Here is a 57,671-nt window from a genome sequence, read left to right as displayed (position 1 = left end):
ACAGGGACTGGTGAAACGTTAAAAGAGAAATTACCAAACTTATATATTGCAGTAGTGGAACCGAAAGGATCTCCCGTTTTATCAGGTGGTGTACCAGGTCCTCATAAACTAGTAGGAACAAGCCCAGGGTTTATCCCGAAAAACTTAAATACAGAAGTGTATAACGAAATTATTCAAATTGCAGACGAAGAGGCTTTAACGACAATGAGAAACTTAGCTAGACAAGAGGGATTATTAGTTGGGCCGTCTTCCGGAGCATCTGTTTACGCTGCAATCATGATAGCGAAACGTCTAGGCGCTGGTAAAAAAGTTTTATGTATTGCGCCTGATACAGGTGAACGTTATTTGAGCATGGGGTTATTTGAATAAAAAGGATAGAAACACCTTAATAGTGAATAGCTACTATTAAGGTGTTTGTTTTATGGAATGAAGAGGGGAGAAGAACAATGAAACTATTAAAACCAACCCATGAATATAGTGAGCATATTACAGCGTATAGACACGCGTTTTTAAACTCAGGGGAACAACCACATGGAAGTAGTTCTTTACAAAACTTTGATTCTCTTGATGAATGGTTTGAAAAAGTGAGTAAACAAGAACTAGGAGAAAATTTACTAGCTAATCGAGTGCCATCTAGTCAGTTTTTAAGTTTTGAAAAAGGGGAACTTATAGGTTTGTGAATATTAGACATAGATTAAATCCAGAATTATTACGGGAAAGCGGTCATATTGGATATAGTGTCCATCCAAATAAACGTCGCCACGGTTACGCTACGAAACAACTACAACTTGCATTAGCTGAAGCGCAAAAATTAGGATTGCAGAAAGTATTAATAACTTGTGATGAATCCAATATCGGTTCTGCTAAAACGATTCAAAAGGTTGGCGGTGTGTTAGAAAATGAAGTAGTTTCTTCTCGTACTGGTGAAGTTATTCAGCGCTTTTGGATAGAAATATGATGTAGTAGGAATTTGAAAAGGTAATGCAAGCTATAATATCGAAATAGATAAATGCAGTATAGGGGATTACTGCAATTTTAGGGGGAAATGAAATGGGATTAAAAGAGAAAGCAATAGAGATGTCAGAGATCTATAGGCAAAATCCGAAAGTAGAAGCCATTATTTTAGCGGGTTCAGTAGCTAGAAAGCTTGAAGATGAACATTCAGATATAGAATTACATATTTTATGGTCAACACCGCCAGAAGATGAGGATCGTAGGGCCCCTATTCATCATATTGATGGGACAATATTATCGTATCATCCGTATGAGGAAGAAGAATGGTCGGAAACGTATTTAACGAAAGAGGGAATTAAATTAGAGATTAGTAACTTTTTAACAGAGACGGTAGAGAAAGTGATTTCGGATGTGGTGGATCAATATGATATAAGTTATGAAAAACAATGTATTGTATCATCCGTTCATGATGGTGTTAGTTTGTATGGAGAAGGGAAAGTGAATGAATTAAAAGATAGAGTAGTGGTATATCCAGATGAACTAGTAAAACGAATGATTTCAGAAAATCTATGGTTAAGTAATCGTTGGCACAATCGAAAGGCGCTTTTAAAACGGAAAGATTGGCTTATGCTTTATGATGTTATTTGCGAAGTACAAAGGAACGTATTCGGTGTTTTATTTGGTTTGAATAAAATGTATGTACATCATCCAGCGTTTAAATGGATGCCTAATAATGTGGAACGAATGACTATTAAACCTGAAAATTTATATGAACGTATGGCAGACACATTAATAGGGAGTCCAGAAAATAGTGTGCCGGAGTTAGAGTTGCTAATAGAAGAAGTGTTGCAACAAGTTCATACATACGCGCCAGGAGTAAATGTGGATGAGCAAGAAAAATCTATTTTTTATTTTGTGAAATAGAAAATAGATTTTTATCGATTGTTCCTAAAAGAAAACTCACATTTTGAATTTTGAAATAGATTGTAATACATAAAAATTCGAAATATAAGTTGACACTATTTTTAATGTGTGATAAAAATGATAGTAATCAATTCGGAAAATAATATTTGGGCAATGAAAGGGTATAGTAGTGAATATCTCCCTATTTCAGAGAGCTGATGGTTGGTGTGAATCAGTATATAGATTATTCATGAAGTTCGTCCTGGAGCATCTTTCATAAATCTCACATTATGAGGAAATGAAAGACGGTAGTTTATACCGTTATCAAATAAAGTGGTGAAGATTTTTTCACAACTAGGGTGGTACCGCGATATTTATCGTCCCTACGTATTTACGTAGGGACGTTTTTTATTTAGGTCCTAACTTTGGTGTGTCTTCATAACTAGGGTGGTACCGCGATATTTTATCGTCCCTACGTTTTTGCGTAGGGGCGTTTTTATTTAGGTGGTTTCTTAGTGTTCTTCACAACTAGGGTGGTACCGCGATATTTTTGTCGTCCCTACGTATTTACGTAGGGACGTTTTTTTATTAGGGAGGAAGTGAACGTATTAGAAAAGAGTATTGATAGAACAATATAAATACCGAATTGTAACAAAGAAAAAGAGATAGAGAGGAGATTAACAAATGAATTCACAGCAATGGACATCGAAATTAGGTTTCGTATTAGCTGCAGCAGGTTCGGCAATTGGTCTTGGGGCGATTTGGAAATTCCCATATATGGCCGGCATTGGAGGAGGCGGAGCATTCTTCCTAATTTTCATCGGTTTCACATTATTAATTGGTTTACCGCTATTATTAGCTGAATTTGTTATTGGAAGAAGTACACAAAAAGAGGCTGTCGATGCATATAGAGAGATTGCTCCTAAAACGTTATGGCCTTGGTTAGGTAAATTAGGAATTGTAACATGTTTCATATTACTTTCTTTCTACAGTGTTGTAGGAGGCTGGATTTTATTATATTTATGGAATGCAATTACAGGTAGACTATGGGAAGGAAATGGAGCATACGAAGCTACGTTTGGTGAAATCATTTCCAATCCATATTTAGCAGTTGGATCACAGCTATTATTCATCCTTATTACTATTTTCATCGTAAGTAAAGGTGTACAAAATGGTGTTGAAAAAGTAAATAAATATTTCATGCCAGCATTATTCGTTTTATTCTTTGTATTAATCGTTCGTGCACTTACATTAGATGGTGCTGGAGAAGGCGTTCGTTTCTTCTTACAACCTGATTTCTCACATGTAACATCAGAAGTTATATTATACGCAATGGGGCAATCGTTCTTCTCATTATCTGTCGGGGTAGCCGTTATGGTAACGTATAGCTCGTACTTACCGAAAGAAGAAAGCTTACCACGTTCAGCATTTTCTATCGTAGCCTTAACTCTTGTTATTACATTACTTGCAGGACTTGCAATTTTCCCAGTTGTGTTCGCATTTGGAATGGAACCATCTCAAGGGCCGGGACTATTATTTATCGTGTTGCCAGCTATTTTCAGTAAAATGGCGTTCGGAAAATTATTCTTCATTGTTTTCTTATTACTATTCTTCTTCGCTACGATTACATCAGCAATTTCGATGTTAGAAATTAGTGTTGCATCGTTAACATCAAAAGGTAAAGGGAAACGTGAAAAAATGGCCTTAATCGTAGGGTTATTAATCTTCGTTGTTGGGGTACCATCAGCATTATCATTCGGTATATTAAGTGATCTGAAGATTTTCGGGAAGACAGTCTTTGATTTAGCGGACTATGCAGTAAGTAACGTATTAATGCCACTTGGTGTATTATTAGTTTCTATCTTTGTTCCTTTAAAAATGAAGAAAGATGTATTAATGAAAGAGCTAGGTGTAAGTAAAAATAAAGGTTATAAACTATTCGTATTATGGTTATTCTTACTTCGTTATATCGCACCAATTGCGATTATTATCGTATTCTTAAATGTACTTGGCATTATATAAAAAGAAAGGTAGCGTATCATACAAAGATACGCTACCTTTTTATTTTGCTCTTTTTTGCAATTCATTTACTGTTACGAACTGATAGCCCTTCTTAGATAAAGAATCTAAAATACCTTCAATCGTTTGTAAATTTTCATTAGACTCATCATACATAGAGTGCAGTAAAATGATAGAACCTGGTTTTACATTTTTATTAACGTATTTAATTTTATCAGCCGCAGATTTATAAAAAGTATCGGGCTCAAGATCCCATATAATCGTTTCGATATTATTTTTATTTAAATAATAGGGTAATCCAATTAATTTTTTTCCGTTAGGGGGCCTAAAATCAATTTCGTCTGTAAATCCTGTTTGGCGGATTAATGAATTCGTTTTTTCTATTTCATCTTTAATAAAAGAAGGTGTTTTGAAAACCATTCTATTATGAGAATATGTATGGTTTCCAAGTTGGTGCCCAGATTGCGCGATAGCTTCTCCTAACGATAAATTTTGCTCTAATTCATTTCCAATTAAAAAGAAAGTAGCTTTAGCGTTGTATTTATCTAGTAGCGGTAATATTTGTTTTACATTGTTAGTAGGGCCATCATCAAAAGTTAAAGCAATCACTTTTTCATTTGTTTCTACGCGTTGTGTTAAATCTCCAAATAATTGAAAGCTTCTTGCGTTCATCAATTTGTATGTTCCGAATAATGCCGTGATAATAAAGAATAGTGTAACGATTGTAATGATAATTTTTTTCTTCATAATGTAACCTCACAATGATTTTTAATTCAGTTAAAAAGTATTATATCAAACTAAGTAATTTCGTGCTTTAAGAAGGGTGTGGATGCAAGGAGAAGGAATTTATCATATAATAAAATGCAAAAGGTATATTAGGAGGTGTTTATATGGCGATTATAATTCAATTGCCAGACACTGCAACGTCTCATGCAAAGCCAAGTATGGAAATGGCGATACTTTGCGTGAGGTAGACAAGTAATATACAATCGCCTATATGAGCTCGTATCATTTTTTATATTTGGCTTTGCACCTTATTGAAATGAACCATAAAAAATAAGGGGCGAGCAGAAATGAAATACGTAAAAGCTAATGCTGTTTTACCAGAGAATTTAATTACTGAAATTCAAAAGTATATACAAGGTGAAACAATTTATATTCCGAAACAAGAAACGAAACATTATAAATGGGGTACACGATCTGGCGGAAGAAAACAACTAGATGAAAGAAATAAAGCAATTAAAGAAGCGTTTAAAAGTGGGATTGCTATTCATCAACTTGCAGAAGAATATTTTCTTTCTGGGGAAACGATTAAAAAGATTGTGTATTCTAAATAAGAGGAAAAGAGTCTGATTCATATATTACTTTGAATCAGACTCTTTTTGTTTTATGTGTATTGGATATATGAGGTGTGAACGGGCATGATAATAGAAAAAATGTGCCGTTTTTTTTATTAAATGGTATACAGAGCACTTGAAAAGTAGAAAGGTGAACATATATGAATCATATTGGACAAATAACGATAGAGCTTTTAGTTGGTTTTTTTGTTCTATTAATTGCTACAAAAATATTAGGGAAAACACAAATATCTCAGCTAACGCCATTTGATTTTATTTCTGCAATCGTCCTAGGTGAGCTCGTTGGAAATTCAATATATGATCCTAAAATTAAAGTATGGTCTATTTTATATTCAGTATTTGTTTGGGTAATTTTAATTTATACTATAGAAGTGATAACACAAAAAGTAAGAGGAACAAGAAGGTTTTTTGAAGGGTATCCTTCAATTATTATTCGTAACGGAAAGATTGATCGTGAACAATTAAGCGTAAATCATTTGGATATAAACCAATTACAACAAATGCTTAGGCAACAAAAAGATATATTTTCAATCAGAGAAGTTGAATATATGATATTGGAACCGAACGGAAACATAAGCGTTCTGAAAAAAAGTAAATACGAATCTCCTACTATAAATGATTTAAGTTTAAAACATAAGCCTGTATACTTACCAATTTCATTAATTAGTGATGGAAAAGTAGTTAAGGATAATTTGAGGGAAGCGGGATTTGATGAAGGATGGCTTTATAAACAAATAAAGCAAAAAGGAATTACTAAATTTGAAGACGTATTATATGCGGAATGGAAAACAGATGATGGCTTCTTTTGTCAGGAAATGCAGCGGTAGAGAATAAGTGATATATGTAATGTTTGTTTCTAAGTTATCTTTTACATATCAAAAAACGTAATCATTGTATACAATAAAACTAGATCAACAATTTGTATGGAGTGATAAAGATGGAAGCGTTTATTAGAAGTGATCAATATAATTTTATAAAATCACAAGCTTATATTTTAGCAAACGGGCATGCAACGGCAAATGATAGAGGTGTAATTCAAGCGTTAAAATCGCTTGCGATTGAAAAGATAATACATGTATTTGAGAATTTAACGGATGAACAGAAAGAGTTAATTGATACGGTATTAACAGTTCAAAATAGAGAAGATGCAGAATCATTTTTAATGAAAATAAATCCGTATGTAATTCCGTTTCAAGAAGTTACAGCACAAACATTAAAAAAATTATTTCCTAAAGCGAAAAAGTTAAAACTTCCTGATATGGAAGAAATGGATATGAAAGAAATATCTTATTTAAGCTGGATTGATAAGGGGTCAAGCAGGAAATTTATTATAGCGAAAAATGATAAAAATAAATTTGTTGGTCTGCAAGGAACGTTCCAAAGTTTAAATAAAAAAAGCATTTGTTCGTTATGTCATGGACATGAAGAAGTAGGAATGTTTTTAGTTGAAATTAAAGGCGATGTACCAGGAACTTTCGTTAAAAAGGGAAACTACATTTGCAAAGATGGTGTAGCTTGCAATCAGAATATGAAATCGCTAGATAAATTGAACGATTTTATTGAACGCTTGAAGAAATAACGAGAAAACCTCTAGTATTTAAACTGGAGGTTTTTATTTTTTGAAGAAGTAAAATAAGCTTTCTTTGTAAATGTAGATTTATAATGAAATTTGATAAAAATATCTATTATGATACAGTTGCTTATATGCAAGGAGGTAAAACATGGATTACCTTTTATCGAAAGAAAAAGTGAAGCGATGGCCCAAAGATATGATAGCGGCGGGGCGTTGTCATACAGTTGGCCTGAAATCGGATGGCACGGTAGTAGCGGTGGGCCGGAATAAAGAAGGGGAATGTAATGTAAGTGGCTGGCGAGATATTGAAGCAGTCGCAGTGGGCAATGTTCATATGGCAACGAACACGGGTAATGCTCATACAATCGGTCTTACATGTGATAGTACTGCGGTAGCAGTGGGTTGGAATAAGCATGAACAATGTGATGTAAACGATTGGCATAATATTGTAGCGGTTGCGGCAGGGTGGCGTCGTACTATTGGCCTGAAATCGGATGGCACGGTAGTAGCGGTGGGCCGAAATAAAGAAGGAGAATGCAATGTAAGCAGTTGGCAAGGTATTGTGGCAGTCACAGCGGGTGACTGGCATACAGTCGGTCTTAAATTGGACGGCACATTGACGACTGTGGGGAATAATCGATATGGTCAATGCAATGTAAGTAGCTGGCGAGGTATTGTAGCGGTCAAGGCTGGGTATCTTCATACTGTTGGTCTTAAACGAGACGGTACGGTGACAGCAGTGGGGAATGATAAACATAACCAGTGTGATGTAAGTGGCTGGCGAGATATTGTAGCAATAGCGGCTGGTACGAATCATACAATCGGACTTAAATCAAACGGTACCGTGGTGGCAGTGGGTTGGAATGAGTATGGTCAATGTAACGTAAGTGATTGGAGAGATATTGTAGCGATAGCGGCTGGTTGTGCACATACAGTCGGACTAAAATCAGACAGCACGGTGATCGCGGTAGGTAATAATGAATTTGGCCAATGCGATGTAGGTAGCTGGCGCGACATTCGGTTGCCTGGCAAATAGTCAATTTACAATAAATCATTAGTAATATTATTCTATTTTAGGAGTCATTATGGAATAGGATATGTAGAAAATAATTAAACTTAAATCTGCTGAATAAGAATCTCTTTTGAAAAGGGATTCTTATTATTTTTCATAAAATGAGGGTATAAATGGGATTTTTGAACAAATTTTATTTCAAAATTACAGTAGAAGATATAAATAAAGTATAGAGGAGATAAAGGAATGCTTAAAAGGTTTTTACTTTCTTTACCGGATGTTTTACTTATATGTATCGTTCTCTACATAATGTACACAAATTCTTTTAGTTTTGGACAGATGCTAGTAATTTCCATTGCAATCGGAATTATTGGTGGTCTTGCTATTAGAATTTGTAAGGATGTATTCACGTATATAAGATGGACAATTAAACAAAGAAAAAATTGAATATGTTTAATAGTTATTAGGAGGGAATGAAATGACTAAGAAAAAGAATAGAGTGAAAAACGAGATAGTACTTTGGTCACTAACAGCAATTGTTCTATTAATTGTATGGTACTTTTATCAAAAATAAAAACGCATCGTACTCAAAAAGCACGATGCGTTTTTATTATTTTTTTTGCCAATTTTCTTTTATAAAGTCTTCACGACCAGATTCCTTTTGCTCAGTAGCATATTTCTCTGGATTCTTTTTATAGAAATGTTGGTGGTATTCCTCTGCTTCGTAAAAAGGTGCAGCAGGACGAATTTCAGTCACGATTGGATCTTTAAACATACCGCTTTCTGCAAGAGCTTGTTTTGATTTTTCAGCAAGCCTTTTTTGTGTTTCGTTATGATAAAAAATAGCGGTACGATAAGATGGACCACGGTCAAAAAATTGTCCGCCATCATCAGTTGGATCGATTTGTGGCCAATATAAGTCTAGTAATTTCTGATAAGGAAAAATAGAAGGATCAAATGTAATTTGAACAACTTCTAAATGTCCAGATGTTCCAGCTTTTACTTGTTCATATGTTGGGTTTTCTACATGACCTCCTGCATAGCCAGAAAGTACTTTATGAATACCAGGAAGTTCATCAAATGGTTTTACCATGCACCAAAAGCAACCACCTGCGAAGGTTGCGAGTTCGTATGTTTTTTCGGACATTGCTGTAATCCTCCTAAATGTATATGTTTTATATAGTATTATATAAATTGTTTTATTGCGCAATAAAAAAGATTTGAAAATATATGTTTTTTACAAACAAGATCCTCCGCTCACATCAATTAATTGTCCAGTAACCCAGCGGCTGTCTGGAGAAGCAAGGAATGCAGCAGTATCGGCAATGTCTTCTACTTCACCTAAGCGATTGAAAGCGGAAATAGTAGTAGCGTACTGCTTCATCATCGGGTCGCTCAAGAGTTCTGCATTCATATCTGTTTTAATAAATCCTGGAAGTATTGCATTCACCGTTATTCCTCGTGCTCCAAGCTGTTTTGCTAGCGTAAAAGTCATTGTATTAATAGCGCCTTTCGTCATACTATATGCAACAAAATCAGGTAAAGAAATGCGGGTCGCAGCGGATGAAATATTAATAATTCGGCTATTGTCACGTAAACGTGGCAGTGCTTGTTGAATGATAAAGAATGGTGCTTTTGCATTTACTGAAAACATTCTATCAAAAAATTGTTCAGTCGTTTCTTCAATAAAAGCACCAGGACCAATGCCAGCATTGTTTATTAAAATATCAAATTGTGTTTCACCAGTGCGCTTTTGTAATTCAGTATCTAAAGCTTTATAAAGGTTTTCTACACCGTGTAAGGATTCTAAATTTGCGCCGATAGAAAAAGCTTGGCCACCATTTGATCGAATTTCATGAACAGTTTCTTCAGCGTCATCTTTTCGATTACCGTAATGAACAGCAACCAATGCACCGTCATTTGCTAAACGTTTAGCGATTGCTCGTCCAATTCCTCGGCTTGCTCCTGTAACTAACGCTACTTTCCCTTTTAACATAGTTTCCTCATCTCCTCATAAACTTTATAAGTTTTTCTTTATGTAGTAATGCAAACATACTTAAGTAATATATGAGTGTATGTAAGTAATGCATTCCAATTTTGATTTGAGAAAAAATAAATAGAATGAATTTTGATTTTTTTGAAAAAACATGTTGACAAGGAAAAGAACAACGTCCTATAATACGTGTAACAAATAAAAGTTAATTAAGAATTTTCTAACTTTATATGTTGTATATGCAAAGAAGAGGAAAGTAGATGATTATGATCGTTTCAGAGAGCTACTCCAAGGCTGTGAGGGTAGTAACAATCGAATCATTGAAGATCACCTCGGAGCATCGCTTGCGAAAGGGAAACTGAGTAGAGGGCGGCGGCATCGTCTCCGGTAAAAGGACGGAGGTCTGATTGGACCTACAAAGCTTATATTTCGTGAGAAGTATAAGGAAGCTGAGTGGTAACGCGAAACTCTCGCCTCAGCAATCAAAGCTACTAAATTGTAGTAGTTGATTGCTGAGGCGAGAGTTTTTATTTTTAAAAATAGAAGAAGAGAATGCGTAGAAGAGGAGAGTAAATGATAAAGATTGTTTCAGAGAGCTGCCCCGAGGCTGTGAGGGTGGTAACAATTCACTCATTGAAAATCACCTTGGAGCACTACTTTTGAAAACTAGTAAAAAGTAGCGGGGTTGTTCCCGATAGAAAAACAAAAGTCTAATTGGACTTGCAGAGCTTATATTTCGTGAGAAGTATAAGGAAGCTGAGTGGTAACACGATTCCCTCGTCTCAGCAATGGATTGCTACAAGTATGTAAGTAATCGATTGTTGAGACGAGTATATTTTTAAGGTTTATATACTGAATATTCTGTTAAAAATACTCATCTCAGCAATCGATGTAGAAATAGATTGCAAAAAATAGAGAAAAAAAGAGGAGCGATGTGAGATGGGAAACCAGTACATTTACATGAATGGGGAATTTGTAGAAAAAGAAAAGGCAGTTGTTTCAGTATATGATCACGGTTTTTTATACGGAGACGGTGTATTTGAAGGGATTCGTAGTTACGGAGGAAATGTATTTTGTTTAAAAGAACATGTGAAACGATTGTATGAATCAGCGAAATCTATTTTACTAACAATTCCAATGACGGTAGAAGAAATGGAAGAAGCAGTTTTACATACACTCCAAAAAAACGAATATACTGATGCTTACATTCGCTTAATTGTCTCAAGAGGAAAAGGTGACTTAGGGCTCGATCCGAGAAGTTGTGTGAAGCCGAGCGTAATTATCATTGCAGAACAATTAAAGTTATTCCCACAAGAATTTTATGATAATGGGCTAAGCGTTGTATCGGTTGCATCAAGACGTAATACGCCAGATGCGTTAGATCCACGTATTAAGTCAATGAATTATTTAAATAACGTACTTGTAAAAATTGAAGCAGCACAAGCAGGAGTGTTAGAGGCTCTTATGTTAAATCAACAAGGATATGTTTGTGAAGGTTCTGGTGATAATGTTTTCGTTGTGAAAGATGGAAAAGTATTAACCCCGCCATCCTATTTAGGAGCATTAGAAGGTATTACGAGAAATAGTGTTATCGAGCTATGTGAGCGACTGAGTATTCCGTGTGAGGAAAGACCGTTCACTCGCCATGATGTATATGTAGCGGATGAAGTATTTTTAACAGGAACAGCAGCGGAGTTAATTCCAGTTGTAAAAGTTGATTCCAGAGAAATTGGAGATGGGAAACCAGGAAGTGTAACGAAACAATTGACCGAAGAATTTAAAAAATTAACGAGAGAAAGAGGAGTACGTGTTCCCGGGCTGACGGAAAGCTTAGCGTAAATAAGGAGAGGAGTTAATGGAAATGAAGCAGCAGTATACAGCGTATGAGAAATTACAGTATGAAGAAATGACAGGCGCTGGGCACGTGATTCAATGTTTGAAGAAATTGGGTGTAACGACCGTTTTCGGCTATCCAGGCGGAGCGATTTTACCAGTATACGATGCGTTATACGAAAGTGGTTTGAAACATGTTTTAACTCGTCATGAACAAGCTGCCATTCATGCGGCTGAAGGATATGCGAGAGCTTCTGGAAAGGTTGGGGTAGTCTTTGCTACCTCTGGCCCAGGGGCGACAAATTTAGTTACGGGTTTAGCAGACGCTTATATGGATTCGATTCCTTTAGTTGTCATTACCGGGCAAGTTGCAACGCCTTTAATTGGTAAAGATGGATTTCAAGAAGCGGATGTTGTCGGAATTACAGTACCTGTTACGAAGCATAATTACCAGGTTCGTGATGTGAATCATGTATCACGAATTGTGCAAGAAGCTTTTTATATCGCCAAAAGCGGGCGCCCGGGACCAGTATTAATTGATATTCCAAAAGATGTTCAAAATGCAAAAGTCACCAGTTTCTTTAATGAAGAAGTTGATATTCCGGGGTACAAACCAGAACTTGTACCAGACAACATGAAACTTAGAGAGGTGGCTAAAGCAATTTCAAAATCTAAGCGTCCACTTCTTTATATTGGAGGAGGTGTCATTCATTCAGGTGGATCCGATGAACTCTTCGAATTCGCAAGGGAGAACCGTATTCCAGTCGTTTCAACTTTAATGGGACTTGGTGCATATCCACCGGATGATCCATTGTTTCTAGGGATGCTTGGTATGCATGGGACATACGCTGCTAATATGGCGGTAACAGATTGTGATTTACTACTTGCATTAGGTGTTCGCTTCGATGATCGTGTAACAGGAAAATTAGAACTTTTTTCTCCGCACTCGAAAAAAGTACATATTGATATTGATTCTTCTGAGTTTCATAAAAATGTAACTGTAGAACATCCGATTGTTGGTGATGTAAAAAAAGCGTTATACATGCTGTTACATATGTCTATTTATACACAAACAGACGAATGGCTTCAGAAAGTAAAGACATGGAAAGAAGAATATCCACTTTCTTATAAGCAAAAAGAATCTGAGTTAAAACCACAGCATGTAATCAACTTAGTAAGTGAATTAACGAATGGTGAAGCGATTGTCACAACAGAAGTAGGTCAGCATCAAATGTGGGCTGCTCACTTCTATAAAGCAAGAAAACCTCGGACGTTCCTTACTTCTGGAGGATTAGGAACGATGGGGTTTGGTTTTCCAGCAGCAATTGGTGCTCAGCTAGCTAAAAAAGAAGAACTTGTCATTTGTATTGCAGGTGACGCTTCTTTTCAAATGAACATTCAAGAACTACAAACAATTGCTGAAAATAACATCCCTGTAAAAGTATTTATCATAAATAACAAATTTTTAGGGATGGTAAGGCAATGGCAAGAAATGTTTTATGAAAATCGTTTATCAGAATCAAAAATTGGATCACCAGATTTTGTGAAAGTAGCAGAAGCTTATGGAGTAAAGGGATTAAGAGCAACAAATTCAACCGAGGCAAAACAAGTGATGTTAGAAGCATTTGCTCACGAAGGTCCTGTCGTAGTTGATTTTTGTGTAGAAGAAGGTGAAAACGTATTTCCGATGGTTCCGCCAAACAAAGGGAATAACGAAATGATTATGAAGAGGTGGGAAGAATGAGTCATACTTTTTCACTCGTTATTCATAACGAGCCAAGCGTCTTATTACGTATAAGTGGGATTTTTGCTCGGCGTGGTTATTATATTTCTTCTTTACATTTAAAAGAAAGAGATACTAGTGGTGTTTCTGAAATGAAACTCACAGCAGTTTGTACTGAAAATGAAGCGACATTACTTGTTAGTCAGTTGAAAAAATTAATTGATGTTCTGCAAGTAAATAAATTATAAGGAGTGTATGGAATATGAAAACATATTATGAAAAAGATGCAAATGTAGAGTTATTACAAGGAAAAACTGTTGCAGTAGTTGGTTATGGATCACAAGGTCATGCGCAAGCACAAAATTTACGTGATTCTGGTGTAGAGGTTGTAGTTGGTGTTCGTCCTGGTAAGTCGTATGAAGTAGCGAAAGCGGATGGATTTGAAGTAATGTCTGTTTCAGAAGCGGTTCGAACCGCACAAGTTGTACAAATGTTATTGCCAGATGAACAGCAAGCTCATGTGTATAAAGCAGAGGTAGAAGAGAATCTTCGTGAAGGACAAATGTTACTTTTCTCACATGGATTTAACATTCACTTCGGACAAATTAATCCGCCAAGTTACGTAGATGTAGCGATGGTCGCGCCAAAAAGTCCAGGTCATCTCGTTCGCCGTGTATTTCAAGAGGGAAATGGTGTTCCAGCATTAGTCGCAGTGCATCAAGATGCGACGGGAACAGCGCTACATGTAGCACTGGCCTATGCAAAAGGTGTAGGGTGTACACGTGCGGGGGTAATTGAAACGACATTCCAAGAAGAAACCGAAACGGATTTATTCGGTGAGCAAGCTGTACTTTGCGGCGGGGTAACTGCACTTGTGAAGGCCGGGTTCGAAACGTTAACGGAAGGTGGATATCGTCCTGAAATTGCATACTTTGAATGTTTGCATGAATTAAAGCTAATTGTTGACTTAATGTACGAAGGTGGATTAACGACTATGCGCCATTCTATTTCAGATACGGCAGAGTTTGGAGATTATGTAACAGGATCGAGAATTGTTACAGATGAAACGAAGAAGGAAATGAAGCGTGTTCTGACAGAAATTCAGCAAGGTGAATTTGCGAAGAAATGGATTTTAGAAAATCAAGCAGGGCGTCCGACGTATAACGCAATGAAAAAAGCAGAACAAAATCATCAATTAGAAAAAGTGGGAGCAGAGCTTCGTGAAATGATGAGCTGGATTCATGCACCGAAAGAATTAGTAAAGAAATAGAGTAAGAGAGTATAAATGAAAAATATGTAAGAGGGGATTTGACAAGATGAGAAGTGACATGATTAAAAAAGGTTTTGATAAAGCACCGCACCGTAGTTTATTAAAAGCAACTGGTTTGAAAGATGAAGATTTTGATAAACCTTTCATAGCGATTTGTAATTCTTTTATTGAAATTATTCCAGGGCATAAACACTTGAACGAGTTTGGGAAACTTGTAAAAGAGGCAGTTCGCGCGGCAGGTATGGTACCATTCGAATTCAATACAATTGGAGTTGACGATGGTATTGCGATGGGACATATCGGTATGCGTTATTCTCTTCCGAGTCGTGAAATTATTGCAGATTCAGTAGAAACGGTTGTAAATGCACACTGGTTTGACGGCATGATTTGTATCCCAAACTGTGACAAAATTACACCAGGTATGATGATGGCTGCACTACGTATTAATATTCCGACTGTGTTTGTTTCAGGCGGCCCGATGGCAGCAGGAAAAACATCTAAAGGAGAAGTTGTTGATCTGAGTTCCGTTTTTGAAGGAGTAGGAGCTTATCAATCTGGGAAAATTTCAGAAGAAGAATTAAAAGATATTGAAGATCATGGCTGTCCATCTTGTGGCTCTTGTTCGGGTATGTTTACCGCGAACTCTATGAATTGTTTATGTGAAGTGTTAGGTTTAGCTCTTCCTGGTAACGGGAGTATTTTAGCAATTGATCCAAGACGCGAAGAGTTAATTAAACAAGCAGCAGAGAAATTGAAAATTTTAATTGAAAGAGATATTAAGCCACGTGATATTGTAACAGAAGAAGCAATTGACGATGCTTTTGCACTTGATATGGCGATGGGCGGATCAACGAATACAGTATTACATACGCTAGCACTCGCACAAGAGGCAGGACTAGATTATGATATGAACCGTATTGATGCAGTTTCAAGACGTGTACCTCATTTATGTAAAGTAAGTCCAGCCTCAAATTGGCATATGGAAGATATTGATCGTGCGGGCGGGATTAGTGCAATTTTGAAAGAGATGAGCCGGAAAGAAGGAGTACTTCATCTTGATCGAATAACTGCTACTGGGCAAACATTAAGAGAAAATATTGCTGAGGCAGAGATTAAAGATAAGGAAGTTATTCACTCTCTCGAAAACCCTCATAGTGAGGAAGGAGGATTGCGTATATTAAAAGGCAACCTTGCGAAAGATGGAGCAGTTATTAAAAGCGGTGCAACAGAAGTAAAGCGTTTTGAAGGACCTTGCGTTATTTTTAATTCACAAGATGAGGCACTTGCTGGCATTATGCTTGGGAAAGTGAAAAAAGGAGATGTAGTTGTCATTCGTTATGAAGGACCAAGAGGTGGCCCTGGTATGCCAGAAATGTTAGCCCCAACATCAGCAATTGCTGGAATGGGATTAGGTGCTGAGGTTGCATTATTAACGGATGGACGTTTCTCTGGAGCTTCACGTGGAATTTCAGTAGGACATATTTCACCAGAAGCAGCAGCTGGCGGGATGATTGCACTTCTTGAACAAGGGGATATTGTATGTATTGATGTTGAAGAACGCTTGCTAGAAGTAAGAGTGAGTGATGAAGAATTAGATAAGCGTAAAAAAGAATGGCAACGACCAGAACCGAAAGTAAAAACTGGCTGGCTTGGACGTTACGCACAAATGGTAACATCGGCGAATACAGGGGCTGTTCTGAAAATCCCACATTTTGATTGAGCCAATTTAAAAGAGATAAGGATGATATATAATGGTGCAAAAGGTAAAGGAGAGAGTGAAAATTGAAGATATCTTAATGGCGCATAATTGCATGAAAGATATCGTTATTAAAACACCGTTACAACGTGATACAGTTTTATCTGAGAAATATGATTGTGACGTTTATGTAAAACGAGAAGACTTACAATTAATTCGCTCTTTCAAAATTCGTGGTGCGTACAATTTAATTCAAAGCTTACCGAAAGAAAAATTACAAAACGGTGTTGTTTGCGCAAGTGCTGGTAATCATGCGCAAGGAGTTGCTTATACGTGTAATTTATTGAAGATTACGTCAAAAATATTTATGCCCACAACAACACCGAAACAAAAAGTATCACAAGTACAATTTTTCGGTGGTGATTTCGCAGAGATTGTATTAGTTGGTGATACATTCGATAGCTCTTTCCAAGAAGCACAGCGCTATTGTGAAGAAAATAAGATGACATTTGTTCATCCGTTTGATGATCCGTATGTCGTTGCAGGTCAAGGGACAGTGGCAGTTGAAATTATGCATGATATGGAGAAATCAGTTGATTATATCTTTACAGCAATTGGCGGTGGTGGATTAGCATCAGGAGTTGGTACATATGTAAAAGGTGTTAGTCCTACTACAAAGGTTATTGGTGTAGAGCCAATGGGAGCTGCATCTATGAAAGAGGCTTTTCTTCAAAATGATAATGTCGCATTAGAGAAAATAGATAGTTTTGTTGATGGGGCAGCGGTTAAAAAGGTAGGAAAGTTAACTTTTGAAACTTGTAGAGATGTAATTGATGACATTGTTTTAGTACCAGAGGGGAAAGTTTGTACGACGATTTTAGAACTGTATAAGAAAAATGCGATTGTAGCTGAACCGGCTGGTGCACTCTCTATTGCAGCGCTTGATTTATATAGAGATGAAATAAAAGGTAAAACAGTTGTATGTACGCTAAGTGGTGGAAATAATGATATTGATAGAATGCAAGAAATGAAAGAGCGTTCGCTCATGTATGAAGGACTGAAACATTACTTTATCATTGAATTTCCGCAGCGTTCAGGTGCGCTAAGAGAATTTCTTGATAAAGGATTAGGACCAGAAGATGACATTACGCGCTTTGAGTATATTAAGAAACATAATAAAGAAAATGGTCCAGCATTAGTCGGCGTAGAATTAAAACATAAAGAAGATTATGAGCAATTAATTACTCGCTTTAAAGAAAATAATATTCAATTTATGGAACTTAATAAAAACCCTGTTTTGTTTGATTTGCTTATTTAATAGAAGGAAAGAGTTAGAATATAAATAAAAAAGATAGATACAAGCGAGGGAATATAGTGCTTGTTCTATCTTTTTTATAGTTAAACTAGGTACTCATTAAATTCAAGAAGAATAAAGCTAGCTAACCAAAAGAGTATCGCAATACGAATGATTACATGCATTGTAAATTCAAAAGGAGTAAGATTTCTCTCTCGCTTTATTTTTTAAATAGTCTCACAGAATAAAAGGAACATAAAAGTAGGATTGCTATAGACATTTTATAAACGTTCTCTAACAAACTTACATTTTCTAATAAGTCTTTCAGCATGTTTATCACCTATTCTGTAAAGTATATTACAGAGAAATAGATCTTGAGCTGTCTAGTTTCGTTTGGTTTTTATTTTCCCTGTATCATCAATTTCTACATCAGTTGAAATTGTTTGTAAATATTGAAGAGCTTTTTTCTTTTCTCCCTCATTTACAGGGGAAACTTGGTTGTTGCGAATGATATAAGGATTGAATGACATTTGGACATCCTTTCCTTTAAAAGTTAAAGTTAATACGCCAGTTTCAGCGCTTTTCCCATTCACATAACTCGGGAATAAAAAGTTACCTAATGAGTAAGCGATAGGAACTTTATTATAATACTCAAACCCTTGTAACCAATGTGGATGGCTTCCGACAATTGCGTTAGCTCCTGCTTCAACCATTTTAGGTACATATTGCTTTTGGTATTCTACCGGACGATTTGATTTTTCAACGCCCCAATGCATATAGACGATTAAATAGTCTGCATCTTGTTTTTGTTCTTTAATTGTTTTTGTTACAAGATTTAAATCATAGCCATTCGCAACGCCAGGTTTATTCTCACCAGCTACCCAATTAGAATCAGGCATAAATCGAACGAAGGAAAGAAATTTAAACTTTTTCCCTTTTACGGTCATTTCTCGTGCTGTATATGCATCTTTCGCATTTTTTCCGGCTCCAATGTAAGGGAACTTTAATTTTTCTACGTGAGAAATCGTATCTAATAATCCATCTTGCCCATAATCAAGTGTGTGGTTATTCCCAATATTTACGATGTCATATCCAGTGTTTTTAATAGCTTGTAGTGTAGATGGATCACTTTTAATCCAAAACAGTTGCCCAGGTGCTTTCTTTTCTTTCGTTGTAAATGCCGACTCTAAATTCACAAAAGAAATATCAGCTTTTTTTATTTCTTCTTTTACATGTTGAAATGGGTAATCAGCCCCATTCTTTTCGATTATAGGACGTAATTGCCAATCAAACATTGTATCACCAGAGAAGGTGAGTGTGATTTCTTGGTCTTCTATTTTCTTTTCGCTTTTTGAAGCGGTTTTACTAGATTTGTTTTGCAAATCGGGTTTGTCTTTTGCTTTTGAAATAAAAGAGTAATTGATTAATAAAACAATCGGTGTAATGAAAAAGGCTATTAACAAAAATCGTTTTAGTAAAGTTTTCATATATACCTTCCCTTTTAATATTATCCCGCAATTAAATTAACACTGAATCTATTAAAGGTAATTAAAGTTACAAAAAATAGCGGGTTATGTAGTGGAAAACATTTGTTAATATTCTCAATATTAAGTTAACATATAGATAACCTGTAAATCAATGTATAAACCAAAATATAGAAATAAAGAATTCGAAGGGTGAAGAATGAGAAATGGTTATATTAGGAGCAGTTGTAAATGGGATTTGTATTATATTTGGTACTTTACTTGGTAAATTATTTAGTAGGATTCCAGAAAGTATGAAAGGGACGATAATGCACGCAATCGGTTTAGCGGTTACTGTGCTTGGGCTTCAAATGGCATTAAAAAGTGAAAACTTTCTTGTTGTCATACTGAGTTTAGTGATTGGTACGGTAATTGGAGAATGGTTACAATTAGAAGAAAAGTTAAAACATTTAGGGGATTGGCTAGAAAATAAAGTTGGATCGAAAGGGAAAGGTAGCATATCAGAAGGTTTTGTAACAGCTACTTTAATTTTTGCAATTGGCGCGATGGGGATACTTGGTGCACTTGACAGTGGGATTCGCGGAAATCATGATGTTTTATTTACAAAGGCGATTATCGATGGATTTATTTCTATTATATTAACGACAACTCTTGGAATTGGCGTAGTATTTTCGGCGATTCCAGTTGTTTTATATGAAGGTGGTATTGCAGTTTTTGCAACACAAATTAATAGTTTTGTCCCGAAAGAATTAATGAACCAATTTATAGTGGAGATGACGGCTACGGGCGGCATTATGATATCTGCTATTGGATTGAACTTGCTTAGTATTATTAAAATCAAGGTGGCAAATTTACTTCCAGGTATATTGGTAGTGGGTGTAATTGTTTCAATTATTTATGGTTACGGTTTAATGGATTATTAACCAACTTCATTTAGGGGAGTTGGTTTTATTATGAAAATGATGTAGAGATGTAGTGGTTTTTACTGGAAAATAGCGGGTTTTGTAGTAAATCTTGCATATAAAGCAAATTACTAAACTTTTTACAAGAAAGGGTGTAGAATGGGTATCTAAAGAAAGAAGGTGTGAAAATGGCCAGCTGGAAACGGAATTTAATGATTTGTTGGCTAGGTTGTTTTACCACTGCAGCCGGTATGAGTTTAGTAATTCCTTTCTTATCTTTTTATATTGAGGAATTAGGAGTAACTGGCACTTCAAGCATTGCACAGTGGTCGGGACTTGCATTTGGTGTAACATTTTTAATGGGTGCGATCGTATCGCCAATATGGGGAAAGCTTGGTGATATACATGGACGGAAATTGATGCTTATTCGTGCTAGCCTCGGTATGGCGATTATTATGACGCTTATGGGGTTTGTAACGGATGTGTATCAACTAGTCGCACTAAGATTTTTAATGGGAGCAGTATCTGGTTTCCTTTCAACAGCGATGACATTTATTGCAGCAGAAACTCCGAAAGAACATTCAGGTTGGGCGATTTCCACAATTTCAACTGGTGGTGTGAGCGGTTCGTTACTTGGGCCGTTACTTGGAGGTTATTTGTCTGAGTTAATTGGAATGCGTCATGTCTTTCTTGTTACAGGAGCTTTTTTATTCCTTTCCTTTCTCATCGTTTTTTTCTTCCTGCATGAAGAAAATCACTCTGCTCAAGCAAAAAAAACACAGCCGAAAAAAGTATGGACGATGGTCCCAGCGAAGCATTTAATTATTAGTTTATTTGTAACAACATTTATTATTCAACTTGCTAATATGTCAGTTCAACCCATTGTTACATTGTACGTGAAAAATTTAGTAGGTCCTCATACTGCACATATTGAAACAATTGCGGGAGCAGTTATGTCAGCGACAGGATTAGCAGTTATTTTGGCAGCACCAAGACTAGGAAGATTATCAGATCATATCGGTCCTCAAAAAACGTTAGTTGTAGCGTTATTTGCAGCAGGAATTATTTTTATCCCGCAAGCATTTGTAACCTCAGCGTGGCAACTATTAATTCTTCGATTTTTATTAGGTATCGCCCAAGCAGGATTATTGCCTTCCGTACAAACTCTACTAAAACAACATACACCAACCCATGTTACGGGACGAATATTTGGATATAATCAGTCGTTTCAGTTTTTAGGAAATATGATTGGGCCAGTGCTCGGGGGACAAATTGCAGCGCATGCAGGCTTCCAATATGTTTTCCTCTCTACATCATCACTATTATTTATTGCGTGTATTTGGGTTTATTTTCATAATAAGAACGAAGAAGTATCAGAGAAACAACGTTTGGAAGTTAGTTAACTAAGTGAATGAAAAAGAAAAAGGATGAAGCAACATGTGCTTCATCCTTTTTCTTTAAAATCGAAGACAGAGATAACTTAATGTACCAAGCTCATAACTACGGTGAATGACTTCACCGCTATTCTCGCCACTTCCCATTGCAATAAACAAAGGAACAAAATGCTCTGCTCTTGGTACGGCTAATTGTGCATGAGGAGCATTATTCTCCCAATTAAACAATGCATCTTTATCGTTATTCTGCATATGTTTAATAATCCAATCATCAAATTCAATTGCCCATTTTTCAGGTGTAGTTTGATTCCATTTCAGTGCTCGTAAATTATGAACGGTAACGCCACTACCGATTACTAAAATATCTTCTTGTCCGAGTCCTTTAAGTGCTTCTCCAATTTCAAATTGTTCTTTTGCAGAAAGGAATGGATTTACTGATATTTGCACGACAGGAATATTTGCTTCTGGATACATGCGGTGCAGGAGTGTCCATGAACCATGATCTAAACCTCTCGTCATATTATGATGGACTGGAATACCTTTGTTTCTAAATTTTGTTTCTAACATAGATGCAATGCTAGAAGAGCCTTTCGCACGATATTTGATTTCGTATAACTCAGGGGGGAAACCTCCAAAATCATAAATTGTTTCATATTCGTTATCTGATGAGGAAATCGTTAATACTTCAGTTTCCCAGTGAGCAGTGAAAATAACAATTGCTTTCGGTTTATATGTTTCTCCAAGTGTTTTTAAAAATCGTGTATAGTCTGTATCTTGAATAGCGAGCATAGGCGAACCATGTGCTAAAAATAGTGATGGCATCATAATAGTAGAAACCTCCTAAAAATTATATGATTACTTTATGTAAGTAACTATATAATTTTATTTTGAATTCGTCAAGAAATTAGTTTAAAAGCAAGTCTGAAAAATACATCATTTGTCATAATGAAAGCAATTACATATAATATAAAATAAGAAAAGTGAATGGATATTCATTTTCTTAAAGCTATACATAATAGAGTTGGGGGCTGACGAAATGAATGTACAGGAAAGTTTCGTTACGGCATTGGATGGATCGGAAATTTATTTGCGTAAGTGGTTACCAGAAGGAGATCCGAGAGGAATTATTCAAATTGCACATGGCATGACAGAGCATGCAGGGGTGTATACAGAATTTGTAGATGCTTTATTGGAAGCAGGGTATGGTGTTTATGCGCATGATCATAAAGGACATGGGAAAACAGTAAAAAAAGAAGAAGATTATGGTCATTTTGAACCAAATATAGGGTGGAATCAAGTTGTATCGGATGTTATCTTTGTTTCAGAAAGGATAAAAGAAGAGCAGTCAAGTCCTTTGTTTTTACTTGGACATAGTATGGGTTCTTTTTTATCAAGACGTGCTGTACAACTTAGAGGCGAATTATATGATGGATTTCTAATTTCAGGAACAGGTGGAAATCCAGGGCTTTTAGGAGCTATTGGTCATAAAGTAGCAACAATCGAAATGAAATTGCGCGGGGCAAAAACGAAAAGTCCAATGTTAAACTTTTTATCTTTCGGAAACTTCAATTCGAACTTTAAGCCAAATCGTACAAAATTTGATTGGTTATCTTCAGATAATAATCAAGTTGATAAATATATTGCGGATCCGTTATGTGGTTTCATTTGTACGACGAGTTTTTACCGAGAATTATTTTCTGGAGTATTAGAAGTAAATAAACTAGAAGAATACAAGAAGACGCCAAAGAATCTTCCAATACATATATTCTCTGGTGATCGTGATCCTGTTGGCGATATGGGGAAAGGTGTAAAAGAAGTATATGAAAACTATAAAAAATGTGGTGTGAAAGACGTGACACTACGTTTATATGAAAATGGTAGACATGAAATGTTTCATGAAGTAAATAAGGATGAAGTATTTAAAGATTTAATTTCGTGGTTAGATGCGCATAATAAATGAGAAAGATAATCCCAAACTGTTTGTAGTTTGGGATTATTTATTATACAGAAATAGGGGCAATAAATTCTTAAATTCACTTTACTTAATAAAAAATAAATCTTATTCTATATAATTAAACAGATATCAAGCTCTGTGTAAGTAAGGAGATGAATGTATGAGATTTGGAATTATCGGTCCATCAGAAGATGAAATTACGCCTTTTATTGAAGAAATGTCTAATAAGGAAATAACGAATCTTGCGATGTTAACATTTCACAGTGGGAAATATGAGAATGTAGAAGTTGTTGCCTTATATTGTGGTGTATGTAAAGTTAATGCAGCTATTGCAACTCAAATATTAATCGATAAATTCAATGTAACGCATATTATTGTCACAGGTGTTGCAGGAGCAATCGACAAAGTATTGAAAATTGGAGATACAGTAATTTCAACAGAAATAGCATATCATGATGTTGATGAAGGGATATTAACTGAATATCATCCTTGGATGGAAAGTGTATATTTTAGAACGGATAGAAACCTGCTTGAATTAAGCAGAGAAGTGGTTGAGAACAATCAATTCGCTCAAAATGTTTATTTTGGAAAAGTTGTTACTGGAGAAGCGTTTATTAGTGAGAGTGGTCGTACAGAAATAATCTCTAAATACAATCCACTTTGTGTAGATATGGAAACTGCAAGTATAGCCCACGTCTGCTATGCAAATACGATTCCGTTTTTAGCAGTGAGATCAATAACAGATACAGAAGAAGCGTCTGGCATAGAAGTGTTCGAAGATAATTGTGTATCTGCTTCGCATAATTCAATTTATTTTGTTAAAAAGTTACTAGAGTCTCTAAAAAAATAAAGAAATATTGTATGAGAGGAAACCTCACTTTTCTGAAGTGAGGTTTTTTGTAGTAACGAAGTAATAGTGAATAAAACTAATTTTAAAAGTAACTTAAAATCAAACTTTTTATAAAGCAACAGATGCCTGTTCATAATAGTAGTATAATAGTGAATGAGGTGTTAATAGAATGGAAGATAGAACGTTAGGTTTATTACTAGATGTTGTTGGTGAATTATTTTCAGATGAAATTTCAATTGCTGTTTCGAATACGAAAGAATATATTTACTATCGGCCAAGTAAACGAATTGATTTAAAGATTAGTGTCGGGGATCCTATAAAGGAAGGAACGATTGCTCATAAATCGATGGTGATGAATCAAAAAACATCTGAGTTTATTAATCGGGATGTTTTTGGTATTCCTTATCATGGAATGGCTGTACCATTTTCAAACAATGGAAAGCTTGAAGGGTGCGTAACGGCAATTTATCCAGCTTTAACGGATGGAAAGTCAGTCGTTACTTTAAAAACAACAGACGGCTGGATTCCGGTTCCTTTTTCAAAGGTTATGTATTTAGAGGCTAAAGATAAAAAGACGTATGTGAATTCAGAAGAGTTATCAGGAACACATAAATACTCTCTACAAGAATTCGAATACTTGCTTCCGAAAGATTCATTTATTAGATGTCACCGTTCGTTTATTGTAAATGTTAATCATATTAAAGCGATTTATCCTGATACCCATTCTACTTTTGTACTTTCGATGGATAATGGTGAGAGGGTACCAGTTAGTCAATCATACGCTAGTTATTTCCGTAAGCTTCTAGGATTCTAAATTTTTCTGCTTTAGAACCTAGATTTGCTGTTCTGTCTGAATTTTCGGCATTGTATACTAAAATCCCTATTTTGATAGTGTTAATGTGTAAAATAATTATGAATATTCAATGAGAGAGGGATTACATATGGAGAACAATTTAGATAGAATCAGAGATCAACGTCTAAAAGATCGGGTAGTTACACCTGAAGAAGCAGCTTCCTGGATTCAAAGTGGAATGACTTTAGGCTTAAGTGGGTTTACACGTGCAGGTGATGTGAAAGCAGTCCCATTTGCGCTTGTAAACCGAGTTAAGAATGATGAATCTTTTAAAGTAAATGTTTATACTGGGGCTTCTTTAGGCTCGGATGTAGACAAATTATTTGCTGAGGCAGGAATTTTAGGGAAACGATTGCCTTTCCAAGCTGATGCGACAATGCGAAAAGGAATTAATAACGGAGACTTTTTATTTGTAGATCAGCACTTATCTCATACAGCAGAGTTACTCCGTGCTGACGTTCTGGATATAGATTTCGCTATTTTGGAAGCGGTTGCGATTACAGAGGAAGGAATGATTATTCCAACCACTTCAATTGGAAATTCCTTAGCGTTTTCCTTAAATGCTAAGTCTATTATTATTGAAATGAATATGGCTCAATCCGCGCAATTAGAGGGGCTACATGATCTATATGAACCAGGTAAACAAGGAGAGAGGCTTCCAATTCCGCTTGTGAAAACGGATGACCGAATTGGAACAATCGGTATTCCAATTGATCCTGAAAAAGTAAAGGGAATTGTGTTTACGAATCAATTGGATTCGCCATCGACAATTGTTCCTCCGGATGAAGAAACTGTTATTATGGCACAGCATTTAATAGAATTCCTTCGAGAAGAAGTCAAAGTAGGCCGATTAACAAATCGTTTAGCGCCGTTACAATCAGGAATTGGTTCAGTGGCTAACGCCGTATTGCATGGAATGTTAGGTTCAGAATTTGAAGATTTAGAAGTATATTCCGAGGTTTTACAAGATGCAGTTTTTGATCTTATGGATGCTGGAAAAGTCAATTTTGCTTCTTGTTGTTCTATCACGCTTTCTGAAGAGAAAATGCAACAAGTATTTTCTAACTTTGAAAAATATCGTGACAAATTAATGATGCGTCCACAAGAGATTTCCAATCATCCTGAAATTATTCGTCGCCTTGGATTAATCTCAATTAATACTGCATTAGAATTAGATATATACGGAAATGTTAACTCTACTCACGTTTTAGGTACAAAAATGATGAATGGTATTGGTGGGTCTGGCGATTTTGCAAGAAATGCCCGCCTAGCTATCTTTGTTACTAAATCGATTGCGAAAGGTGGTAACATTTCAAGTATCGTTCCTTTCGTTTCACATGTAGATCATACTGAACATGATGTAGATGTTATCGTCACTGAACAGGGATATGCCGACTTAAGGGGACTTGCGCCAAGAGAAAGAGTGGAACTTATTATTGAGAATTGCGCACATCCAATGTATCGTGAACAGCTACGAGCTTATTACGAAGAAGCAAAAACAAGAGGTGGACAAACTCCTCATATTTTAGAAAAAGCTTTTTCTTGGCATACGAATTATGCTAAAAATGGAACAATGCTTGAAGCGGTAGTAGAAACTGTATAGGTTTGTATCGTACGAAATAGTAAAACGAATGAGTGAGTTTGAAGATTAAATTTTAGAAAAAGAGAACGCCAACTTTTAGGGATGGCGTTCTTTTTCTTTAAAAAATTTGTTGAAAATCGTACTGATTATAATAAAGAATTATAAAAGTAAGCTCTAATTTATGAAAATAAAAGGTTTTTTGAAGTGCTTTCCGAATCAATTTAGTAGTTTACATATCGAAAGTGAGGAGAAAGAATCATGAAGATAAGAGAAGCGTTATTAAGTGAAGCAAATGAATTAAGTGAACTCGCACTACAATCAAAAGCAACGTGGAATTATAGTGAAGAATTCATACTTGCTTGTAAGGAAGATTTAACAATTACAGAAGAATACATAAAAAATAATTTTGTATATGTTTTAGAAAACGATAATGCGAAGATTGGTTTTTTCTCATTTTTACGTAATGATAAAGCTCTCGATTTCTTGTACATTCATCCTGATTACAAAGGAAAAGGTTACGGGAAAATACTTTGGGAGTATGTAATAGAAAAAGCAAATGAACTAGGATTAAAAAGTTTTACAATTGATAGTGATCCGAATGCAAAAGGATATTACTTGAAAATGGGAGCACAGTTAATAGGAGAGATACCATCAACTGTCTTTAAGGGTCGTTTACTGCCTCTTTTGAAATATGATGTGTAAAACTATTAATAGTAGGGGAAGATTAGAATGGATGATGTAAAGGAAAAAAGAATATATGAAGCACTAATAAAATCGTGGTCAATTGAAGCAAGTTCAAAGTGGATAATTGAAAACCCAGCAAAGGGACAATGTGGTGTTACAGCTCTTGTCGTTCAAGACATATACGGAGGAGAAATTAAAAAGACAAAAGTAAGAGAGGTATGGCACTTTTATAACTTTATAGATGGGCAGAGATTTGATTTTACAGAGACTCAATTCAATGGGAAATTGAATTATATGGATGAAAAGTCAAATCGGGAAGAAGCATTTGCAGATACAAATGAAAAGCAATATAACATTTTGAAGGAAAAAATAACGAAAGAATTCAAATTATCTTTTGACTCTTAATCTTTAATAAGTTACTATAATGGTGGTAACTTATTAAAGGGAACTTCATAGAGTTGAAAGGGGAAATACTTTTGAAAACAACTTATGTAAACGCTACAATCGTAACGATGAATGAACAAAACGAAGTGATAGAAAATGGATATATCATTGTAGAAAATGATCAAATTATAGATGTAAAGAGCGGAGAATTCGCTAATGATTTTGAAGTAGATGAAGTAATTGACATGAAAGGAAAGTGGGTTTTACCAGGGCTTGTAAACACACATACACACGTTGTAATGAGTCTCTTAAGAGGTATTGGCGATGATATGTTATTACAACCATGGCTGGAGACGAGAATTTGGCCACTTGAAAGTCAGTTTACTCCAGAGCTTGCGGTTGCTAGTACGGAATTAGGATTACTTGAAATGGTGAAAAGTGGTACAACATCATTTTCTGACATGTTTAATCCAATTGGAGTAGATCAAGATGCAATTATGGAAACGGTATCAAGGAGTGGAATGCGAGCTGCTGTTTCAAGAACTTTATTTAGCTTCGGAACGAAAGACGATGAAAAGAAAGCAATTGAAGAAGCTGAGAAATATGTGAAGCGTTACTATAAAGAAAGTGGCATGTTAACTACGATGGTTGCACCGCATAGTCCATATACATGTTCTACAGAACTGTTAGAAGAATGCGCACGTATTGCAGTAGAAAATCAAACGATGGTCCATATTCATCTTTCGGAAACAGAGCGTGAAGTACGTGATATTGAAGCACAGTACGGAAAACGTCCAGTAGAATATGCAGCAAGTTGCGGGTTGTTTAAACGCCCAACAGTTATTGCACACGGTGTAGTATTAAATGAAAATGAGCGTGCATTTTTAGCAGAACATGATGTTCGAGTAGCACATAACCCAAATAGTAATTTAAAACTAGGTTCTGGAATAGCGAATGTAAAAGCGATGCTAGAAGCAGGAATAAAAGTAGGAATTGCAACAGATAGTGTTGCGTCTAACAATAATTTAGACATGTTTGAAGAACTGCGTATAGCAACTTTATTGCAAAAAGGTATACACCAAGATGCAACAGCATTACCAGTTGAAACAGCTCTTTCTCTTGCGACAAAAGGAGCTGCGGAAGTCATTGGGATGAAACAAACAGGGTCACTAGAAGCTGGTAAGTGTGCTGATTTTATTACGATTGACCCGTCTAATAAGCCGCATTTACAACCAGCGGATGAAGTGTTATCACACCTTGTATATGCTGCTAGTGGAAAAGATATAAGTGATGTAATTATTAACGGAAAACGTGTCGTTTGGAATGGCGAATGTAAAACGTTAGATGAAGAGCGTATTATATTTGAAGCAAGTCGTTATAAACGAGGTTTACAAAGATAGATAATTATGTGGCAGTTGAAAAAACTATCCTTTTAAAAGGATAGTTTTTTTCTTGAACGAATAAATATTCAAAAGAATGTCGCATCTTTCTGTTAGTATTTCTGCTATAATATATTACGCTTTATAATATTTTATATTTAAGGAGAACAACTCATGAAGCGAAAAAAGAGCCATTTAATGGTAATGGCACTTGTTACATCTTTATTATTAACAGCTTGTAATAATAAAGCGGATAAAAGTGACATAGAGGTTAAAAAACAAGTGTTAAATGTAACAGTATCAGAAGAAATTCCTTCTCTGGACACTGTGAAAACAACAGATGGTACATCAGCACACATTATGCAGAATATATTTGAAGGGTTATATGTATTAAACGATCAAGATCAGCCTACTCCAGCCATAGCAAAATCGTTTAAAAGAAGTGAAGATGGTAAGAAATATACATTTGACTTGCGTAAAGATGCAAAATGGTCAAATGGGGATAATGTAACAGCAAATGATTTTATATTTGCTTGGAAACGTGCAATTAACCCTGAAACAGCCTCTCAATATGCGTCCATGCTCTTTTATGTAAAAAATGCGAAAGAGATCAATAAGGGAACAATGCCTCTTGATGCACTTGGGGTTAAAGCGATAAATAATTATACGTTAGAAGTTGAACTCGAACAGTCAATTCCGTATTTTTTACAGTTGTTAGCACTACCTATATACTTACCACAGCATGAATCATTTTTGAAAGAACAAGGAAACAATTATGCATTGGAACCTAGTAATCTCATATATAACGGTCCATTTGTATTAGAAAAATGGAAGCATGAACAAGAGTTTCAATTAAAGAAGAATGCTACATATTGGGATCGAAAGAAAGTGAAATTAGACGAAATAAACTTTCATATCGTAAAGGATACAATGACAGCTGTAAATTTATATGAAGCCGGAGATTTAGATCGAGTACCTATTAATTCGCAAGTTGTAGACAAGTATAAAGGGAATAAGGAATTACATATGTCGAGTGATCCTGGAATTGCTATGCTTCGTTTTAATGAAAAAAATAACGCGTTAGCAAATAAAAAGGTGCGTCAATCTATTTCATTAGCGTTAAATAAAGATGATTTCGTTGCTCACTTTATTAATAACGGAGCAAAACCTGCAAGTGGACTTGTACCAGTTGGTCATGTAAATGAAGTGACTGGTAAAGATTTTAGAAAAGAAAATGGAGATATTTCCTCATATGATTTGCAAAATGCGAAAAAACTTTGGGAAGAAGCGAAAAAAGAGCTTGGGGTAGAACAAGTAAACCTAGAGTTCTTAACGTTCGAACAAGATAACGCAATACGTATGGCAGAATATATAAAAGGTGATTTAGAGAAGAATTTGCAAGGGTTAACGATACAAATTAAACAACAGCCATTTAAGCAAAAATTACAGTTAGAACAAATAGGTGATTACGATATAACTATGGCAAATTGGGGACCTGACTATAAAGACCCAATTAGTTATTTAGAGTTATTTACGACAGGGAATCCGAATAATAAAATGAATTATTCTAATGTTCGTTACGATGAATTAATAAAGAAAGCGAAAACGGATTTTGTACTAGATACGGAAAAACGATGGGAAGCGTTGCGAGAAGCTGAGCAGGTATTATTAGAAGATGCAGCTGTGGCACCGCTTTATCATATTGGCTCAGCGTATGTACAAAAGGATTATGTAAAAGGGATTGAAAAACATCAATTTGGTGGTATTTATACTTATAAGAATGCTTATATTGCTAATGAATAAATACAAAAAACCTTACTTTTTAAAAGTAAGGTTTTTTTTACAGGGGGCAGGGAAATCCTTTGGTGGTGTTCCCTGCATATAAAGAAGATAAATGCAAAATTGTAGGTACACATTCATAAGAAGTTGCAACAAATAAGATTAAGCAGTTTGTTTAAGTAAAAAGAAGAATAGAAATATAGCATACAAGGAATAAGGAAATGTAGTACAGATCAGCATACAAACATTCTCTTTCTGTAACTATGTTTGTTTTTAATTATATAAAAAAAATATTAGATTATATATTTTGTCCTTGGTATACTTAAAAGGTAATTTGGGGTATTAAGATGATTTGATAGAGGTGTTTGTGTGGAATTATTTGAGTATTATAAAAAAAGGGGACGGTTTAAGTGTTTAATTGGGACAGGGATTTTTCTCTTTGGATTATATTGTCTGTATAATAGTTGGAGTGATGTTAATTGGGGAGAAATAATATTTATGGTTATAGCTTCGTTTGTTTTTGGGGGAATTGGATTTTGGCAATTAAGAAAAGGGAATTTATTAAAAGAGAATATAGCTAAAAATGATTTGAAGTTTTGGGATATTGATACTTATGTTTTACTAGAATTACCTCAAAATAATAAACATTACGGTTTATATACTCCCGATGGCGCCTATATAGTAGGAACAACTATGGTTCCAACTGATATAATTTCTTCAAAATTACCTTTTTTAAAAAACAAGCAAGTTGTTGGATTGGAAGCAAAGGATGGGGAAATTCTTGCATATTTTCATAGTGAAGTTGAAAACTATGATTGGGCTATTTATGACTCAAATTATAATTGTGTAGGGATGTTTAAAGAAAATATGATACAAGGATTTGGAATGGTACGTGGTTCTTTAATGAATGAAAAAGAGATGAAAATTTCTGAAGTAGAAGTTGAATTTGATTTTTTCGAAACTTCTTTTCGGACAATGGATAACCGGATGTTAATAAACTGTAAAAGAGGATATATGCCTTTGGAATGGAGCGAAAGATTCGGATTAAATGTACCTATTATTAAATTAGGTAATAATATTTCTAATGCTGAAAAGATATTTGGTTTAGGGGTTCTTTTCTACATTTTAGAAACAATTAAAGTAAGAAAAAGTAGGGTTTTTAATGATTAGAGTTTCAAAAATTATTTAAAAAAGAAATTGAAGAAAAGCAGTGATTCTTTTTAGGTGTTGGTGTTTTTGAAATAGTTAAAGAATGAATCTTAATTCACATATACATAAAAAAGGGGAATTTCTATGAAATCATTACGTTTATTTATGATTCTCACTCTTGTTGTATTGTTAAGCGCGTGCAATACAGCGACACAAGTTACAAAGGTTCAAAAAAATGGCGAAACGACTTTAAAAATTGGTTCTCTGCAAGGGTATTACGATGTACAAACACTTAAAGCTGAAAAAGGAAATGTGGAAATCCCTTATGAAGCAGCTGTTGAAGAAGGTACGATTTTATTACAAGTTACAAAAGATGATAAGGTTATTTATGAAGAAGAAATCACTTCTCAAAAAGAAGGTTTGCTTTCTTTTGAAGCTTCAAAATCCGGATCATATGATTTAATTGTACGCGTGAAGGGTGAAAAAGAGAAAGCAAAAGAAATTCAAATACATACTAAGCTATGAAAAAACGGTAAGTGGAGTGCACCCGCTTGCCGTTTCCATTTTCAGTTGATTCTGTCACAACATATGTTTATCAATTTAAGAGGTGATCTTCCGAAATTCCTAATGAAGTTAAAATAAGAGATCAACAAAAAATATGTTACAACCTTGGCGTGGTAGTAACGGAATTTATAACTCTCTTTTACACGATAAAAAGACTGGGTTTGATACATTTTTATTCGAAAGAGATGTAGATGGTAAAAAGCAAGTAGTAGTATTTAGGAGAAGGGACATAAGGTGATGCTCTTTTTGGAGAAGGTGTACTAGATCTTACTACCGATATTGATTATATATGGGGGGAAATAAGTTGAAAAGCATTGAAGTTCTAAATACATATATTGAAGGGAGTTCTGTTTCAATCCCTACGTGGTTAAAGCATCTAATTGAGGCAGAGGAGATACATCAAAACTATGAGAATGTACAAGTACTTGGTGCATTAAAAACAGATGCGGTGTTGTACTATGTACACCGTACGCTGCAAGTGTTGGATGGACTGTCTTTAGATGAAGAAGCATATCGTATTATTGAAAAGGTACTAACGTATAGTGAGCTTGCAAAGGTAGGATCTTTAAAACAGCGGGAGCAATGGAAGAAAAAAGGGATTAATCTATTGGTACATAACGAGGGTTCTGCTGATATCTTTAGTGATATTCAGTTTATTGAACGTGTAGAGACAAACTTAAACTCTACTGAGTATTTGTTTATTCAAGATTTAATTAGAACACATGGATTAATCGGGCAGTATATACGCGGGGAGGCTCGTTTGGACTCTCATGTTGATTTAATTAACACATATAAAGAAGAATACGGAGACGTTAGGTTAAAGGAGATTCTATACTATCTTAACCAATGCATTATTGAGGGCGTATCAAAAGCTTTGTGGAGTGAAGTGAAGAACGATGTGAAGATTACAATTGATGGTCTGTTTGATGGTTATATGGAGCCATTTACTTCTCGTATACATAGACTCACGCCAAAACATAAGGAGTCAGCATTTGAAAAAGATATAATTATGGGGAGCGAGAAGAGTGACGTTCAAACATTCCTATCTAATAAGGATTTGTGGTATGTAGAACCTTCTATGCATGCTCTTAGCTTTGAGGATATTTGGACAGTTTTTGTTATGTTAAAGAATGAGATAGGCACTAGAAAAGTTCAGCATATACATTTCGAGAAATTGATGCAGCAGCTACATTATGATTTCAAAGGCGAAAAAAAGGACAACGTGTATCGTAAGCGAGTTATTGAGAAGTATCTACGGGAGTACCGTGAGAACGAGAAACCGAATACAACGCATGTTTCTTTTCAGGTTAAAGTCGATGAAGATATGAAGACTGCGTATGTGTCGTTTCGGTTTTCTGCTGTAGGTGAGGCGTTAATTACCTTCTGTGTAGAGGCAGAAAAGATAGATATGATGCATGCTCGGGCAAATGTGCTGCTGTTTGATTTCTTCGGGTTACGAAAGGATGCATATGATAGATTCCATAACGAAGAAGTGTATCTGGAGCATATGAATAGCTCGGCTGATGATAAACGAATTATTCTTGATTATATAAAGGGAGATACGATTGTAGATGTCGGAGCCGGTGGTGGTGTCATGCTAGACATGATTGAAGAAGAGACCGAGGATAAACGAATCTACGGTATCGATATTTCCGAAAACGTGATTGATACGTTGAAAAAGAAGAAGCAGAACGAGGGGCGTTCTTGGAACGTCATTAAAGGGGATGCAATCAATTTAAGCAGCTCATTTGAAAAAGAATCGGTTGATACGATTGTATATTCTTCTATCCTTCATGAGCTGTTCTCTTATATCGAGTATGAAGGTAGGAAATTTAATCATGAAGTAATTAAAAAGGGGCTGCAGAGTGCTTATGAGGTGTTAAAGCCAGGAGGCCGTATTATCATTCGTGATGGCATCATGACCGAAGATAAAAGGTTAATGCGGGTGATTCGTTTTAAAGATGCAGGCGGAATGAAGTTCTTAGAGCAGTATGTCCAAGAATTTAAGGGGCGTATAATCCAGTATGAGGTACTTGCAGACAATACAGTCAAAATGCCTGTTAATGATGCAATGGAGTTCTTATATACGTATACTTGGGGTGAGGATTCCTTTGTTCATGAAGTGCAGGAGCAGTTTGGAATTTTTACGCCAAACGACTATAAGGACTTCGTAAAGGGTATCTTTGGAGATAAAGTAAATATCGTTCAAGCTATGAACTATTTGCAGGATGGATATACAAACCATCTTAGCGAGAAAATCGAGTTTACAGATGAGTCTGGGAATGCTGTTACGCTACCAGATAGTACGTTCTTTATGGTTTTAGAAAAGAGGTAATGATGTTGAAAGACTTTAAAAATATAATTTTAAGAAACTTAATTTAATAGTCTTCAGTTAAATAGTGTATTTTTAGAGTAATGAAAAATTCCTAATTTCTTAACTTTATACCGAGAAACATATCCAAGTGGGGTATTGACGATTAAAACCGGGAATATTAGAACAAATTCGCTAGCTGAAATCTATCGAAACTCCCCTGTTTTTCAAAATCTTCGTAATCCTGACAAGTATAAGGGAAAGTGTGGTGTTTGTGAGTTTCGATATGTTTGTGGGGGATCTCGTTCTAGAGCATATGCAATGACGGGGGGATTATATGGAAAGTGAGCCTTTCTGCGTATACGTACCAAAAGCATTGCGAAAACAGAAAAAGAACATAAAAAAGGGCTATGAGTAAAAGCTTACTCACAGCCCTTTTTTAATGTTTTATAATGTATAGTACTTCGCATCCGTCATTAAAAATTCGCTACCTATAACTATTGTACTGAAACAAGTTTTTTACACATGTATTCTACTAAACCGATTTTAATAAAGAATAAAAATTCGTATCATAGGGAATGTCATCTTGATACATATAATTTTTTAGAACGCCTTCTTTTTCAAAGCCTAATTTTAATAGTACTTTATTGGAAGCTTCATTTTCAAGAAATACAATTGCTCCGATCCGCTTTAAATGAATCGTATGGAAACCGTATGATATAACCTCAGAAACAGCTTCAGTCGCATATCCTTGTCCCCAGTGTTCAGGCAAAAAGGCATAACTTATATTGGCTCGTTTATGCTCAGAAGACCAATCGTGAAAACCAATGGTACCGATGAGTTCTTTCTTGTCTTTTAATTCGATTCCCCATTTTATACCGCTTCTTGCATTGTAACTCAGTTTAAAGTTATGAATAATTTGTTTCACTTGATCAATATCTTGTAACGGTTTTTGGCCATAATAGCGCAGTACGTCAGTATTAGAGAAGCATTGTAGTATACCTGGTGCATCTTCTTCGGTAAGTTCTCTTAAAATAAGTCGGTCGGTTTTCAATATAGGAAACATGCTTTCACTCCATTTCTTTTAAAACTAGAATGTGTTGTTATTATATAATCTAGTCTGAAAATAAAGATTATTCAAGTGGGAAGTATGGTTTTAATTTATGATAAAATGGATTGTGGAATATATTTCAAAAGAGGTTTGTATATGGAGAAAAATTCAATTTTAATTGTAGATGATGATCAAGATATTGTTCGATTTGTTAAAGCGAATTTAATGCAAGAAGGTTTTAAAGTTTTTAGTGCTCATAACGGAGAAGAGTCTTTAGAAATAATAAATAATAACAGTATTCAACTTGCTATTTTGGATATTATGATGCCACAAATGGATGGGATAGAATTGTGTAGAAGAATTAGAGAGAAACATAGTTTGCCAATTATGTTTTTAAGTGCAAAATCATCGGACGTAGATAAAGTCGTCGGATTTAGTACAGGAGCAGATGATTATATTGTGAAGCCGTTCAGTACAATTGAATTTATAGCGAGAGTGAAGGCTCAATTAAGAAGGTATACATATTTCAATCAACACGCTGTCCAAGTAATAGAAAAGAAAATAAATATTAGAGGTTTAGAAATAGATGAAGCGTCGAGAACAGTAATGTTATATGGAGAAACCATCAATCTTACAAAAACTGAATATGATATTTTGTTCTTAATGGCAGCTGCAAAGAATCGTGTATTTACAATTGAAGAAATATATGAGAGCGTTTGGAAAGAAAGGGCCTATGAAAGCAATAATACAGTCATGGTTCATATCGCAAGATTAAGAAATAAAATTGAAGAGCATCCAAAAGAACCGAAGTTTATTCAAAATGTTTGGGGAGTCGGATATAAAATTGAAGATTAAATCATTACAAGGCATTAGAGCTAAGTTTTTTATCGCATTCATATGTAGCATCTTGTTAGCAATTGTAAGTATAATAGTGTTTCAAATTTTAATTGGAAATATATATAGTCATGTTACTGCATTAGAAGAAAAATATTCATTTTTATATTTTATAGTTTTTTTGATTTTTACTACAACATACTTTGCATTCATGACAAAAACGCTGATGAAAAGGTTGTCTCAAATTAACAAGAACGTGAAAGAAATAAGTGAAGGTAATTTTGAAATACATATACCTATTTCGAAAAGCGATGAGATTGGTGAACTAGCGGCAAATGTTAATAGAATGGCGAAAAGCTTAAAAGAGTCTATCGAGAATGAAAAAAAATCACAGGAAATGAAAAATGAAATGATTAGTAATATTTCTCATGATTTACGAACGCCAGTAACATCTTTAATTGGTTATGCGGATCTGTTAGGAAATAAACTTCATTCGAATGGTGAAGAATGTGAACAGTATGTAAGTATATTAAAGCGAAAAAGTTATGAATTAAAAAATCAAGTAGATGATTTATTAGAATACTGTCAAATAAATTATAGAGAGATTGAATTACATAAAGATGAAGTAGATATGAAAGCATTAATTGAACAAATCATGATTGACTTTGTACCACAATTAGATGATGCTAATATGAGCTTTTATATTAAAAGTGATGAAGTGCTGCATGTAGAAGTTGATGTAGCACTTATAGTGAGACTATTTGAAAATGTAATAGGTAATAGTATTATGTATGGAAAAGATGGAAAGGAAATTGCAATTGAAATTTCCAATAAAACAATGAATGTTGAAGTAGAAATTAAAAATTTTGGACAATGCATTCCGAAAGAGGACCTTCCTTACGTTTTTGAGAAATTTTATCGTAGTGAAAAATCACGTAGTTCTCATACTGGTGGGAAAGGGATGGGGCTTGCAATTTCGAAAAGTATAGCTCAGCTCCATCAAGGGGATATCACTGTACGTAGTAACGATAAAGAAACAGTTTTTACTGTGAAATTACCGCAGTATAAAAAAGTAAGAAAGTCGTAAGTATTTCTTTTATATGTTGTAATTTTTACTTTGTATCATTGAGAAAAAGGATATGAGAGTAGGGATGCGACATGTGGAAGAAATTTTTATTAGTAATTATAGTTTCTTTTTTAATTATAAGTTGGATCTTAGTTTATGTAGCTAATGGTGTTACATCAGTTTTTGTTTGGTGGAGTATTCAGGCTTTTAGTTTTATTTCAGTTTTCCTTTTGGTAGGATCAGTAATAATATTTTTTTGGAAAGGCATTTTTAGAAAACGGATAGATAGAACGCTATTTTTAATCATTCTGTTTTCTATCATTGGGGCTTGGCCTGTCGGTTGGTTTGCTAATATAGGTAGAATTGCTTATCCAGCAGATATACAATCGATGAGTCCTAAAGCAGTAGTTCGTTTTCCTTTGAATGAGCGAGCATTAATAGGTTGGGGTGGTGATCGGTTAGAAATGAACTATCACGTTATAAAACCAAATGAAAGGTGGGCATATGATATTCTCATTCCACCTGCTGAAGTGAAAAGTAGTAAGTTAGAGGATTACGGAATATATGGAGCGAAAGTAATGGCACCAGCTTCTGGGACGGTTGTATCAATTAATAATAATGAACAAGATTTAGTTCCTAGATCGGAAAATTTTCAGTCGATGGCGGGGAATCACATATATTTACGAGTAGATGAAACAGGCACATTTCTGATTCTTGCTCATTTAAAGAAAGGGTCAATTAATGTGAGGGAAGGACAACATGTGAATGAAGGAGAGTTTCTTGCTCAAGTAGGTAACTCAGGAAGTTCAAGTGAGCCCCATTTACATATTCATCATCAAAGGCAAGATCCGTCCAAGGTAAGTATGTTTTTTGCGGAAGGATTGCCACTTTACTTTCGAACTAAAAATGGTGTCATGATGCCGGAAAGAGGGACATACACAAGTGGTAACTAGAAGAAAATCATTTCATCCAAAAAGGGTACTCCAAATTAAAATTGGAATACCCTTTTTTCATTACCCTACAAATGTTTGATACAGTAAGAAGATATTTAAAACGATAACGAGTGCTGCAATTATCCAAGCGATAAATGTTGTTATACGGTGGTTAACGAGTGCACCCATAATCTTTTTGTTACTTGTAAACATAATAAGTGGCACTAGTGCAAATGCAATGCCGAATGATAAGACGACTTGGCTCATGACTAGAGCGTAAGTTGGATTTACACCTAAAGCGATAATAACTAATGGTGGAATCATTGTAATAAATCGGCGTAAGTATAACGGAATATGCATGCGAATGAAACCTTGCATAATAATATCACCCGACATTGTACCGACAGAAGAGCTAGATAGTCCTGCTGATAAGAGCCCAATTCCAAATAAAGCAGCTGATACAGGACCTACTAAGTTGGTAAATTGAGTGTAAGCAACATCTAAATCTTCAACGTGCAAGCCGTTTTTAAAGAATAGTGCAGCAGCAACAATTAACATACTTGCATTAATTGCTCCAGCAATAACCATTGCAATAATAATATCGATAAATTCGAAACGAAAAATCTTTTTCTTTTGTTCGTCAGTTGTTCCGATCACGCGGCGTTGTGTTAATGCAGAATGCAAGTATATTGCATGCGGCATAACTGTCGCACCTAAAATCCCTGCTGCAAGTAATATACTGTCCACACCTTGGAATTTTGGAATAAATAGTCCTGAAAGAAGGGGACTTAATTCTGGTTTTGCATAAAAAACTTGAATCCCAAAAGCGATTACTACAATGAAAATCATTCCTGTAATAATAGCTTCTAGTGGACGAAATCCTCTACGTTGAAATTCAAGGATAATAAATGATCCGGCTGCTGTAATTAAAGCGGCAGGTAGCATCGGGATTCCAAATAGTAAGTAAAGCCCCAATGCAGCTCCAATAAATTCCGCTAAATCTGTAGCCATAATAACTAGTTCACCTTGTATCCATAAGCCGATAGACACAGGCTTTGGAAAGTTTTCACGAGCTATTTCGGGTAAATTGTTTCCTGTAGCAATTCCTAATTTAGCCGATAAAGTTTGGATTAATACAGCCATTAAGTTAGAAGCGAGTATAACCCATAATAGTAAATATCCATATTGTGAACCAGCTGCGATATTTGTAGCAAAGTTGCCAGGATCAATATAAGCAACGGACGCGATAAAAGCGGGTCCTAAAAATGGTAACAGTCTTTTCCAGCCTTTTGTTTCTCCACTTAAAGCTAAGTGAGCTGATTGTACAGTTGTACTTTCAGAAGGGAGATGTTTATCTTTTGTTATATCTTTATTCATAGTAGTTTTCCCCTTTAAAATGTTAACTTGATGAAATTATTGTATTTATTCTTACTCATTATTTCAATACATTTAAATATGTTATGTGATAATTTCATTTGAACACGAAAGTTTCCTTAATGCAAATTATATGCCTTTATGCAATGGATGGTGTGATAACGTAAAATAAATTGGGAGTTTATGGTGTGGTGACATGGGGAAACATAGTGAATTAAAGGGCTGTTTTTGAAATTTATGTGAACATAAAGCTGATAATACAGCATATTAATTGATGGAATTGCAATTGTATGATATATAATATATTGGGATTACAACATAACCATAGTGTTATGATGTGTAATCTTGTTTTTTATTTTTGTTAACTGATAGAAAATAGTATAAAGAAAAGAAAATGGGATTCATTTTCTTATTATATATGTTTTGATATGAACGTTAACTTATACATGATTTTAAAAATTAGATAGGTGGTAGAAATACATTGGCAACTACAAAACCATACAGAGTATTACTATATTACATGTACACAACAATTGAAAACCCAGAAGAATTTGCTGCAGAGCATTTAGAATTTTGTAATTCACTTGAATTAAAAGGAAGAATTCTTGTAGCAAAAGAAGGTATTAACGGAACTTGTTCTGGAACTGTAGAGCAAACAGAGAAATACATGGAAGCAATGAATAATGATCCACGTTTTGATGGTATCGTATTTAAAATAGATGAAGAAGAAGGGCATGCATTCAAGAAAATGCACGTACGTCCTCGTCCAGAATTAGTTACACTTCGTCTAGAAGATGACATTAACCCACATGAAATAACTGGGAAGTATTTAGAGCCAAAAGATTTTTATGAGGCAATGAAACAAGAAGATACAGTTATCATTGATGCACGAAATGATTATGAGTTTGATTTAGGACACTTCAAAGGTGCGATTAAACCTGATATCGAATCATTCCGTGAATTACCAGATTGGATTAGAGAAAACAAAGAAACACTTGAAGGTAAAAAGATTTTAACTTACTGTACAGGTGGAATTCGTTGTGAGAAATTCTCTGGTTGGTTAGTTCGTGAAGGTTTTGAAGATGTAAGTCAGCTTCACGGTGGAATTGTAACGTACGGAAAAGATCCAGAAGTACAAGGTGAGCTTTGGGATGGACAATGTTACGTGTTTGATGAGCGTATCGCTGTTCCAGTAAACCAAAAAGAACATGTTATCGTTGGTAAAGATCACTTTACAGGTGAACCATGTGAGCGCTATGTAAACTGTTCAAATCCAGAATGTAATAAGAAAATTTTATGTTCTGAAGAAAACGAAGCGAAATATTTACGTGCATGTTCTCATGAATGTCGTGTAAGTCCACGTAACCGCTACGTAATACAACATGAATTAACGGAAGAGCAAGTAGCTGCTGCATTAGATAAAATCGAAGCAGGGAAGTAAGCTGAATTCGTATAATAAAAAGGGTACTCCAAGTTTTATTTTGGAGCACCCTTTTTTTATTATACAGTCCTGTCATTTGTCGTTTTTTGTCGGTAAGTCGATATATTTGAAAAATCGCTGATATATTTCGAGTTGCGCTGATATAATCGGAAAATCGCTGATAAAAATTTCACTTACTGCAGCACACCAAGAATTTGAAAATAACCTTCTTTAGTTTTTATCCTCTTTCTCTTTAACGGCAGAAAGTACCGTTTGTTTTACCCAAGCTTTTCTTTGTTTATGCTGTAGACCCCATTGATATAAACTTTGGGCTCCTAAAATAAGTGAAATGACAATGCCGCTAATCGCAATTAATAGAGCGAAAAATTCAAGAGGGGACGATATTTTGTTTGAATCGGTGTTTCTTAAAAGGTCAATCATAGTAAACCCTAACATTTGGCCCACTACAGAGTAGAGCGTTAAAATTAATAATAAAAGGCTATCTTTTTTAGAGGCGACATTTTCTTGATATTTAAACAAACTATCAAGATTTTGTTTCGCGTTCGAGTATAGAACCTCAATATTAAAAAGTTTTCTTAAGCGAAAGAAAATATCTTCACTTTGTGATTGGGATACTAATTCTAAAGAAAAATAATTAGCAGTGAACGAATTGATTGAATAAATTAATTTCTCTATTTCATTAGTATCTTGTTCAATGTTTAGCTCAGCATAGGCGTTTGCCATTTTTAATAAAACAATTTTATGAAATAGGTTTAATAATAAAGCGTAATAAAATTCTCCGAACATTTGACTAGCAAGTTTAGAGATTTCGCGTTCTCCTTCATTTGTTACACATGTAAAAATATGTTCTTCCATAATGAAATAACGATTTGGAGCCCATCTCTGGTAAGCGTGTTTTTTTAAATAGTCATGAATGTAAGGAAGGTTATTTGCACTTACATATGGTTTACCATCACTTGTTAATCCGGAAAGACTAGAAGTACGATAAACATCTACTTCATTAAGTTCCATACCTTCTTTTAGTGACAATAAAGTTTGAACGTACATTCTTTGGTCTTCAAAGAAAGGGAAGGTTTGAAAGTATGAACTTCTTAATCTCTTCTTTTCAAAGAAATCAGTTACACCATGAAATAAATAACCAAAAATGAATTTTTCAACTTGGGAATACTTTTTTCCGTTACATTCAATACAAATAGTCTCATTTGTATCATTTTTAGTTTCAAGTACACGGAAGCGAGCAGCGAATTCGATTGCTTCAGATAAAGTCATGTTTGGAGCAGTGTTTACTTCTGTTCGAATTGTTAAGAAGCCAAGTTCATAAGGACAAAGTGTGACATCAATAGAGTGTATCTTGAATGGAATTGAAATAAGGTTTGTTGTTAAATGTCCAGTTAAGTTAAGGTCCTTTGAATAACGTTGCAAGCCCTTTTGATGCTCTGAATGAGGAAAGAGAATTTTATTTGTAAATGAAAGATAGTATGCTTCCATATTTTGATGTGAAACTTTAAACTCCCCATAATATGTATTTTCATCATCGAGATGATCGAGCCGAAAAGGACGAAAATCGTTTTTTTGTAAGAAAGGGAACATATTTTGTTCATATCCAGCTTTAAACGAAAACGGGAATATAAATTGGAATATAGCTGTTGCTACACCTTTTTCCTCAATTGATTGTATTGCCTCCATCTACATTGTGTCCTTTCCATATATGCTATAGAAACAACATGCCCAAATTTATTTGAAAATAACCACTCTTTTATACTCAATTGAGAGTGAAAATTCAGCTTATTTAGCAGGGAACATGTATAATGTTATGTATACTAAAAGTTATAAAATTGTATTTTGAAAAGGGGGATGCTGTATGCGGATTTTAGTATTAGGCGCTGGTGGAGTCGGAGGATTTTTTGGTGGCAGATTAGTCGAGAAGGGAGAAGATGTCACGTTTCTTGTTCGTAGTAAACGGAAAAAACAATTAGAGGAAAGAGGACTTGTAATCCGAAGTGTTAACGGGGATTTTTCCTTCCGACCGAAATTAATAACGAAAGAAGAGCGAACTTCTCCATTTGATGTCATTTTATTTTCAACAAAAGCGTATCACTTAAACGAGGCAATTCAAGATTTGAAGCCGTTTGTTGGCGGAAATACTGTAATCATTCCATTGTTAAATGGTATCGCTCATTTATCGCTATTACAAAAAGAATTCGGCGAAGAAAAAGTAATTGGCGGTTTATGCTTTATCGAGACGACGTTAAACGATCAAGGAGAAATTGTACAAACTAGCGCTGCCAACAGACTTGTGTTTGGAGAAATTAAGTCTCAAAATTCAGAGAGAGTAAAGCATATTTCTAAAGCATTTTCAGGTACGAAATCTAGTTTTGTTTTAAGTGAAAATATTACGCAAGATATGTGGCATAAATATTTATTTATTACTGTAATGTCAGGTGTGACAACGTTAATGCGTGCACCAATTGGACCAATCCGTGAAAGTGAAGGCGGCCGTGATTTTATCCGTAATGTGTTTGAGGAATCTGTACAAATCATGAGAGTATTAGGAGCTCCAGTAAAGGCTAATATTGCCCAGGAACATATGAAAACGATTGATAAAATTTCGTATGATATGAAGTCATCAATGCAACGTGATATGGAAAAGGGTTCGTTTATTGAAGGGAAGCACTTGCAAGGATATTTACTGGATGTAGCAGAGAAGTTTTCTATAGCGGCACCATTATTAGAATCTATATATCAAAATTTAAAGGTGTATGAAGAGATGACCTTTAACAAATCTGTAATAGAATTAGATGTATGAAAAAATAAAAAAGATAGCAATATATAAGTGTATTGCTATCTTTTTTATTTTTTGTATGACAAATTATTTATTTTTTTTCGTTCTATCTGTCAAATTTATTTCCTGTTCACGTTTACCATATAACTGATTAATTTCATTTGCTACTGCATCTAAATATGAATCGGAAAAAATAGGTTTCTTTTCTTTAGACATATGGGTCTCCTTTGCGGATTTTTAATATTCATTATGTATATTTCTCAGCGGATTATGCGCAATCATTTTAATTTTTTTCTTATTAAAAATTTTTGTTTACTTTTTGAAAATAAAGGAGTATTATAATCCACAGTTTCAATTTTCTAAATCGCTGAAACCGCATGGTACGGGGGACCCGTTTTTACGGATTAGTACATAATCCGATGGGGTGAATCCTTGAAAAAGGTAGGGCTACTCATAGGCCCGAATCCGACAGCTAACCTCGTAAGCGTTATATTGAGAAGGAAGGTGGAGCTTGTGCGACAAAAAAAATAATGTCTACAAGTCTATTTCGCTATGGCTTGTAGACATTTTTTGTTTTCTGAAGAAATCGTTTACTGGCTGTAACAAGCAGAAAAGTTCGTACAAAATTATTGGAGAGTGGACAGCATTGGTTTCATCTATTAAAAGATTTTTAATTGGAAGACCGTTAAAATCAACAGAGCTTGGAGAACAAAAGCTTAATAAAACGAAAGCTTTAGCTATTTTATCTTCTGATGCATTGTCATCAGTTGCTTACGGTCCAGAGCAAATTTTAATTGCTTTAGCAGGTGTGGGAGCGATCGCTTATTGGTATTCCATTCCGATCGCTGTTGGGGTATTAGTATTATTGACAGCCCTTATTTTATCTTATCGTCAAATTATTTTTGCTTATCCGCATGGCGGGGGAGCGTATGTTGTATCAAAAGAAAATTTAGGGATGAATCCAGGCTTAATTGCTGGAGGATCTTTATTAGTCGACTATATTTTAACTGTTGCGGTAAGTGTATCTGCAGGTACAGATGCGCTAACATCTGCTTTTCCTAGTTTACATGCACATAATGTAATCATTGCGATTATATTTGTTATATTTATTACGATCTTAAATTTAAGAGGAGTAACGGAATCAGCTTCTGTTTTAGCATATCCTGTTTATTTATTTGTTTTAGCCCTATTTATATTAATTGGTGTAGGCATATATAATATTTTGACTGGTCACGTTTCACCAACTTTACACACGCCGATCGGAACGCCGGTTGCGGGTATTAGTTTGTTTTTACTGTTAAGAGCATTTGCATCAGGTAGTTCTGCTTTAACAGGTGTTGAAGCAATTTCAAATGCAATTCCGAACTTTAAAGATCCTGCGCCAAACAATGCTGCAAAAACATTGCTTGCAATGGGTGCATTACTTGCTGTGTTATTTTCAGGAATTGTATTTTTAGCTTATTATTACGGAGTGACGCCGAGTAAAGAAGTAACAGTTGTTTCTCAAATTGCTGAACAAACATTTGGACGTAATTTCATGTACTATTTCATACAAGGTACAACAGCTTTAATATTAATTCTCGCAGCTAATACAGGCTATTCTGCATTTCCTTTATTAGCGGTTAACCTCGCAAAAGATAAATTCATACCGAGAATGTTTACGATTAGAGGAGACCGTCTAGGTTACTCAAACGGTATTATAATACTTGGAGTTGCTTCGATTATTTTAATTGTAGCTTTCCAAGGACAAACAGAACATTTAATTCCGTTATATGCAGTAGGTGTATTTATTCCATTTACACTTTCTCAAACAGGGATGGTATTAAAGTGGCTTCGTGAAAAACCTGAAGGATGGGCTTTAAAATTAACGGTTAATTTAATTGGTGCAGTTATTAGTTTTATCGTAATGAGCATGTTCTTTTTAACTAAATTTGCACAAGTTTGGTCGATTCTTATTTTCTTACCAGTTATTATCTTCTTATTCCATCGAATTAAGAAGCATTATGATGCAGTGGGTGATCAATTAAGTTTAAAAACTTGCGAGCCTCTTATTCCAATTGAGGGGAATGTAATTGTCGTTCCTGTAGCAGGTATGACGCATGTAGTAGAAAATTCATTGAACTATGCGAAATCTCTTTCTGCAGATCAAGTTATCGCTGTATATGTTGCTTTTGACAGAGAAGAGGAAAAGAAATTTGAAGAGAAATGGAAGGTGTGGCAACCTGAAGTAAGGCTTGTTACATTACATTCTCATTATAGAAGTATTATTCAGCCGTTAACGAAGTTCATTGATACAGTGCAATATAAGGCAAGTGAATCGAATTACCGCGTTACGGTCGTTATACCACAGTTCATTCCGAAAAAAGGTTGGCATAACATTCTTCATAATCAATCCAGTTTACTCATACGTGCGTATTTACTTTATAAAAGAAATGTTGTTATTACGACAGTCCCATATCATTTAAAAAAATAAGAAGATTTTTGAAGGATAGCTTCGTGAAAATGAAGCTATCCTTTTTGTGTATATGCTATGCATAATTGCATATGGGTTTAAAAGTTATATGGATATAATTTTATTAGTTATTTATAAGTAGTGTTTTCTGTTGTGATATATAGATATTTCAATCGATACAGTGAATCGGATTATATTTTGAAATAAGGACATGAAAGCTTGGAAATAAAGGGAATGAAAATACTTCTTTACGTTATATAAACAGCTGTGTTTAAATGACCTTACAGTACAAAACATATATGAAAACAAAACGAAATTTCATATTTACGCATGTTTTTTAGTTTAAAATGAATAATATTTTTACGTAATATATTCACTATGTGAATGTGGGAATTTCGATGAAATAGAAAATTTATACAATATTATTCATACTAAACACATATGAAAAATAATAAAATGTTTTGTGGCGATAAGTAAGTACTGTAGCAATATGAGAGAGGTGGTTCATACATGGATCGTGGTGAGGACGTTCTCTATTTTAACCATCTCAAGTTATGGGCAAAAAAATAGAATAATAAAATGCGATAGTAATAGTTGCTAATACATAGGAGGAGTTAAAGTGAAAAAGACTTTAATTACAGGGTTATTGGTTACAGCAGTATCTACGAGTTGCTTCATTCCTGTAAGCGCTTACGCCAAGGAGGGGCAAACGGAAGTGAAAACAGTATATGCGCAAAATGTAATTGCTCCAAATACATTATCCAATTCAATTAGAATGTTAGGATCACAATCACCGCTTATTCAAGCATACGGATTAATTATTTTGCAACAGCCAGACATTAAGGTAAATGCGATGAGTAGCTTAACGAATCATCAAAAGTTCGCAAAGGCGAATGTGCGAGAGTGGATTGATGAATATAATCCGAAGCTAATTGACTTAAATCAAGAAATGATGAGATACAGCACTAGATTTAATAGCTATTATAGTAAGCTCTATGAACTAGCAGGAAACGTAAATGAAGATCAGCAAGCAAAAGCAGATTTTATGAGTGCATATGGAAAATTACAATTGCAAGTACAAAGCATCCAAGAGAGTATGGAGCAAGATTTATTAGAGTTAAATCGATTTAAAACAGTATTAGACAAAGATAGTAACAACTTATCAATTAAAGCCGATGAAGCAATAAAAACACTGCAAGGATCAAGTGGAGATATTGTGAAATTAAGAGAAGATATTAAAAGAATTCAAGGGGAAATTCAAGCTGAACTAACTACTATTTTGAATAGACCTCAAGAAATCATTAAAGGTTCTATTAATATCGGTAAACAAGTATTTACAATCACAAATCAAACTGCACAAACGAAAACAATCGATTTTGTTTCTATCGGTACTTTAAGTAATGAAATTGTAAATGCTGCAGATAGTCAAACGAGAGAAGCAGCTCTTCGCATTCAACAAAAGCAAAAAGAGTTATTACCACTTATTCAAAAGTTATCACAAACTGAAGCAGAGGCGACTCAAATTACATTCGTTGAAGATCAAGTAAATAGCTTTACAGAATTAATTGATCGTCAAATTACAACTTTAGAAACGTTATTAACGGATTGGAAAGTTTTAAATAATAATATGATTCAAATTCAAAAGAATGTTGAAGAAGGCACGTATACAGACAGTAGTTTACTTCAAAAACATTTCAATCAAATTAAAAAAGTAAGTGATGAAATGAATAAACAAACAAATCAATTTGAAGATTACGTTACAAACGTTGAAGTACATTAAGCAGAAAAATAATTAGCGATATAGGGAGAGAAGAAAAATGACAAAAAAACCATATAAAGTAATGGCTCTATCAGCACTTATGGCAGTATTTGCAGCAGGAAACATTATGCCAGCCCATACGTATGCAGCTGAAAGCACAGTGAAACAAGCTCCAGTTCATGCGGTAGCAAAAGCTTATAATGACTATGAAGAATACTCATTAGGACCAGAAGGCTTAAAAGATGCAATGGAAAGAACAGGTTCAAATGCTTTAGTAATGGATCTGTACGCTTTAACAATTATTAAACAAGGTAATGTTAACTTTGGGAATGTATCATCTGTTGATGCGGCTTTAAAAGGAAAAGTCATTCAGCATCAAGATACAGCGAGAGGAAATGCGAAGCAATGGTTAGATGTATTAAAACCACAGCTTATTTCAACGAATCAAAATATCATTAACTACAATACGAAATTCCAAAACTATTATGATACTTTAGTTGCTGCAGTTGATGCAAAGGATAAAGCAACTCTTACGAAAGGCTTAACTAGATTATCAAGTAGTATTAATGAAAATAAAGCGCAAGTGGATCAGTTAGTAGAAGACTTGAAGAAATTCCGAAATAAAATGACTTCGGATACGCAAAACTTCAAGGGTGATGCAAATCAAATTACATCTATATTAGCTAGTCAAGATGCAGGAATTCCACTATTACAAAATCAAATTACAACGTACAATGAAGCAATTAGTAAATATAATGCAATTATTATCGGTTCATCTGTTGCGACAGCTCTAGGACCAATTGCAATTATCGGTGGTGCAGTAGTTATTGCTACGGGCGCAGGAACACCGCTAGGAGTAGCATTAATTGCAGGTGGCGCAGCAGCTGTAGGCGGTGGTACAGCTGGAATCGTATTAGCGAAGAAAGAGCTTGATAATGCACAAGCAGAAATTCAAAAGATAACAGGACAAGTTACAACTGCGCAATTAGAAGTAGCAGGATTAACGAACATTAAAACACAAACAGAGTATTTAACAAATACAATTGATACTGCAATTACAGCGTTACAAAATATTTCAAACCAATGGTACACAATGGGATCAAAATACAATTCTTTACTTCAAAATGTAGATTCTATTAGTCCAAATGACCTAGTTTTCATTAAAGAAGATTTAAGCATTGCGAAAGATAGCTGGAAAAACATTAAAGACTATGCAGAAAAGATTTATGCGGAAGATATTAAAGTAGTAGATACGAAAAAAGCATAATCGAATACGAATCGTTAGAGCGTTAAGTGTTGATGAATGGTTTGAAGCTCCTGTTCAGTTGTGAGCAGGAGCTTTTTATACTTTTATAAAGAAAATAGGTGAAAAGTATGCAGAAAAGATTTTATAAAAAATGCCTTTTAACGTTAATGATTGCTGGAGTGGCAACGAGTAACGCATTTCCTTTACATCCTTTTGCAGCAGAACAAAACGTAAAAACATTGCAAGAAAGTGCGAAAAATTATTCTCTAGGGCCAGCTGGATTCCAAGACGTTATGGCGCAAACGACATCGAGCATATTTGCAATGGATTCATATGCAAAATTAATTCAAAATCAGCAAGAGACAGATTTAAGTAAAATAAGTTCGATTAATAGTGAATTTAAAGGGAATATGATTCAGCATCAAAGAGATGCAAAAGTTAATGCAGCATATTGGTTAAATAATATGAAGCCTCAAATTATGAAAACGGATCAAAATATTATAAATTACAATAATACTTTTCAATCGTATTATAACGACATGTTAATAGCGATTGATCAAAAGGATAGCGGAAAATTAAAAGCGGATTTAGAAAAGTTGTATGCGGATATTGTAAAGAATCAAAATGAGGTAGATGGATTATTAGGGAATTTGAAAGCTTTTCGCGATAGAATGGCGAAAGATACAAATAGTTTCAAAGAGGATACAAATCAGTTAACAGCGATATTGGCAAGTACGAATGCTGGTATTCCAGCTCTAGAGCAACAAATAAATACATATAACGATTCGATTAAAAAGAGTAATGATATGGTCATTGCTGGTGGCGTACTTTGCGTAGCTCTAATAACATGTCTTGCTGGTGGGCCGATGATTGCGGTTGCGAAAAAAGATATCGCAAATGCAGAAAGAGAAATCGCCAATTTAAAAGATAGAATTTCAGGAGCACAAGCAGAAGTCTTAATTTTGACTGATGTAAAAAATAAAACAACAAACATGACAGAAACAATTGATGCAGCAATTACAGCACTACAAAACATATCAAATCAATGGTATACAGTAGGTGCAAAATATAATAATTTACTACAAAACGTAAAAGGAATTTCTCCAGAAGAGTTTACGTTTATAAAAGAAGATTTACATACAGCGAAAGATAGCTGGAAAGATGTAAAGGATTATACAGAAAAATTACATGAAGGTGTGGCAAAGTAAACAGTGGACTAGTTCTGCTGTTTATTTTTTTATCCTGTTTTTTGTGAGAGTTGAACTTGCAATTATATATAAGTTTGTCATGTGTTTTATCCATGTGTGTCTAAAAATATTTCCGTTATCGCTCCCTTTGATAGAATCCATTTTCATATGAGTTTTTTACTGAATTTTTTAAAAATTAAATTTTACGGCTTGATAATTCATTCAAAATGATTTAATCTTATGTCAAATGATATGTTTATCTATCAAAAATGCTTTTATAAAGATAAAGGAGTGATTGAGAATGTTAATCGTCCCATTGATGGTAAGTCTTTAGGTGCAGTAGCATTGAAAAGATTGGGAAGAACTGAGTGAGCTTTCACAATAAAGAACTCTATAACTTTATGTAGTGTTTGATACCCTTCGATTAGATTTTTTGAAAAACAAATCAATATTAATTGAATCAAAGTTTAGAAATTAAATATATGAGTAGTAGAAAAAATCCATTAGTTGTTATCATGTTCTAATAAAAAATGGGAAATGGAAATTCTGAGAAAACCTGTTCAGAAAGTAAGTTAGTGAGGGGAATTCAAAACCAATTTAATAAAAGCGAGGTAAATAATATGACTTTTGAAGAAAAATTACAAGCATATGCAGAACTTACGGTGAAAATCGGTGTCAATATTCAACCAGGGCAATACTTATTAGTCAATACATCAGTGGATGCATTGGATTTCGCCCGTATAATTGTGAAAGAGGCTTATAAGGCTGGGGCAGGGCGTGTTCATGTTAATTTTTCGGATGAAGAAATGGAACGTGCTTACTTTGATTATGCCTCAGATGAAGAATTTAATCGCTTCCCAGAGTGGATAGTCAAAATGAATGATGAGCTGATCGAACGTAAAGGAGCACTATTAATGATAGATGCTACAGATCCTGATAAATTTACAGGTATTTCATCTGATCGTCTAGCTACCTATCAAAAGGTAGCAGGAGCTGCTCTGAGAAACAATCGCAACGCCGTAATGAAGGATTCAATAGCTTGGTCGATGGTAGCAGTTCCTTCACCAAAGTGGGCATCGAAGGTGTTCCCAGGTTTAGCAACTGAGGATCAAGTACCAGCATTATGGGAGGCTATTTTTAAAGCTGTTCGTATTGGTGACGGCAGTGCTATTGAAAAATGGCGTGAACATGTAACAAATTTAGAATCTCGTGCGGTCCTACTGAACGATAAAAAATATATGAAGCTTCACTATACAGCGCCAGGTACTGATTTAACAATTGCATTAGCACCACAGCATAAATGGGTTACTGGAGGTGGTAAAACTCCTGATGATACTATCTTTATGGCTAATATGCCGACAGAAGAGGTTTATACGTTACCGATGAAACAAGGTGTAAATGGCTATGTAAGCAATACAAAACCATTAGTTTATCAAGGGAATATTATCGATGGCTTTAAACTGACATTTGAAGAAGGAAAAATTGTTAAAGCTGAAGCACAGGTAGGACATGATTTATTACAAGAGCTTATTAATGTGGATGAAGGCTCTTGCTATTTAGGTGAAGTAGCACTTGTACCACATGAATCACCAATTTCAGCATCGGGAATTTTATATTTTAATACATTGTTTGATGAAAATGCATCGAACCATTTAGCGATTGGTAAAGCTTATCCAACTTGCTTAGAGGATGGAAGAGATTTAGAAAACGATCAGCTTGAAACGTTAGGGGCAAATATTTCTGTAACACATGAGGACTTTATGATTGGTAGCAGTGAGATGGACATTGACGGTATTCTACCAGATGGAACTGTAGAACCAATTTTCCGTAAAGGTAGCTGGGCATTTTAAGTTTTTAATTTGAATAAAGGAGTAGAGTGGATGAAACGGTTACTAAGCATAATTAGTGCAACTATATAGGTGTTTCATCTGCTTTTGCTTAGGCTGAAAACTACCTCTTTAATTAGAAGTAAAATGCATGCAAAGGAGATAGGCCAATGAATTTCTGGGAAGTTGTTTTGATAGTAGTGAATTTTAGTCTATTGAGTTGGATACTGTTAATAGGCAGAGAAACGAAAAAGTGGTCTAAATTAGCTACTTTGATTGCCGTTGTAATGGTTACAGTTCAGTTATTGGCAGAAGGTTTTAGGTGGCAGATGATTCCGGCATATGTATCCCCAGTTATCTTAATTTTATGCTATTTATTAGCTGGGCGGAAAAAGGGCTTTAGAAGTTCGGGTGTATTCATAGTTAAGACTTCGTTACTATGTATCTATTTGTCTGTAGCAGTTGCGCTACCCTTACTTATGCCAGTATTTTCATTTGAAGAACCAACTGGTCCACATAAGATCGGTACGAAGCTATATCATTGGGTTGATCATCAGAGAAATGAACCATATTCGAAAAATCCAAATAATCGGCGCGAACTGATGGTGCAAATTTGGTATCCTGCAGCTGAAAAAAGCAAGGGGGATCCAGAACCTTATATTCGTAACATAAATGAGCTCTCCAAGGGATTGGAAAAAACATTGTCTATTCCTGCATTTGCATTCAGCCACATGGAATTGGTAAAGTCTCATTCGTTTATGGATTTACAACTCTCAGACTCAGAGAATCACTATCCCATATTACTCTTCTCTCATGGTTTTAATGGTTTTCGTAATCAAAACACGTTTCAAGTTGAGGAGTTGGCTAGTCAAGGATATATTGTTCTAAGTATCGATCATACCTTTGATGCTGCAGCTACCGTCTTTCCAGGTGGTCGAACTGCTTACGTACAGCCCATCAATTTAACTGATGAAGGAGATAGTCACATAAAATTATGGGAGGAAGATGTCAGCTTTGTCCTTAATCAGATAGAGAAACTTAACGAAAACGATGAGACCGGTTTCTTTACAGGAAGACTGGATACCTCGCGAATTGGAATGTTTGGCCACTCTTACGGTGGAGCTACCGCAGCACAAATACTTGCAAAAGATTCTCGTGTCAAAGCAGCTATCAATATGGATGGTACATTGTATGGTGAAATCTTGCCTGAAAGTGGCATTGGAAAACCATTTCTGCTCATGAATGCAGAAGAGCCTGATGAAGCAGATCCCTTTGAAGTGAGGGAGCGATACGGACGCGGGTTAGCTGGCGGTGGTATGTCAATGGTCATTCCTCATACGGATCATACAAGCTTTACCGATTTACATTTGTTCTCACCTCTGTTGCAGAGCCCAGGTGAAAATCCAAAGGAAGTTCATCGTATTATTAACGAATTCAGTCTGGCATTTTTTGACCAGTATGTAAAACAGAAGGATGACGGCTCAACCCTTAAAAGGCTGATAACCCAATACCCGGAAGTGAATTTTAAAATAAACCGATAACTTTATGTAGAAAGTAACTCGTACCATTTCCTTTGGCTCTTGTATTTATTACATTAAAGAATTTAATTTCTTCATCGTTATCTAAATAATGAAATACTAAAAATGAAATATTCAAAGTACTATCAGTTTCAGGAATATAATTCTTTTTGAAAAGCTACATTCAGCAGCTGGACACTTTATTTGAGATTGTTTATTATAATATCAAATGATATATTTATCTATCAAAAATGACGACTTTATACAGAAAAAGGGAGAGATTGACGATGAAGAAAGACTTGTCAGCGTTGAAGGAAGCGAGATTTAATGCAATTCTTGATTCAGCTACTATATTGCTTGTTGAAAATCCTACTGCTTCGATGAATGAAATTGCGGAATATGCGGGAATTGGAATTGCTACACTCCATCGCTACGTCGAAAGCAGGGAGAAATTGATGCTGTTCTTGGGCCATCGGGCTATACAACTGGTAAGTGATACTGTAAACCAGATTCCACTGGATGAGGAAAGAAGCGAAAACTATATCCCGGAACTCATTGAAGCGTTAATCCCTTTAGGTGACAAAATCTATTTTCTAGGTCATGATGCATCTGTATTTAACAACAAAGAATTAGGTGAAGCAGAAGAGAAGCTGAGGGAACCCTTAAGACGCGTTATTGAATTGCTACAACAAAGAGGTTACTTTCAGCAAACAGTTAGCAGTGAATGGATTTTGAATACGCTTTATGCTCTGCTTTTCCATACCTGGGAACAGGTACATGAAGGAAATGTGGCTAAAAAATCTGCTGCAGAGCTTGTTTTAAATACATTTTATTATGGTTTCAAAGCTAAGGATGAATTGAGAGGGAAGTGAACTGATTCAAATCCATGATAATTAATATTAATAATATAGAAAGTGAAAAGGAGCAATAGGATAATGAATAAAATCTCTATTGTAAAGGCTGTTCATCAATCCATGGTCGGCGCCCAGCTAAATGTAATGGCATTGGAATACATGGCGTTTCCACTTGCAGGATCTGAGGAGAAGAACACAGTCGATTGGACATTTTGTAAGCTATGGCGGCAGGAGAACAACCGTTTTAGTCATCAATACGCCTATGAAGCTCAAATGGACGGGAAAACTTTAGGGATGATTACTTGCTATCCCACACCCGTTTTAAATCGTCTTGCCTGGCCCACTTTTAAACAGCTGCTTTCGTTCCGAAAGCTGGGTTTTGTTGTTTATAACGTTCTGAATATCAAAATGCTTTATTCCATGTTTACCTTGAAGGAGGGAGAAGATGACGAGTTTCACATCGGAACAATTGCCTTACTGCCCGAAAGTCGAGGACTAGGGATAGGTACCAGATTAATTGAGTTTGCTGAGGAACAAGCTTCGCTGCAAGGCTTTGCCAAATGCTCTCTGACGGTAAAGAAAGAGAACCAACTTGCCATTAAATTGTATCAGAGGATAGGCTACCAGATTACAGGTGAAATCAATAAACCAAAGTTATCGTTGTACAGAATGGTCAAAAACGTAGAACCTTACAACCATTTATAAAAAATTTGTACAGTATTAGAGGGTACCAGCACATGCCCATAAGCTTAAGGATTCAAAATTACCCCAAAGTAAAAAATGTACATTTTTTTACAAGTTAACACAAAATTTTAGCTTGATAGTGATGAGATGAGGCTTCTATATAAAAAAACACAGTTTACACTCAAACTGTGTTTTTTCAACGTACAATGATTTATCAACATCTCTTTTTATTCTTTAAAATCTGCAACAGAACCAGGACCCTCCTCAAAGTATAAATTTCAAGGGAGGAACCGTTTTTTTATTTACTTATATACGTACAGCTGTACCACTTACAGCAACCATTAACATTCCATCACGTACAACTTCGTAATCTACGTCAATACCAACGATAGCGTTCGCACCTTTTTGTTTTGCAAGTTCTTTCATTTCGTCCATTGCAATATCACGAGCGTCTTTTAGCTTACTTTCATAAGCACCAGCACGGCCACCGACAACATCACGAACTGAAGCGAATAAATCGCGGACAATGTTTGCACCCATAATAGCTTCACCATTTACAATATCAATATACTCAATAATTTCTTTACCTTGAATTCCAGAAGTTGTTGTTACAATCATGACTGACACTCTCCTAATAAGTTGTAGTTTTGATAAGATTTCTTATGCCTTAGAAAAAGTGGTTCTGGTGCCAAAAATACTCGATAGAAACATAAAGTATTTTTGCATCAAAACCTTCAATTGTTTAACATATGTATCGCTATGACATATGCAATTGAATGAAAGTGATGCAATTGTTTAACATATGTATCGCCATAACATATGCAATGGATCTCTTAGAAATAAGATAAGCTACAGTAAGTATCACCGAGCCAGGTAAATAAATAGCAATATCCGAAAGCTGATTCGTATGAAGAACTGTAAAAATTATAATCGAGATGATAGATGCAATAGCAGTACCAATATAATGTGAAAAACGATTTAATATTATATGACGAAACACAATTTCTTCAAGCAATGGCCCTAGAATACCAAATACTAGCAATGTAAAAATAAGAGGTATCCCCGTACCTGTTTCAAGGAGCTGTTCTTGGTTCTCTGGCTGGGTAGTTGCTAGAAAACGCATAACAGATTGTTCTACAATTACCGTAAATAAAACCACCAGAGGAACACTTACTATTTTCAAAATTGTTTTCTCTTTAAAATAAGTAAAACTTTCAATAATTTCTTTCCTAAAGAAAATTATTCCTACAATAGCAGGTACAGTCAAACCGATGGCACTAAGAGCAAATTCTGATTCAACTAAATTGCTGTTAGTTAAAAGTGATAGGCCAAATAATATGAACAAGCCAATTTGAAGTAGTGCAAACATTGTATAAACTATTAGCATAATAATTTCTTTTTTATTCATTTTTATAAAGTTCACTTTATTGCCCCCGTAATTAAATTACCTATAATCTTTGATTTTTCTTTCTGCATAACGTTCTCCTTCTAAATATATTTATATTAAAAACCGGACGGTTCGGTCTGAATCGAAATCTAATGATACTACAAGTTTCTAGTTTTTTAAACCCTTTTAACGAAATCAAAATGGTAAAAAGCAAATATATTTATATCTCAGTTGCTTTGTTACAATTTAATTCCAATAATCATTAATGATTAATCTTTTATAGAATGAAGTGAGAGTGGGGTGGTTCAAACACTTTAGCTAAACATATTAATAAAAATTATATATAATAATCATAGTCTATACGTTAAAATTAACTATATAT

At 34.9% G+C, this 57,671-nt stretch carries 51 protein-coding genes, 3 pseudogenes, 1 riboswitch and 2 other annotated features (1 of these 57 running past the window's edge); of the genes and pseudogenes, 42 read left to right on the top strand and 12 right to left on the bottom strand.

Annotated features, from left to right (window positions below; all coding sequences use genetic code 11):
- The 4 genes and pseudogenes from cysK to IBT51_RS01590 form a co-directional block, all read left to right on the top strand.
- Nucleotides 1-369, top strand: the 3' end of a protein-coding gene (gene cysK, locus IBT51_RS01610) for a cysteine synthase A (protein ID WP_000762271.1). Its footprint begins 549 nt before the window's first position; only the last 369 of its 918 coding nucleotides appear in the window; its start codon lies beyond the left edge, outside the window; it ends in the stop codon at nucleotides 367-369.
- 77 nt (nucleotides 370-446) lie between these two features.
- Nucleotides 447-958, top strand: a pseudogene (locus IBT51_RS26965) (GNAT family N-acetyltransferase).
- A 92-nt stretch (nucleotides 959-1,050) separates the two neighbouring features.
- The gene (locus tag IBT51_RS01595) at nucleotides 1,051-1,878 is read left to right on the top strand and encodes a DUF4037 domain-containing protein (RefSeq protein ID WP_088022997.1); all 828 of its coding nucleotides are present in this window, start codon (nucleotides 1,051-1,053) and stop codon (nucleotides 1,876-1,878) included.
- Between the two features lie 144 nt (nucleotides 1,879-2,022).
- Nucleotides 2,023-2,245, top strand: a binding site (T-box leader).
- Nucleotides 2,246-2,541: 296 nt separating this feature from the next.
- Complete coding sequence (locus IBT51_RS01590; protein ID WP_001088187.1) at nucleotides 2,542-3,879, top strand: sodium-dependent transporter; 1,338 nt, start codon at nucleotides 2,542-2,544, stop codon at nucleotides 3,877-3,879.
- Nucleotides 3,880-3,918: 39 nt separating this feature from the next.
- Here the strand turns inward: IBT51_RS01590 and IBT51_RS01585 are convergent, their stop codons facing one another.
- The gene (locus IBT51_RS01585; protein ID WP_200457944.1) at nucleotides 3,919-4,623 is read right to left on the bottom strand and encodes a polysaccharide deacetylase family protein; all 705 of its coding nucleotides are present in this window, start codon (nucleotides 4,621-4,623) and stop codon (nucleotides 3,919-3,921) included.
- A gap of 326 nt (nucleotides 4,624-4,949) precedes the next feature.
- On the opposite strand from IBT51_RS01585, the gene IBT51_RS01580 reads away from it, so the two are divergent.
- From IBT51_RS01580 to IBT51_RS01560, 5 genes are all read left to right on the top strand, one after another.
- Nucleotides 4,950-5,213 carry a CD3324 family protein gene (locus tag IBT51_RS01580; protein ID WP_053564774.1) on the top strand — a complete coding sequence of 88 codons (264 nt, stop codon included), beginning with the start codon at nucleotides 4,950-4,952 and terminating at the stop codon, nucleotides 5,211-5,213.
- A gap of 161 nt (nucleotides 5,214-5,374) precedes the next feature.
- Nucleotides 5,375-6,061 carry a DUF421 domain-containing protein gene (locus IBT51_RS01575; RefSeq protein WP_001015543.1) on the top strand — a complete coding sequence of 229 codons (687 nt, stop codon included), beginning with the start codon at nucleotides 5,375-5,377 and terminating at the stop codon, nucleotides 6,059-6,061.
- A gap of 110 nt (nucleotides 6,062-6,171) precedes the next feature.
- Nucleotides 6,172-6,813: a FusB/FusC family EF-G-binding protein gene (locus tag IBT51_RS01570; protein ID WP_000387074.1), complete on the top strand. Its 642-nt coding sequence runs from the start codon at nucleotides 6,172-6,174 to the stop codon at nucleotides 6,811-6,813.
- Nucleotides 6,814-6,955: 142 nt separating this feature from the next.
- Nucleotides 6,956-7,843 (top strand): RCC1 domain-containing protein, encoded by an 888-nt coding sequence (locus IBT51_RS01565; RefSeq protein ID WP_200457943.1) that lies wholly within the window; start codon nucleotides 6,956-6,958, stop codon nucleotides 7,841-7,843.
- A 222-nt stretch (nucleotides 7,844-8,065) separates the two neighbouring features.
- The gene (locus IBT51_RS01560) at nucleotides 8,066-8,266 is read left to right on the top strand and encodes a hypothetical protein (protein ID WP_000919314.1); all 201 of its coding nucleotides are present in this window, start codon (nucleotides 8,066-8,068) and stop codon (nucleotides 8,264-8,266) included.
- Between the two features lie 163 nt (nucleotides 8,267-8,429).
- Here the strand turns inward: IBT51_RS01560 and msrA are convergent, their stop codons facing one another.
- Nucleotides 8,430-8,966 (bottom strand): peptide-methionine (S)-S-oxide reductase MsrA, encoded by a 537-nt coding sequence (msrA, locus tag IBT51_RS01555; RefSeq protein WP_200457942.1) that lies wholly within the window; start codon nucleotides 8,964-8,966, stop codon nucleotides 8,430-8,432.
- A 90-nt stretch (nucleotides 8,967-9,056) separates the two neighbouring features.
- Nucleotides 9,057-9,815, bottom strand: a complete 759-nt coding sequence (locus IBT51_RS01550; protein WP_053564772.1) for an SDR family oxidoreductase — start codon at nucleotides 9,813-9,815, stop codon at nucleotides 9,057-9,059.
- A gap of 545 nt (nucleotides 9,816-10,360) precedes the next feature.
- Nucleotides 10,361-10,600: a binding site (T-box leader), on the top strand.
- A 151-nt stretch (nucleotides 10,601-10,751) separates the two neighbouring features.
- Between IBT51_RS01550 and ilvE the strand changes: the two genes are divergently transcribed.
- From ilvE to ilvA, 6 genes are read left to right on the top strand one after another with little or no spacing between them, the layout of a single operon-like run.
- The gene (gene ilvE / locus IBT51_RS01545; protein WP_000528161.1) at nucleotides 10,752-11,651 is read left to right on the top strand and encodes a branched-chain-amino-acid transaminase; all 900 of its coding nucleotides are present in this window, start codon (nucleotides 10,752-10,754) and stop codon (nucleotides 11,649-11,651) included.
- A gap of 22 nt (nucleotides 11,652-11,673) precedes the next feature.
- Nucleotides 11,674-13,389 (top strand): acetolactate synthase large subunit, encoded by a 1,716-nt coding sequence (gene ilvB, locus IBT51_RS01540; RefSeq protein ID WP_200458014.1) that lies wholly within the window; start codon nucleotides 11,674-11,676, stop codon nucleotides 13,387-13,389.
- Nucleotides 13,386-13,616 carry an ACT domain-containing protein gene (locus IBT51_RS01535; RefSeq protein ID WP_000019909.1) on the top strand — a complete coding sequence of 77 codons (231 nt, stop codon included), beginning with the start codon at nucleotides 13,386-13,388 and terminating at the stop codon, nucleotides 13,614-13,616. Before ilvB ends, IBT51_RS01535 begins: the two co-directional genes overlap by 4 nt.
- Nucleotides 13,617-13,630: 14 nt before the next feature.
- Complete coding sequence (gene ilvC / locus IBT51_RS01530; RefSeq protein ID WP_000861143.1) at nucleotides 13,631-14,638, top strand: ketol-acid reductoisomerase; 1,008 nt, start codon at nucleotides 13,631-13,633, stop codon at nucleotides 14,636-14,638.
- A gap of 46 nt (nucleotides 14,639-14,684) precedes the next feature.
- On the top strand, nucleotides 14,685-16,358 hold the full coding sequence (gene ilvD, locus IBT51_RS01525) for a dihydroxy-acid dehydratase (protein ID WP_200457941.1): 1,674 nt from the start codon (nucleotides 14,685-14,687) through the stop codon (nucleotides 16,356-16,358).
- 31 nt (nucleotides 16,359-16,389) lie between these two features.
- The gene (ilvA, locus tag IBT51_RS01520) at nucleotides 16,390-17,652 is read left to right on the top strand and encodes a threonine ammonia-lyase IlvA (protein WP_088021943.1); all 1,263 of its coding nucleotides are present in this window, start codon (nucleotides 16,390-16,392) and stop codon (nucleotides 17,650-17,652) included.
- An 80-nt stretch (nucleotides 17,653-17,732) separates the two neighbouring features.
- On the opposite strand, the pseudogene IBT51_RS01515 reads toward ilvA, so the two are convergent.
- Together IBT51_RS01515 and IBT51_RS01510 are read right to left on the bottom strand one after the other, a co-directional pair.
- Nucleotides 17,733-17,959, bottom strand: a pseudogene (locus IBT51_RS01515) (hypothetical protein).
- Nucleotides 17,960-18,011: 52 nt separating this feature from the next.
- Entirely contained in the window at nucleotides 18,012-19,115 is a 1,104-nt protein-coding gene (locus IBT51_RS01510; protein WP_088021942.1) for a CapA family protein, read from the bottom strand.
- A 203-nt stretch (nucleotides 19,116-19,318) separates the two neighbouring features.
- Between IBT51_RS01510 and IBT51_RS01505 the strand changes: the two genes are divergently transcribed.
- Nucleotides 19,319-20,035 carry a DUF554 domain-containing protein gene (locus tag IBT51_RS01505; RefSeq protein ID WP_078993440.1) on the top strand — a complete coding sequence of 239 codons (717 nt, stop codon included), beginning with the start codon at nucleotides 19,319-19,321 and terminating at the stop codon, nucleotides 20,033-20,035.
- A gap of 167 nt (nucleotides 20,036-20,202) precedes the next feature.
- On the top strand, nucleotides 20,203-21,417 hold the full coding sequence (locus tag IBT51_RS01500; RefSeq protein ID WP_000179302.1) for a multidrug efflux MFS transporter: 1,215 nt from the start codon (nucleotides 20,203-20,205) through the stop codon (nucleotides 21,415-21,417).
- 54 nt (nucleotides 21,418-21,471) lie between these two features.
- Here the strand turns inward: IBT51_RS01500 and IBT51_RS01495 are convergent, their stop codons facing one another.
- Nucleotides 21,472-22,233 (bottom strand): DODA-type extradiol aromatic ring-opening family dioxygenase, encoded by a 762-nt coding sequence (locus IBT51_RS01495; RefSeq protein WP_016513025.1) that lies wholly within the window; start codon nucleotides 22,231-22,233, stop codon nucleotides 21,472-21,474.
- A gap of 211 nt (nucleotides 22,234-22,444) precedes the next feature.
- Here IBT51_RS01495 and IBT51_RS01490 point away from each other — a divergent pair, with 211 nt between their 5' ends.
- The 12 genes and pseudogenes from IBT51_RS01490 to IBT51_RS01435 form a co-directional block, all read left to right on the top strand.
- Entirely contained in the window at nucleotides 22,445-23,368 is a 924-nt protein-coding gene (locus IBT51_RS01490) for an alpha/beta hydrolase (RefSeq protein ID WP_001102583.1), read from the top strand.
- Nucleotides 23,369-23,522: 154 nt separating this feature from the next.
- Complete coding sequence (locus IBT51_RS01485) at nucleotides 23,523-24,212, top strand: 5'-methylthioadenosine/adenosylhomocysteine nucleosidase (RefSeq protein WP_016082075.1); 690 nt, start codon at nucleotides 23,523-23,525, stop codon at nucleotides 24,210-24,212.
- Nucleotides 24,213-24,381: 169 nt separating this feature from the next.
- Nucleotides 24,382-25,026, top strand: a complete 645-nt coding sequence (locus IBT51_RS01480; protein WP_029441983.1) for a LytTR family DNA-binding domain-containing protein — start codon at nucleotides 24,382-24,384, stop codon at nucleotides 25,024-25,026.
- A 127-nt stretch (nucleotides 25,027-25,153) separates the two neighbouring features.
- Nucleotides 25,154-26,668, top strand: coding sequence for an acetyl-CoA hydrolase/transferase family protein (locus IBT51_RS01475; RefSeq protein WP_088021941.1), 1,515 nt, complete (start codon nucleotides 25,154-25,156; stop codon nucleotides 26,666-26,668).
- Nucleotides 26,669-26,905: 237 nt separating this feature from the next.
- The gene (locus IBT51_RS01470) at nucleotides 26,906-27,349 is read left to right on the top strand and encodes a GNAT family N-acetyltransferase (protein WP_063547044.1); all 444 of its coding nucleotides are present in this window, start codon (nucleotides 26,906-26,908) and stop codon (nucleotides 27,347-27,349) included.
- A gap of 27 nt (nucleotides 27,350-27,376) precedes the next feature.
- On the top strand, nucleotides 27,377-27,736 hold the full coding sequence (locus tag IBT51_RS01465; RefSeq protein ID WP_088021940.1) for a YunG family protein: 360 nt from the start codon (nucleotides 27,377-27,379) through the stop codon (nucleotides 27,734-27,736).
- A 53-nt stretch (nucleotides 27,737-27,789) separates the two neighbouring features.
- Nucleotides 27,790-29,115, top strand: coding sequence for a bifunctional S-methyl-5'-thioadenosine deaminase/S-adenosylhomocysteine deaminase (locus IBT51_RS01460; RefSeq protein WP_140155627.1), 1,326 nt, complete (start codon nucleotides 27,790-27,792; stop codon nucleotides 29,113-29,115).
- Between the two features lie 153 nt (nucleotides 29,116-29,268).
- A complete protein-coding gene (locus IBT51_RS01455; RefSeq protein ID WP_065228631.1) occupies nucleotides 29,269-30,897 on the top strand; it encodes a peptide ABC transporter substrate-binding protein in 1,629 nt (542 codons plus the stop codon).
- 345 nt (nucleotides 30,898-31,242) lie between these two features.
- A complete protein-coding gene (locus IBT51_RS01450) occupies nucleotides 31,243-32,043 on the top strand; it encodes an ABC transporter ATP-binding protein (RefSeq protein WP_200457940.1) in 801 nt (266 codons plus the stop codon).
- Between the two features lie 123 nt (nucleotides 32,044-32,166).
- Complete coding sequence (locus IBT51_RS01445) at nucleotides 32,167-32,547, top strand: BA_1872 family lipoprotein (RefSeq protein WP_000838922.1); 381 nt, start codon at nucleotides 32,167-32,169, stop codon at nucleotides 32,545-32,547.
- A 328-nt stretch (nucleotides 32,548-32,875) separates the two neighbouring features.
- Nucleotides 32,876-34,921, top strand: a complete 2,046-nt coding sequence (locus IBT51_RS01440) for a class I SAM-dependent methyltransferase (RefSeq protein ID WP_002025623.1) — start codon at nucleotides 32,876-32,878, stop codon at nucleotides 34,919-34,921.
- Nucleotides 34,922-35,038: 117 nt separating this feature from the next.
- Nucleotides 35,039-35,315 (top strand): annotated as a pseudogene (locus tag IBT51_RS01435) (SPASM domain-containing protein); the annotation flags it as partial.
- 117 nt (nucleotides 35,316-35,432) lie between these two features.
- Here IBT51_RS01435 and IBT51_RS01430 read toward each other — a convergent pair.
- Complete coding sequence (locus tag IBT51_RS01430; protein WP_000483964.1) at nucleotides 35,433-35,963, bottom strand: GNAT family N-acetyltransferase; 531 nt, start codon at nucleotides 35,961-35,963, stop codon at nucleotides 35,433-35,435.
- Between the two features lie 141 nt (nucleotides 35,964-36,104).
- Between IBT51_RS01430 and IBT51_RS01425 the strand changes: the two genes are divergently transcribed.
- The 3 genes from IBT51_RS01425 to IBT51_RS01415 all read left to right on the top strand — a co-directional run bounded on the left by IBT51_RS01425 (nucleotide 36,105) and on the right by IBT51_RS01415 (nucleotide 38,801).
- A complete protein-coding gene (locus IBT51_RS01425) occupies nucleotides 36,105-36,803 on the top strand; it encodes a response regulator transcription factor (RefSeq protein ID WP_200457939.1) in 699 nt (232 codons plus the stop codon).
- Nucleotides 36,769-37,869 carry a sensor histidine kinase gene (locus IBT51_RS01420; RefSeq protein WP_141403330.1) on the top strand — a complete coding sequence of 367 codons (1,101 nt, stop codon included), beginning with the start codon at nucleotides 36,769-36,771 and terminating at the stop codon, nucleotides 37,867-37,869. Before IBT51_RS01425 ends, IBT51_RS01420 begins: the two co-directional genes overlap by 35 nt.
- Nucleotides 37,870-37,940: 71 nt before the next feature.
- Nucleotides 37,941-38,801 carry a M23 family metallopeptidase gene (locus tag IBT51_RS01415; protein WP_200457938.1) on the top strand — a complete coding sequence of 287 codons (861 nt, stop codon included), beginning with the start codon at nucleotides 37,941-37,943 and terminating at the stop codon, nucleotides 38,799-38,801.
- A gap of 60 nt (nucleotides 38,802-38,861) precedes the next feature.
- Here the strand turns inward: IBT51_RS01415 and IBT51_RS01410 are convergent, their stop codons facing one another.
- Nucleotides 38,862-40,157 (bottom strand): Nramp family divalent metal transporter, encoded by a 1,296-nt coding sequence (locus tag IBT51_RS01410; protein ID WP_200457937.1) that lies wholly within the window; start codon nucleotides 40,155-40,157, stop codon nucleotides 38,862-38,864.
- A gap of 478 nt (nucleotides 40,158-40,635) precedes the next feature.
- On the opposite strand from IBT51_RS01410, the gene trhO reads away from it, so the two are divergent.
- Entirely contained in the window at nucleotides 40,636-41,595 is a 960-nt protein-coding gene (gene trhO / locus IBT51_RS01405; RefSeq protein ID WP_200457936.1) for an oxygen-dependent tRNA uridine(34) hydroxylase TrhO, read from the top strand.
- 210 nt (nucleotides 41,596-41,805) lie between these two features.
- Here the strand turns inward: trhO and IBT51_RS01400 are convergent, their stop codons facing one another.
- The gene (locus tag IBT51_RS01400) at nucleotides 41,806-43,281 is read right to left on the bottom strand and encodes a hypothetical protein (protein ID WP_000387440.1); all 1,476 of its coding nucleotides are present in this window, start codon (nucleotides 43,279-43,281) and stop codon (nucleotides 41,806-41,808) included.
- 175 nt (nucleotides 43,282-43,456) lie between these two features.
- Here IBT51_RS01400 and panE point away from each other — a divergent pair, with 175 nt between their 5' ends.
- Nucleotides 43,457-44,401 (top strand): 2-dehydropantoate 2-reductase, encoded by a 945-nt coding sequence (gene panE / locus IBT51_RS01395; RefSeq protein WP_200457935.1) that lies wholly within the window; start codon nucleotides 43,457-43,459, stop codon nucleotides 44,399-44,401.
- 63 nt (nucleotides 44,402-44,464) lie between these two features.
- Here the strand turns inward: panE and IBT51_RS27190 are convergent, their stop codons facing one another.
- On the bottom strand, nucleotides 44,465-44,593 hold the full coding sequence (locus tag IBT51_RS27190) for a hypothetical protein (RefSeq protein WP_267911475.1): 129 nt from the start codon (nucleotides 44,591-44,593) through the stop codon (nucleotides 44,465-44,467).
- Between the two features lie 139 nt (nucleotides 44,594-44,732).
- Nucleotides 44,733-44,879: riboswitch (cyclic di-AMP (ydaO/yuaA leader) on the top strand.
- A 144-nt stretch (nucleotides 44,880-45,023) separates the two neighbouring features.
- On the opposite strand from IBT51_RS27190, the gene IBT51_RS01390 reads away from it, so the two are divergent.
- From IBT51_RS01390 to IBT51_RS01355, 8 genes are all read left to right on the top strand, one after another.
- The gene (locus IBT51_RS01390; RefSeq protein WP_088025339.1) at nucleotides 45,024-46,850 is read left to right on the top strand and encodes an APC family permease; all 1,827 of its coding nucleotides are present in this window, start codon (nucleotides 45,024-45,026) and stop codon (nucleotides 46,848-46,850) included.
- A 598-nt stretch (nucleotides 46,851-47,448) separates the two neighbouring features.
- Nucleotides 47,449-48,609 carry a non-hemolytic enterotoxin NHE subunit A gene (gene nheA / locus IBT51_RS01385; protein ID WP_000751827.1) on the top strand — a complete coding sequence of 387 codons (1,161 nt, stop codon included), beginning with the start codon at nucleotides 47,449-47,451 and terminating at the stop codon, nucleotides 48,607-48,609.
- A 37-nt stretch (nucleotides 48,610-48,646) separates the two neighbouring features.
- Nucleotides 48,647-49,855, top strand: a complete 1,209-nt coding sequence (gene nheB / locus IBT51_RS01380; RefSeq protein ID WP_200457934.1) for a non-hemolytic enterotoxin NHE subunit B — start codon at nucleotides 48,647-48,649, stop codon at nucleotides 49,853-49,855.
- Nucleotides 49,856-49,962: 107 nt separating this feature from the next.
- The gene (nheC, locus tag IBT51_RS01375; protein WP_088025333.1) at nucleotides 49,963-51,042 is read left to right on the top strand and encodes a non-hemolytic enterotoxin NHE subunit C; all 1,080 of its coding nucleotides are present in this window, start codon (nucleotides 49,963-49,965) and stop codon (nucleotides 51,040-51,042) included.
- Nucleotides 51,043-51,641: 599 nt separating this feature from the next.
- Nucleotides 51,642-52,871, top strand: a complete 1,230-nt coding sequence (locus IBT51_RS01370; RefSeq protein ID WP_078401675.1) for an aminopeptidase — start codon at nucleotides 51,642-51,644, stop codon at nucleotides 52,869-52,871.
- A gap of 146 nt (nucleotides 52,872-53,017) precedes the next feature.
- Nucleotides 53,018-54,388, top strand: coding sequence for an alpha/beta hydrolase family protein (locus tag IBT51_RS01365; RefSeq protein WP_200457933.1), 1,371 nt, complete (start codon nucleotides 53,018-53,020; stop codon nucleotides 54,386-54,388).
- Nucleotides 54,389-54,651: 263 nt separating this feature from the next.
- A complete protein-coding gene (locus IBT51_RS01360; protein ID WP_000710981.1) occupies nucleotides 54,652-55,236 on the top strand; it encodes a TetR/AcrR family transcriptional regulator in 585 nt (194 codons plus the stop codon).
- A gap of 63 nt (nucleotides 55,237-55,299) precedes the next feature.
- A complete protein-coding gene (locus tag IBT51_RS01355) occupies nucleotides 55,300-55,923 on the top strand; it encodes a GNAT family N-acetyltransferase (protein WP_200457932.1) in 624 nt (207 codons plus the stop codon).
- 285 nt (nucleotides 55,924-56,208) lie between these two features.
- On the opposite strand, the gene IBT51_RS01350 is transcribed toward IBT51_RS01355, so the two are convergent.
- Nucleotides 56,209-56,520 (bottom strand): heavy metal-binding domain-containing protein, encoded by a 312-nt coding sequence (locus tag IBT51_RS01350; RefSeq protein WP_000637505.1) that lies wholly within the window; start codon nucleotides 56,518-56,520, stop codon nucleotides 56,209-56,211.
- Nucleotides 56,521-56,659: 139 nt separating this feature from the next.
- The gene (locus IBT51_RS01345; protein WP_200457931.1) at nucleotides 56,660-57,325 is read right to left on the bottom strand and encodes a CPBP family glutamic-type intramembrane protease; all 666 of its coding nucleotides are present in this window, start codon (nucleotides 57,323-57,325) and stop codon (nucleotides 56,660-56,662) included.
- Nucleotides 57,326-57,671: the final 346 nt, after the last annotated feature.

It is taken from the genome of Bacillus sp. S71, assembly GCF_016625265.1.
Lineage (GTDB): Bacteria > Bacillota > Bacilli > Bacillales > Bacillaceae_G > Bacillus_A > Bacillus_A cereus.
The sequence above is the reverse complement of the archived record's forward strand: the minus strand, read 5'-3'. Positions and strand labels throughout refer to the sequence as shown.

Bases quoted from the DNA above. Each gene is read 5' to 3' on its own strand.
- IBT51_RS01595 (WP_088022997.1), top strand. From the start codon at position 1,051: ATGGGATTAAAAGAGAAAGCAATAGAGATGTCAGAGATCTATAGGCAA.
- IBT51_RS01590 (WP_001088187.1), top strand. From the start codon at position 2,542: ATGAATTCACAGCAATGGACATCGAAATTAGGTTTCGTATTAGCTGCA.
- IBT51_RS01585 (WP_200457944.1), bottom strand. From the start codon at position 4,623: ATGAAGAAAAAAATTATCATTACAATCGTTACACTATTCTTTATTATC.
- IBT51_RS01580 (WP_053564774.1), top strand. From the start codon at position 4,950: ATGAAATACGTAAAAGCTAATGCTGTTTTACCAGAGAATTTAATTACT.
- IBT51_RS01575 (WP_001015543.1), top strand. From the start codon at position 5,375: ATGAATCATATTGGACAAATAACGATAGAGCTTTTAGTTGGTTTTTTT.
- IBT51_RS01570 (WP_000387074.1), top strand. From the start codon at position 6,172: ATGGAAGCGTTTATTAGAAGTGATCAATATAATTTTATAAAATCACAA.
- IBT51_RS01565 (WP_200457943.1), top strand. From the start codon at position 6,956: ATGGATTACCTTTTATCGAAAGAAAAAGTGAAGCGATGGCCCAAAGAT.
- IBT51_RS01560 (WP_000919314.1), top strand. From the start codon at position 8,066: ATGCTTAAAAGGTTTTTACTTTCTTTACCGGATGTTTTACTTATATGT.
- msrA (WP_200457942.1), bottom strand. From the start codon at position 8,966: ATGTCCGAAAAAACATACGAACTCGCAACCTTCGCAGGTGGTTGCTTT.
- IBT51_RS01550 (WP_053564772.1), bottom strand. From the start codon at position 9,815: ATGTTAAAAGGGAAAGTAGCGTTAGTTACAGGAGCAAGCCGAGGAATT.
- ilvE (WP_000528161.1), top strand. From the start codon at position 10,752: ATGGGAAACCAGTACATTTACATGAATGGGGAATTTGTAGAAAAAGAA.
- ilvB (WP_200458014.1), top strand. From the start codon at position 11,674: ATGAAGCAGCAGTATACAGCGTATGAGAAATTACAGTATGAAGAAATG.
- IBT51_RS01535 (WP_000019909.1), top strand. From the start codon at position 13,386: ATGAGTCATACTTTTTCACTCGTTATTCATAACGAGCCAAGCGTCTTA.
- ilvC (WP_000861143.1), top strand. From the start codon at position 13,631: ATGAAAACATATTATGAAAAAGATGCAAATGTAGAGTTATTACAAGGA.
- ilvD (WP_200457941.1), top strand. From the start codon at position 14,685: ATGAGAAGTGACATGATTAAAAAAGGTTTTGATAAAGCACCGCACCGT.
- ilvA (WP_088021943.1), top strand. From the start codon at position 16,390: ATGGTGCAAAAGGTAAAGGAGAGAGTGAAAATTGAAGATATCTTAATG.
- IBT51_RS01510 (WP_088021942.1), bottom strand. From the start codon at position 19,115: ATGAAAACTTTACTAAAACGATTTTTGTTAATAGCCTTTTTCATTACA.
- IBT51_RS01505 (WP_078993440.1), top strand. From the start codon at position 19,319: ATGGTTATATTAGGAGCAGTTGTAAATGGGATTTGTATTATATTTGGT.
- IBT51_RS01500 (WP_000179302.1), top strand. From the start codon at position 20,203: ATGGCCAGCTGGAAACGGAATTTAATGATTTGTTGGCTAGGTTGTTTT.
- IBT51_RS01495 (WP_016513025.1), bottom strand. From the start codon at position 22,233: ATGATGCCATCACTATTTTTAGCACATGGTTCGCCTATGCTCGCTATT.
- IBT51_RS01490 (WP_001102583.1), top strand. From the start codon at position 22,445: ATGAATGTACAGGAAAGTTTCGTTACGGCATTGGATGGATCGGAAATT.
- IBT51_RS01485 (WP_016082075.1), top strand. From the start codon at position 23,523: ATGAGATTTGGAATTATCGGTCCATCAGAAGATGAAATTACGCCTTTT.
- IBT51_RS01480 (WP_029441983.1), top strand. From the start codon at position 24,382: ATGGAAGATAGAACGTTAGGTTTATTACTAGATGTTGTTGGTGAATTA.
- IBT51_RS01475 (WP_088021941.1), top strand. From the start codon at position 25,154: ATGGAGAACAATTTAGATAGAATCAGAGATCAACGTCTAAAAGATCGG.
- IBT51_RS01470 (WP_063547044.1), top strand. From the start codon at position 26,906: ATGAAGATAAGAGAAGCGTTATTAAGTGAAGCAAATGAATTAAGTGAA.
- IBT51_RS01465 (WP_088021940.1), top strand. From the start codon at position 27,377: ATGGATGATGTAAAGGAAAAAAGAATATATGAAGCACTAATAAAATCG.
- IBT51_RS01455 (WP_065228631.1), top strand. From the start codon at position 29,269: ATGAAGCGAAAAAAGAGCCATTTAATGGTAATGGCACTTGTTACATCT.
- IBT51_RS01445 (WP_000838922.1), top strand. From the start codon at position 32,167: ATGAAATCATTACGTTTATTTATGATTCTCACTCTTGTTGTATTGTTA.
- IBT51_RS01440 (WP_002025623.1), top strand. From the start codon at position 32,876: ATGGGGGGAAATAAGTTGAAAAGCATTGAAGTTCTAAATACATATATT.
- IBT51_RS01430 (WP_000483964.1), bottom strand. From the start codon at position 35,963: ATGTTTCCTATATTGAAAACCGACCGACTTATTTTAAGAGAACTTACC.
- IBT51_RS01425 (WP_200457939.1), top strand. From the start codon at position 36,105: ATGGAGAAAAATTCAATTTTAATTGTAGATGATGATCAAGATATTGTT.
- IBT51_RS01420 (WP_141403330.1), top strand. From the start codon at position 36,769: ATGTTTGGGGAGTCGGATATAAAATTGAAGATTAAATCATTACAAGGC.
- IBT51_RS01415 (WP_200457938.1), top strand. From the start codon at position 37,941: ATGTGGAAGAAATTTTTATTAGTAATTATAGTTTCTTTTTTAATTATA.
- IBT51_RS01410 (WP_200457937.1), bottom strand. From the start codon at position 40,157: ATGAATAAAGATATAACAAAAGATAAACATCTCCCTTCTGAAAGTACA.
- IBT51_RS01400 (WP_000387440.1), bottom strand. From the start codon at position 43,281: ATGGAGGCAATACAATCAATTGAGGAAAAAGGTGTAGCAACAGCTATA.
- panE (WP_200457935.1), top strand. From the start codon at position 43,457: ATGCGGATTTTAGTATTAGGCGCTGGTGGAGTCGGAGGATTTTTTGGT.
- IBT51_RS27190 (WP_267911475.1), bottom strand. From the start codon at position 44,593: ATGTCTAAAGAAAAGAAACCTATTTTTTCCGATTCATATTTAGATGCA.
- nheB (WP_200457934.1), top strand. From the start codon at position 48,647: ATGACAAAAAAACCATATAAAGTAATGGCTCTATCAGCACTTATGGCA.
- nheC (WP_088025333.1), top strand. From the start codon at position 49,963: ATGCAGAAAAGATTTTATAAAAAATGCCTTTTAACGTTAATGATTGCT.
- IBT51_RS01370 (WP_078401675.1), top strand. From the start codon at position 51,642: ATGACTTTTGAAGAAAAATTACAAGCATATGCAGAACTTACGGTGAAA.
- IBT51_RS01365 (WP_200457933.1), top strand. From the start codon at position 53,018: ATGAATTTCTGGGAAGTTGTTTTGATAGTAGTGAATTTTAGTCTATTG.
- IBT51_RS01360 (WP_000710981.1), top strand. From the start codon at position 54,652: ATGAAGAAAGACTTGTCAGCGTTGAAGGAAGCGAGATTTAATGCAATT.
- IBT51_RS01355 (WP_200457932.1), top strand. From the start codon at position 55,300: ATGAATAAAATCTCTATTGTAAAGGCTGTTCATCAATCCATGGTCGGC.
- IBT51_RS01350 (WP_000637505.1), bottom strand. From the start codon at position 56,520: ATGATTGTAACAACAACTTCTGGAATTCAAGGTAAAGAAATTATTGAG.